Genomic DNA, 45,009 nt, shown 5'->3' with positions numbered 1-45,009 from the left:
GCTTCGGAAGTCTTGGAAGCTTTCTTATCAGCATCCAGTGACTTCATCGTCGGGAACAGCAGTACGTCACGGATAGCCGGGCTGTCGGTCAGAAGCATAACCAGACGGTCGATACCGTATCCGATACCACCTGTCGGAGGCATACCGATCTCCAGTGCATTCAGGAAATCTTCATCTGTATGCTGTGCTTCATCATCGCCTGCTGCCGCATTAGCATCCTGCTGTGCAAAACGCTCTCTCTGATCAATCGGATCGTTTAACTCGGAGTATGCGTTACACATCTCCCAGGTATTGATAAAGAGCTCAAAACGCTCAACCTTATTCGGATCGGACGGTTTCTTCTTGGTCAGCGGGGAGATAGAAAGCGGATGATCCATGATAAAGGTCGGCTGGATCAGTTCTTTCTCACAGTACTCCTCGAAGAAAAGGTTGATGATATCGCCCTTAGTATGACGATTCTCAAACTCGATGTGATGCTCTTTTGCAAGCTGTTTCGCTTCTTCATCGGTTTCCACCGCATCGAAATCAATGCCGGCATATTTCTTGATGGCATCGTTCATGGTCAGACGCTCGAATGGTTTACCGAAATCAATCTCAATACCGTTGTAGGAAATCTTTGTGCTTCCGCACACTTTCTCAGCCAGATAACGGAACATGCTCTCGGTCAGCTCCATCATGCCCTCATAATCGGTATATGCCTGGTATAACTCCATCAGGGTAAACTCCGGATTGTGACGGGTATCTACGCCCTCGTTGCGGTATACACGGCCAATCTCGAAAACTCTCTCAAGTCCGCCTACGATGAGTCTCTTCAGATACAGTTCCAGGGAAATACGGAGCTTAACATCCTCATTCAGTGCATTGTAATGGGTCTCAAATGGACGTGCAGCAGCACCGCCGGCATTGGATACCAGGGTCGGTGTCTCTACCTCCATAAAGTCTCTTCCAGAAAGGAAGTTACGGATCTCTTTGAGGATCAGGGAACGTTTGATAAATGTCTTCTTAACATCTTCGTTCATGATCAGATCCACATATCTCTGGCGATAACGCATATCCGTATCGGTAATACCATGATATTTCTCCGGAAGAATCTGCAGGCTCTTAGAAAGCAGGGTCATCTTCTCTGCATGGATGGAAATCTCACCGGTCTTGGTACGGAATGCAAATCCTTCTACGCCGTAGATATCACCAATATCGGATTTCTTGAAGTCTGCATAGGACTCCTCGCCGATTGCATCTTTTGCCACATAGACCTGGATGGTTCCCTGTAAATCACGGATATTGCAGAAGGACGCTTTACCCATGACACGCTTAAACATCATACGTCCTGCGATGGATACGTGAATCGGCTGTGCATCCATGATCGCTCTTCTCTCATTATAATCTGCATTCAGTGCTTCTCTTGCCTGAGCCTCATCCATGCCCTCTGTATTCAGCGGGGCTCTGCCTGCCAGAATCTCTGCCTCATGCTCTTCATAAAGCTTCTTCACTTCAAGAGAATGATGGGTCTGGTTATATTTTGTAATCTGGAACGGATCCTTGCCTGCATTCTGAAGTTCTGCCAGCTTCTCACGACGAACCTTTAACAGCTGATGGATATCCGGTTCCTGCTGATTCTTCTTGTTCTGATCTGCCATCTTTTCTTACTCCTTCGTATTCCTGTTACTGTTCGCACTTATGATACTCTTCTGATGTCCAGGATCTTGTACTGGATAACGCCCGCCTGTGTCTCTACGTCTACGGTCTCGCCAGCTTTCTTGCCAAGCAGGGCACGACCAACCGGAGACTCGTTGGAGATCTTACCATCTAAGCTGTTTGCCTCGGTGGAACCTACGATCTTAAATTCCATCTCTTCATCCTCTTCGACGTCCAGTACCTTTACCTGGCATCCGATGCTGATCTTATCCAGATCGATCTCATCCTCAACAACAACCTCTGCGTTTTTCAACAGTTTCTCAAGGTCTACGATTCTTGCCTCGATGTCTCTCTGTTCATCTTTTGCTGCATCATACTCAGCGTTCTCAGACAGGTCGCCCTGCTCTCTCGCCTCTTTGATCTTCTGTGCGATCTCCTGGCGTTTATTTACTTTCAGATCATGAAGTTCATCTTCATACTTTTTCAATCCTGTGTAAGTTAAAATGTTCTTCTTTTCTGCCATGACAGCTATCCTTCCTTCTATCGATTCATCATTGAATCCCCTAATAATTGCATCGCACTATTATACATGATTCTTAGTGTAATGTCAAGAATCACAAAGTGCCATAATGGCTTTAAAAACAAGGGAAAATCCTACATTTTCGTGCTTTTTCTGTGCCTTCCGATTTCGTCCACCCATGTAACACAACCATCGTTTTGATTCCACACATTCATCCTTCTCTTAAATTCTCTCATCCACCAGCCGTTCCAGCTCCTCCAGCGTCTCCACCTGGTTTATATCATTGCGAAGCGCCGACGAATGTGGAAATCCTGCCGTATACCATGCCACGTGCTTACGCATCTCCCGCATTGCGATCTCCTCGCCGCGAAATTCCGTCTGAAGCGTCCCATGGCGGACAATCATCTTCTTTACTTCCTCCGCAGTCGGCGGCGGCAGAAGTTCTCCGGTTTCCAGATAGTGGAGAATCCGTTTAAACAGCCATGGATTTCCTTTCGCGCCGCGCGCCACCATGATGCCGTCGCAGCCGGTTTCTTCCTTCATTCTCTTGGCATCTTCCGGTGTAAATACATCACCGTTTCCCCAGACCGGGATTGAAACCGCCTCTTTGACCTGACGGATAATGTCCCAGTCCGCCTTTCCGGAATAATACTGCTCTCTCGTCCGTCCATGCACGGCTACCGCCGCCACGCCGCAGCTCTCTGCCATCTTCGCAAACTCAACCGCATTGATATTCGAATCATTAAATCCCTTGCGGAATTTGACCGTAACCGGTTTATGAAGTTTCTTTACCATCGCCGTCAAAATCTGCTCTGCCAGCTTCGGATCCTTCATCAGTGCCGAACCTTCGCCGTTATTGACAATTTTTGGCACCGGACAACCCATGTTGACGTCGATGATGGCATACGGTCCTTCCTCCAGCTGCAGCGCCATCTCGCTCATAATCTCCGGATCTGAGCCAAACAGCTGCACCGCAACCGGCTCTTCTTCCGGCCGCGTCTCTAATAACGGCTTTGTATTGCGATTCTTATAAAGAAGCGCCTTCGCGCTGACCATCTCCGTGTACATCAAACCACATCCCTGCTCCTTACAGAGCAGACGGAACGGCAGATCCGTCACACCTGCCATCGGCGCAAGGGCGATTGCATTTTTTAATTCTACGTTTCCAATCTTCATTTTATTTCTAATCTTCCTGATACCGTTCCATCTGCTCGTCGTCTAACAGTTCGTCCGCCGGGATTCCCAGCACCTTCACCTTATAATACAGCTCCAGCGATTCCAGCAGCTCACGCTTCTCCGCCTGATACTGCTTGATTTTAAGCGCGCTTCCGATCTCGTCAAAGAGATAATCATTCTCCTCCGCCTCAACCTTAAACTGCAGTCTGCCATCCGGCATAAACTCCAGCAAAATAATACCGCCGATGTCCTCTGTGTACATGACACACATGATCTGCAATTCCTGCTTAATTGACTCCGGCAGCCCCGAAAACTGCTCATTCAGATAATATTTTTCCACATACGAATTCGCACCGCAGAGCACGGTGGAGTCCCCATCTGTATTGGGATTCTGCATTTCTGCCATTTTCTTGCACCTCCATCTGTTTCATTTTCCCTTGCCCACAAACAGGGCTGACGCACGAACGGAGAGCAGGCTCTCCCTTTATCCCTGAGAAGCCTGTTCTCCGTTCATATGCCAGCCCATCTCACAAGCAGCCATCAAATTCCTTAACGAATCAGCAGCTTACTAATCTCATACTGATCTTCCGGAATATCCTTCTTCATATTCAGCGCCTCCTGAATATCAAAATCCAGAAACTCGCCGTGCTTATACGCTACCACGCGGTTGGTCTTTCCTTTTTCCAGCAGCTCCACCGCCTTGGCGCCCATGATGGACGCATAGACGCGGTCTTTACAGGTCGGCGCGCCGCCTCGCTGCATATAACCAAGGATCGTCGCACGTGTCTCGATGCCGGTTGCCGCCTCGATTCGCTTCGCCATCGACGCGGAATGTCCGATGCCCTCGGCATTAATGATAATATGATGTCTCTTGCCGCGTTTCCGGTTATCGATGATGCGGTTGATCAGCATCTGCTCATTGCCATCGTACCGCTCCGGAAGCAGAATATCCTCGGCGCCGTTAGCGATACCGCACCACAGGGCGATATATCCCGCGTGGCGTCCCATAACCTCGATGATACTGCAGCGCTCATGGGAGGTGGAAGTATCTCTTACCTTATCGATCGCCTCCATCGCCGTGTTGATCGCGGTATCAAACCCGATCGTATAATCGGTGCAGGCAATATCCAGATCGATCGTGCCCGGAAGACCTACCGTATTGATTCCCAGCGCGGATAACTTTCCGGCGCCGCGGTAGGAACCATCGCCGCCGATGACGACCAGACCGTCAATGTTGTGCTTGCGGCAGATTTCTGCGCCGCGCTTCTGACCTTCCTCGGTCATAAATTCCGGACAGCGGGCTGTGTATAAGATCGTACCGCCACGGCCAATCGTATCTGCCACGCTGGTTCCGTCCATGTCCACAATCTCTTCCTGCAAAAGTCCAGCGTAACCACGCATGATACCTTTTACCTTCATGCCCTTGTTGATCGCCGTCCGGACCACCGCACGGATCGCTGCATTCATACCCGGCGCATCGCCGCCGCTTGTCAGTACACCAATCGTTTTAACCTCTTTTGCCATCGCTTATTCCTCCGTCCTAAGGCTTTCCGCTTCACATCCCCAACCGTGAACCAGCCGTTTTATTTTCGAATCTTTTGACCCTTCTGATACCAAATTGTTCTGCACTGCGTGCTACCACAATTTTCAAACAATTTTATTGTAATTCATTTTATAGGTCATTTCAAGATTTTTTATGATATTTTTTTAACATGTCGCCAAAGCGCGTTACTGTTCACACATACGTGCCCAGTTACCAAAGCTTCCAATGTCCAATGCAAATTTTAACACTTATGAAGAAATCTTCCCCAGCGGCTTCTCCACCACCTTGACGTTCTTCTCTCCCAGCATCTCGCTGAGCGTCGTCACCAGCGCCTCGCCTGCCCGCACATTCCAGTTGCGCGGCAGAACCTTTTTCGCGCGCTCACGTCCCAGGTAAATGATCACGGTGTCATTTCCATCACTTGTTTTCAGGAGGTCGAGAAGTTCTTTCTCTCCCGCCAGATACGAGTCCTTGTCCGCATACTGAATCCACAGCTCGCGCGGCACCTGCGAAAATGGGATAATCTGCTCGCAGATCAGTTTTCCGACCGGCTCATCGCCGACCGATGCGCGCCCGCGGATAAAGACTTTTTCATCCTTTATCAGCATATCGCGCCGTTTTTCATAATCCTTCGGGAATACCAGCACTTCCACACTTCCCGCCAGATCTTCCACCGTCAGGAACGCCATCATCTTGTTATTCCGGGTCGTCTTAACCGTTTTCTCGGTGATCATTCCGCCGATCGTCACATACGTGCCGTCGTGAACCACCGCCGAACCGGTCTCCTCATCCACAACAAAATCGGAGCTCTTCGCCGTCACATTTTTCTCCCAGGTGCCGATATATTCCTCCAGCGGATGCCCGCTGACGTAGACGCCCAGCATTTCTTTCTCGTATGCCAGATATTCTTCCCTCGAATACTCTCCGACATTCGGAAATGTGATCTGAAAACTCTTCTTGTCCTCTTCCGCTGCAAAATCAAAGAGTGACATCTGCCCTTCCATCGTATTTTTCTTCTCTTTATTCTTCTGATCGACCATCGAACCGCAGACCATACTTTTCTGCTTGCGGGTTCCCGGCAGCCCGTCCATCGCACCGGATTTGATAAAGCTTTCCAATGTGCGTTTGTTGACTTCCCTGCCCGACATCCGGTCAATAAAATCTTCCAGCGAGCGGAATTTTCCATGTTCGGTCCGCTCCCGCACAATCTCATCCACCACCGACTGACCGATACTCTTGATCGCCGATAAACCATAGCGGATCGCGCCGTCCGAAACAGAGAAGCCGCCCTCGCCCTCATTGATATCCGGCGGCATGATCTTCATACCCATCTGACGGCAGCTCATGATATATTCCGATACCTTCGTAACATTATCCTTGACCGAGGTCATCAGCGCCGCCATGAATTCGACCGGATGGTAATATTTCAGATATGCCGTCTGGTAGGAGACAACCGCATACGCCGCCGCGTGCGACTTGTTGAAGGCGTATTTCGCAAAATCGATCATCTCATCGTAAATATGGTTCGCCGTCTTCTCGTCGATCCCATTCGCAATACAGCCCTTTACGCCCTCTTGTGCATTGCCGTAGACAAAATTCCGGCGTTCTTTCTCCATGACTGCCGCTTTTTTCTTTGCCATCGCACGGCGCACCAGGTCGCTTCGTCCCCAGGTATAACCAGCCAGATCGCGCACGATCTGCATAACCTGCTCCTGATAGACGATACAGCCATAGGTCGGCGCCAGAATCGGTTCTAACTGCGGGCACTCATAGACAATCGAAGCCTTGTCATTTTTGCCTTTCAGATAACGTGGAATGAAATCCATCGGACCCGGACGATACAGGGAAATACCGGCGATCAGATCCTCCAGGTTTTCCGGCTTTAATTCTTTCATGAATCCTTTCATGCCGGAACTCTCCAGCTGGAACACACCGTCATTTTTGCCGGTTCCAATCGAATCCAGCACTTTTTTATCGTTGTAATCGATCTTATCTATATCAAGCGGTTTTCCGGTCGTTTTCTCCACCAGGCGAACCGCATTCTGGATAACCGTCAGGGTTCTAAGACCCAGGAAATCCATTTTCAGAAGTCCCAGCTCTTCCAGCGTCGTCATCGTAAACTGGGTCGTGATCGAACCGTCAGATGCCCTGGACAACGGCACATACTCATCGACCGCCGCACGGCTGATGACAACGCCCGCCGCATGCATGGAGGTATGTCTCGGCAGCCCCTCCAGACGTTTACTCATGTCGATCAGATATTTGACCGAATCATCCGACTCATACGCCTCACGCAGATCCGGACTGGCTTTGAGCGCCTTGTCTAGCGTCATGCCGAGATCACCCGGAATCATTTTTGCGATCGCATCACACTGTGCATACGGCATATCGAGCGCGCGCCCCACGTCGCGGACGACCCCCTTTGCCGCCAGCGTACCGAAGGTAACAATCTGCACGACGCGGTCTTTTCCGTATTTCCGCACGACATAGTCGATAACCTCCTGACGCCGTTCGAAACAGAAATCGACGTCGATATCGGGCATGGAAACTCGTTCCGGGTTCAGGAAACGCTCGAAAATCAGCTGATAGCGGATCGGGTCGATGTCCGTGATCTCCAGACTGTACGCGACGATACTGCCCGCCGCCGAACCACGTCCCGGACCGACCATGATACCGTTTGATTTTGCAAAATGGATAAAATCCCACACAATCAGGAAATAATCGACATATCCCATCGAATGGATAACGTCCAGCTCATACCTCAGGCGCTCCCGCAGCGTCCCATCGTCGTTCGGGTAGCGCTTGTGAAAGCCCTCCCCGCAGAGCTTCTGCAGATATTCCCAGGACGTATATCCGTCCGGGACATCATACTGCGGCAGCTTCGTCACGCCAAACTCGATCTCGACATTGCACCTCTCGGCGATCTTGTGCGTGTTGTCAAGTGCTTCCTGTGCATACGGAAACAGCGCACGCATCTCCTCCTCGGATTTGACATAGAACTGCCCGCCCTCATAGCGCATCCGGTTCTCGTCCGTGACTTTTTTGCCCGTCTGGATACAGAGCAAAATATCGTGCGATTCCACATCTTCTTTATAAATATAGTGGCAGTCGTTCGTCGCCACCAGCGGAATCTGCAGTTCCTGACTCATCCGCATCAAGCCCTGGTTGACCGTCCGCTGCGCCGGGATGCCGTGATCCTGCAATTCCAGAAAGAAATTGTCCGGTCCAAAGATATCACGATATTTCTGCGCCGACTTGCACGCTTCCTCATACATGCCTCTCGACAAATACCTCGGGATCTCGCCCGCCAGACACGCGCTGAGTGCAATAATGCCTTCATGGTAGGTTCTCAGCACCTCGTCATCCACACGCGGTTTATAATAAAAGCCCTCGACAAAGCCCTTGGAGACGATCTTCATCAGATTCTGATAGCCGGTATTATTTTCCGCCAGCAGAATCATATGATAATAGCGATCCTCGCCGCTTCCCGCCTCCCGGTCAAAACGCGATCCGGGCGCCACATAGATCTCACAGCCGATGATCGGCTTGATCCCATTTTCCCTGGCTGCCCGGTAAAAATCGATCACGCCGTACATGACGCCGTGGTCGGTAATCGCCAGACTGTCCATCCCCAGTTCCTTCGCCCGGGCGGTCAGTTCTTTTATTTTACTCGATGCGTCAAGCAGACTGTACTCTGTATGCACATGCAGATGTGTAAATGCCACCTTTTTCCTCCCATTCAGATCTTTTAAGGGACTGCCGTTTCCCGCGAAACGACACCCCCTCATCTATCAAAGCTCTTGTTTTGTGTAACTGTTACGTCCCTGTCTCTTTCCGAAAAACGGTCAGAAATCTGGATTTCTACTGATTGCTCAGATATTTCTCAATTCCCTCGATCGCACTCTCCTCGTCGCTGCCATCAGCCGTTACCTTTACGTGCGCGCCCTCTGCCAGTCCCAGCGTCATCATGCCCATGATGCTCTTTGCATTGACGCGTTTTTCTTCACTTTCCACATAGATGCTGCTCTCATACTGGCTTGCCACCTGCACCAGCATCGCCGCAGGACGTGCCTCCAGACCTGAACTCAAACCAATTCTGATTTCCTTACTTGTCATAATATCCTCCTCATCGAGCCCCGCTCGAAAAAAACGGCAAAATCCGCTGCCACTACTGTATCGCACGGAATTTTCCACCTGGGAAATTCCTGCCTGTGAACAATAACCTAACTTTACTCGCCCCGCTCTTCGCGGAGACTTTCAGCTACTGCACTTATCTTTCTGAGCCTGTGATTGACTCCCGATTTTCCAACTGGATGGCTCAGATTCTCCCCCAATTCCTTCAAGGTCGCATCCGGCATCTCCAGACGGACCTGTGCTACCTCTGAAAGAAGCTCCGGCAAGTAATCCAGCCCGACCGTATCACGGATATATGTGATATCCGCAAGCTGCTTGACTGCCGCCGAAACAGTCTTATTGATATTGGCAGTCTCGCAGTTGACCTGACGGTTGACGCTGTTTCGCATTTCTTTCAGGATCCGGATATTTTCCAGCTCCATCAATGCCACATGCGCTTCCATCAGCCCCAGAAGTTCCACAATCTGACTGCCTTCTTTTATATATACCACATAATACTTCTTTCTGACAACTATTTTCGCATCGATGTCGAATGTCAGAATCACATTCTGAAGCTGCACCGCCTTTTCAAGCGACGCGCATACGATCTCAAAATGATAAAATTTCTCCGGATCGCTTAAGGATCCGGCTGCCAGAAAAGCGCCCCGGATAAATGCCTTTTTGCAGCACGCATTCTGAATCACCAGATTCCGCACCACCGAAAGGTTTTCCCCGACATTTCCCTGCGCATCCACCATCTTGACCGCCTCCAGCACCCGGAGTGCATTTTCGTGATCGCGCACCAGAAGCGTATAAGAACGGCTCTTTTTTAAAAATGCATTGCGCCGGATCGAAATGTCCGCCTTAATATTAAATGTATTTTTCAATAATGTAAAGTATTTTCGTGCAACCGCTACGTTTTCCGTGTGGATCCGTATGCTGAAATGATCCTCTTCATCGATATGAATCTTGCCGCAAAGGCTCAAAATCGCCGCCAGCTCTGCAATCTGGCAGTGCCTCGCCTTGCTCAGCTGATGCGACAGCTCTTCCTTTACCCGGGCTGAAAATGACAAAGTCCTCTACCTCCGTTTACCCTTTTGTCCGGTTATCCATCTCTATGTCCCGATGTTCCAGTTTAAGCCCTATTTCCGAGTGCTCCTTGAGGCGCTCATAGAGCCGGTTCGCCACCGTAACTGAACGGTGCTTTCCACCGGTACATCCGACTGCTATGACAAGCTGATTCTTTCCTTCTTTTACATAGTACGGAAACAGGAAGTCAATCATGTCATAGAGTTTATCCAAAAATACGTCTGCCGTCCCGCCGCGGCGCACAAAGTCCTGCACCGCCTTCTCATTGCCGGTATGGCTTCTTAAATTCTCATCATAATAAGGATTCGGCAGAAAACGGACGTCAAACACGAGATCCGCGTCCGACGGAATCCCATATTTAAAGCCAAAGCTTAAGATCGTCACAAAGAGGCTGGAAAAGCGCTCGCGCCCCATGAAAATCCGTTCCAGTTCCGCCTTGAGCTCCCGCGTCAGAAGCGTGCTGGTGTCCAGAATATAGTCCGCCCGCTTTTTCAGGAAATCGAGTTTCAGGCGCTCTTTCGCAATACCGCGGTCCAGCCGCTCTTTTCCTGCCAGCGGATGGGAACGGCGCGTTTCCTTATATCGCTTGATCAGCACCTCATCGCTGGCATCCAGAAACAGGATCTCATACGGAAACTGGATGTTATTCCAGTCATTCAGTGTTCCCTCCAGCTGTGCCAGCTCGTCGCCGCTGCGGACATCGATTCCCAACGCTGCACAGCTTACCTCCCCGCTGCTGCTCTGCACCAGCTCCGCAAATTTTCCCACCAGCGGGATCGGGAGATTGTCAACACAGTAAAATCCCATGTCCTCCAGCATTTTCAGTGCCGCCGTCTTTCCGGCTCCCGACATACCGGTTACGATCACAAGCCGCATATTGTTCCTCCCTTTTCCATACTCTATATATCTTAATATCTTAAAAGCCCAGCATCTTTACTTCCGTCTCCAGTTTCACCCCAAACTGCTCATACACGCGCTTCTGCACCGTCCCACACAGCCCCGCGATGTCCGAAGCCGTCGCATGGTCGCGGTTGATAACGAAACCACAGTGTTTCTCCGACACCTGTGCGCCGCCCTCCTGATAGCCACGAAGTCCGGCATCTTCGATCAATTTTCCGGCGAAATAGCCCTCAGGGCGCTTAAAGGTGCTTCCGGCACTCGGATATTCCAGCGGCTGTTTTTCCCGCCGTTTGGCTGCCAGTTCATCCATCCGCACCCTGATCGCTTCCGGATCACCTTTCTCCAGACGGATCCGCGCCGATAAAACGATATATCCGCGCTCCGGGATGCAGCTGTGGCGGTAACCCAGATCCAGTTCTTCCGTTTTAAGCTCTTTTACCTCGCCGTCCGGCGTCATCACGCGCACAGATTCCAGCACATCCTTTAATTCTCCGCCGTAAGCGCCCGCATTCATGACCGCCGCGCCGCCCACGGTTCCAGGAATCCCGGCTGCAAACTCAAATCCGGTCATTCCATCTTTCTGCGCCTCCCTGGCGGCACGCGAAAGCAGCACACCGGCGCCCAGCTCATAGACGCCCGGTTCGCCCTCCGGACAGACCACCTCTGTAAACTGGCTTCCCAGAAGGATCATCACGCCCGGATAGCCCGCATCACTGACAAGCAGATTGCTTCCATTTCCTAATATGTAATACGCTTTCTCTGCCTCCCGGCACGCCGCCAGCACCGCCGCCAGCTCTTTTTCGCCCTCCGGGGTCACAAAATAGCGGGCTGGTCCACCAGCCCGAAAGGTCGTATGTGCGCTCATCGGCTCCTGCTCCCGTACGGAAGCAGCGCCGATGGCATCACAAAGTTTCTGATAAAAATTAGACATATCTATTTTCCTTTATTCATTTCATAACGGCTCCATCCCTTGCAGGTCGGGATTTCCGCACTAAATCACACGAATCAGACTGCGTGAAGCGTTCCATTAATCTCTTCTTGCCAGGTTCGCCTGTACCCGCTTGTACAGTTCTTTCGCCGCATTATATCCCATCTTCTTGGTACGATAGTTGACTGCCGCCGACTCTACGATGATTGCCAGGTTACGTCCCGGACGGATCGGGATTGAATGGCATACAATCTTGTTGCCAAGGAACTCGGTATACTGATCTTCCATGCCAAGGCGGTCATACTCCTTGTCCTTATCCCACTCTTCCAGCTTGATTACCATGTCAATCGACTGTGTATCCTTTACGCTCTCTACACCGAACAGCGTCTTGACATCGATAATGCCGATACCGCGAAGCTCGATGAAATGACGGGTAATATCCGGTGCCGAACCGATCAGGGTTTCATCGCTGACGCGACGGATCTCGACCACATCATCGCTGACGAGACGGTGACCGCGCTTAATCAGTTCCAGCGCTGCCTCACTCTTGCCGATACCGCTCTCGCCCATAATCAGGACACCCTCGCCAAATACATCGACCAGTACGCCGTGAATGCTGATCATCGGCGCCATCTTGACGTTCAGCCAGCGGATGATCTCCGCCATCAGATCCGAAGTCGTCTTCTCCGATACCATGCACGGAACCCCATAATGGTTACACAGCTCCAGCACTTCCTCCTCCGGTGCCATGCCGCGGCTATATACCAGACATGGTATACCCGAAGACAGCAGTTTGTCAAACATTTCCCGGCGACGCTGCGGAGTCAGGGTCGAGATGTACGCATTTTCCACATAACCGATGATCTGCACACGGTCCTTGTCAAAATGGTCGAAAAATCCAGTCAGCTGCAATGCCGGACGGTTCACATCCGCATGCACCAGCATAACATTGTCCGTCTCCAGCTCCGGCGTCATATTGCGAAGCCCCATCTTATCGATCAGTTCTGTAATCGTCACTCCACCCATACTTTTGTCTCCTTTTATTTTTACTATTGTCTACATCCTATCACATCTTCCCCTGCTTGTCATCACGGAAAAATATATAGACTGCCTCGGCGGCTGCCCGGTTCATCTGTGGCGCAGCTTCCAGCTCCTCCACGCTCGCCTCCCGGACTGCTTCGATTGTCTTGAACGTCCGCATCAGAGACTTACGGCGCGCTGGTCCGATGCCCTTGATATCATCCAGCACGGAGCGCACCTGCTCCTTGCCCCGGAGACTCCGGTGGTACTCGATCGCAAACCGGTGCGCCTCGTCCTGAATCCGGGTGATCAGCTGAAATCCTTCCGAATGGCGATCGATTGGAATTTCCACATTCTGATAATACAATCCCCTCGTCCGGTGGTTATCATCCTTTACCATGCCACAGACCGGAATTTCCAGCTGAAGCTCTCTTAATACCTCCAGCGCAATATTAACCTGTCCGCGTCCGCCATCCATCATCAGCAGATCTGGAAAACGCGTAAAACTTCCCATCGCCAGATCGCCGCCCTCGGCTTGCATTTTCTTCGTCTCCTCCAGGCCATGGGAAAACCGCCGCAGCAGCACCTCGCGCATCGAAGCGTAGTCGTTCGGTCCCTGAACCGTCCGGATACGGAATTTGCGGTAATCATTGCGTTTCGGACGTCCATTTTCGTAGACAATCATCGAACCGACCGACTCAAAACCGCTGATATTGGAAATATCGTAGGCTTCTACCCGCTTGATTCCCGAAAGCCCGATCCACGATCCAATCTGATTCATCGCCCCGATCGTCCGGAGCTCCTCGCGCTTGATCTTCTCCTTATCCTGGGAGAGCACCATCTTCGCATTCTTCTCCGCCAGCTCGACCAGCCGCTCTTTCTCGCCCATCTTTGGCACGACAAAGCGCACCTTCTGTCCCCGGCGCGCCGTCAGGAAGCTGGCGATAACCTCCGCGTCCTCTAACTCCTCCTGCACCCAGATCTCATGCGGCACAAACGGCGTTCCCGCGTAAAACTGTTTGACAAAGCTGTTTAAGATTTCTGCCTTGCTCTCCGAGCCGGTCAGATTCATATGGAAATGTTCCCGCCCAATAAGCTTGCCATCGCGCACGAAGAACACCTGCACAACCGCATCGCGCTCATCCTTCGCCATCGCGATAATATCCCGATCTTCCATGCTCTGGCTCGTAATCTTCTGCTTCTGCGCCACCTTTCTGACACTGTCAAGCAGATCCCGATACTCAATCGCCTTCTCAAACTCCATCGTCTCGGACGCCGTCCTCATCTTTTCTTCCAGATATTTCATGACCGGCTCATACTGTCCATTTAAAAACCCGACCGCCTGCTTCACCGATTTCTGATAATCTGCCTGTGAAATATACCCCTGACATGGCGCGTCGCACTGGTGAATATGGTAATAGAGGCACGGACGGTCCTTTCCCATATCCTGCGGCAGCTTCCGGCTGCACGCCCGGATCCGGTATATCTTCCGAATCAGCTCGATTGTGTCTTTGACTGCCCCCGCGCTCGTAAAAGGACCAAAATACTTATTTTTATCCTTTTTCATCTGGCGTGAAAACAAGATCCGCGGGTACTCCTCCGAAGCCGTCACCTTGATGTACGGGTACGTCTTGTCATCCTTGAGCATCGTATTGTAGCGTGGGCGGTGCTCTTTGATCAGGTTGCACTCCAGCACCAGCGCTTCCAGCTCCGAATCCGTCACGATATACTCAAAACGTGCTATCTTCGAGACCATCTGCTTGATCTTCGCCGTCTTATCCCGGCTGCTCTGGAAATATTGACGGACTCGGTTTTTTAGGCTGATCGCCTTGCCGACATAGATGATCGCGTCCTTCGCATCGTGCATAATATAAACACCCGGCTGCCCCGGCAGTTTTTTCAGTTCTTCTTCTATTTGAAACATCTCAAACCATCCTGTTTTCTAATCTGCTGCCACCACGTTTTCTTACGGCACTTTCGGTTCCAAAAGTGCCTACCCGTGAACAGTTACCCAGACTCTTCTGCCAGACAGACGCTCACTTTCCATACCGCAGGCGCGGTGCATCGTACCTCTGCTGCATCCGGATGCACTGACGGATCGCGTCCAGTTCTTCCTCCACGCTTCCACCGACCGGATTCATATCCAGACAGAAGCAGAGACTGTCGAGATCCCGCTTGTCCACCTTGCCGCTCATTCTCTGGAGCACTTCCAGCCTGCCCTCGGTCGTTTCCTGATCCAGAAATTCTGCCACAAGCGGATGCAGCTCCGGTTCCTCCTGCGGTATGTCCCAGGAATGAGTGGCTGCGTCAGACATTTTCGAACGGCGTACACCTTCATTTACGACATGAGTCGTTCTGGTTGTCCTTATTTCCTGCTGTTTCGAATTTTCCCACGGACCCGCCGCAATCCGCTCAAACCGGTATCTCTGCGCCGCCTCCGGATATTTTACCCGATCCACCTCTTCCATAAACATAGAAAGCGGTCTAACCCAGACGCCATATTCTCCATAGAGCGCCTGATAGACAACCATCTTTTCCCCCGTTTCCGAGTGGGTCGCCACCGCCAGAATCTGATATTCTTTATTTTTAAAATGCCGGTACCGCTCGCCCGGCTTTGGAATTTCCCGCATGAATGCTGATACCTCCTTAAAACATCTCGCTACGTATTCACATTATATCACGATTCGCCGTTCGCCTTAAATCTGCAAGCAGCTTTCTGGCTCACTTGCGCTCATTATATCATAAGAACATATTCTCACCCGTCCACTCACGAACCCGCGCTATCGCGCTCCACCGCCCTGCTTCGCATGGCTGTTCGTTCGTTAATGGCGCAAGAAAAGAATATGTCTGCTTCGCAGCCGCATTCTTTTCTTCTGCGCTCATTATATCACATTTTGTATGCCCTTTTCTGTTTTTTATCAATTTACATCCAGATTTTCTTTCCTCCATCCCCATCGCCCGTACACAAAAATTTTCGCCAGAAAATATTACATTTCCGAAAACCAAATCCGTCATTTTTCCGATTTTAAATTTTTTTTATTTTCCCTCTACTCAAATAGACTTTTTTGTAGGATAATAGAACTAATTGTGATTCTTTGCGGTCTGCTGTGCTGCGTTCATTTCACACAAAGAGCATCGACATAAACAACTGCGAATGGCAGTATGTGCCGGACATGGACTGTGACCTGGCGGCGCAATCATCCATACAAACATATGATTTTCATCCCACCAGATAGAAACCGGCATCTGCCCCCACCGCGATACCGGTATTCTGTGCGGGACGAAACTAAGAACGGAGGATTAGATGAAAATCGGTTTTGACAACAACAAATACCTGAAAATGCAGTCGGAACATATCCGTGAGCGTATCAACCAGTTCGGTGATAAGCTCTACCTCGAATTTGGCGGAAAACTGTTCGATGACTACCACGCATCCCGGGTTCTTCCGGGCTTTGCACCTGACAGCAAGCTGCGGATGCTTCTGCAGTTAGCGGATCAGGCGGAGATCGTCATCGTCATCAGTGCTGCGGATATCGAGAAAAACAAAGTACGTTCCGACCTCGGCATTACTTACGACGTAGACGTACTCCGTCTGATTCAGTCCTTTACCGACAAGGGACTCTATGTTGGAAGCGTTGTAATTACCCACTATTCCGGGCAGAACACTGCGGATGTCTTCAAACACAAGCTCGAATCCATGGGCATCAAGGTTTACCGCCACTACACCATCGACGGTTATCCGGGCAATGTTCCGCTGATCGTCAGCGATGAAGGTTATGGTAAAAATGATTACATTGAAACAAAACGTCCACTCGTTGTTGTCACCGCGCCGGGACCGGGAAGCGGAAAAATGGCAACCTGCCTTTCCCAGCTCTACCACGAGAACAAACGCGGCGTCAAGGCTGGATATGCCAAATTTGAGACCTTCCCGATCTGGAATATCCCGTTAAAGCACCCGGTCAACCTGGCATACGAGGCAGCGACCGCTGACTTAAACGATGTCAACATGATCGATCCGTTCCATCTTGAGGCTTATGGAGTAACAACGGTCAACTACAACCGTGACATCGAGATTTTCCCGGTTCTGAGCGCTATTTTCGAGGGAATCTACGGCGAGAACCCGTACAAATCCCCGACTGATATGGGCGTCAACATGGCAGGAAACTGCATCATTGATGACGAAGCCTGCTGCGAGGCATCCCGTCAGGAAATCCTGCGCCGCTACTATCAGGCATTAAACCGCGTTGTCAAAGAGGATGTCGGCAAAGAGGAAGTTTATAAGATCGAACTTCTGATGAAGCAGGCAAAACTGACCACCGATATGCGCAAGGTTGTTCCGGCTGCCCTGAAACGCGCCGAAGAAACCGGTGCTCCGGCTGCTGCCATCGAACTTCCGGACGGAACCATCACCACCGGAAAGACAACCAACCTGCTCGGCGCTTCCGCTGCCTTGCTTCTGAATGCTGTCAAGGTACTTGGCAATATTCCGCACGATGAGCACCTGATCTCTCCGATCGCGATCGAGCCGATCCAGAAGCTGAAAGTCGAGTACCTCGGAAGCCGCAACCCGCGTCTCCACACCGATGAAGTTCTGATCGCGCTGTCTATGTGCGCCGCTACCAACAAACACGCACAGATCGCCCTGGAACAGCTCGAAAAACTGCGCGGCTGCCAGGTTCACACCTCCGTCATGCTGTCGGAGGTTGATATCAAGACCTTTAAACGTCTCGGCATCGAACTGACCTCCGAGCCGGTATATGAGCACAACCGCCTGTACCAGTAATTGATATAATCCTATATAAATAACGGCTGTATCTCAGCAAAACAGAACTCATAGATTTTTCAATATATGGATTCACATTGCTGAAATACAGCCGTTCTATTTACTGTATAAATATTTCTTTTATGCTATACATCACTTTTATTTCCGGTCGAACGAGCTTCCCCCGCGCATCTCATCCTCATTTGGACTCTCTGCTGCTACAGCTTCTGCCGATTCCAGTGTTTCGTCCGCCGGTGCTTCATCCGCCGGTTTTCCTTCCAGCTTCTGCTGATTCTGTGAGTTTTCCGCGTTCGTTTCCTCCGCAGTCTTTACCGGCTGAACCTCATCGCCTGTCTTCGCAGCCTCCGGCATCTCAATCCGGTCCTCGCCTTCCTGTTTCTTTTCCTCCAGCTCCGGGATTCCCTTTACCTCATGGAAAATCTTCATGAACTCTTTACCGGTGATCGTCTCTTTCTCAATCAGGAACGCCGCAATCTTATCAAGCGCCTCGCGGTTTTCACTCAGCAGGCGTTTCGCCTCCTCATAAGAAACCTTCAGAATATGCATGACTTCCTTGTCAATCTCTGCCGCTGTCATATCACTGCAATTCAGGACGGTTCTCCCGTTCAGGTACTGATTTTCCTGGCTTTCCAGTCCCATCAGACCGAACTTCTTGGACATACCATACTGGGTTACCATCGCACGCGCGATCCGGGTTGCTTTTTCAATATCATTTGACGCACCTGTCGTTACCGTATCAAAAACGATCTCCTCAGCCGCACGTCCGCCTAAAAATCCGACCAGCATCGCGCGGATTTCCTTCTCAGTATTTAAGTACTTCTCTTCCTCCGGCACCTGCATGACATAGCCGAGCGCACCCATGGTACGCGGCACAATCGTGATCTTCTGTACCGGCTCCGAATCCTTCTGCAGGGCGCTGACCAGCGCATGGCCAACCTCATGATACGAAACAATCCGGCGCTCTTCCTGGCTCAGGATGCGGTCTTTCTTTTCTTTGCCAACCAGAACCAGCTCAACTGCCTCAAATAAATCCTTCTGGGAAACGGCTTTCCTGCCATTCTTAACGGCTGTGATCGCCGCCTCGTTCATCATATTGGCAAGATCCGCACCTACAGCGCCGGATGTCGCCAGCGCGATCTCCTCGAAATCAACCGTCTCATCCAGTTTTACATCCTTGGAATGTACCTTTAAAATCTGCACACGCCCCTTTAAATCCGGCTTATCCACGATAATCCGGCGGTCAAAACGTCCCGGACGAAGCAGCGCCGGATCCAGAATCTCCGGGCGGTTCGTCGCCGCCATGACGAGAAGACCCTTGGAGGAATCAAATCCATCCATCTCCGAAAGGAGCTGGTTTAACGTCTGCTCACGTTCATCGTTGCCGCCCAGACGCGAATCTCGGCTTTTACCGATCGCATCCACCTCATCGATGAAAATGATACACGGAGCCGACTGCTGCGCCTGCTTGAACAGGTCACGCACACGGGATGCGCCGACGCCGACAAACATTTCCACAAAATCCGAACCGGACAGAGAGAAAAACGGAACCTTCGCCTCTCCAGCTACTGCCTTGGCAAGAAGTGTTTTACCGGTTCCTGGCGGTCCGACTAACAGCGCACCCTTTGGCAGTTTCGCACCAATCTTCGTATATTTTCCCGGGTTATGCAGGAAATCAACAATCTCCGTCAGAGACTCCTTCGCCTCATCCTCGCCTGCCACATCCTTGAACGTAACGCCGGTTTCTTTCTGTACATATACTTTGGCATTGCTCTTGCCGACACCCATGATGCCGCCTCCGCCGCCCATGCGCTTCATCATCATATTGAAAATGACGAACATCGCTGCAATCGGAAGCACCCACTCGAGCAGAAGCATGATAATACTGCCTGTCGCGTCCACTTCTGCCTGTTCATAGGTCGTAACACCAGCTTCATCCAGCTTCTTTTCCAAATCCGGATCGTTGATCGGAATCGTGTAGTACTCCATTCCTACCAGATTTCCGTATTTTCCCTGGCTGCCGCCATATTTCTTCGAATCTTCCTTCGGCGTGATCTGAATCTTTCCATTGCCAATCACAACCGATTCTACCTCGTGATCCTTAAGCATCTGATTAAACTCGCTGTACGGCATCTTGTGCGTGCGGCTGCCCTGCCAGAGGTTGTGCATCATCGCCACACAGAGAAGCGTAAACAGCATCGTCATGATCAGCACTGCATAATTCTGACCGCGGGGATTTTTTCCATTTTTATTCTGGTTTCCCTTATTATCCATACACTTTCTCCATTCTGTATCACTGTACATCCGGAATCTGCCACATCCGGTTACTCAAAAGCCCCTCTAAATCTGCCGCATCTGCTTCTCATCCGGCTTCATGCCCGCTTTTCTTCCCCGTCAATGCGCAAATTTCTGCGTACTCTTTTCCATTATAGTGGCAGATTGCCTATAAATCAAGAAGTGAAAATATTAAAAACCTGTGAACTCCTTATAAATATAGGTACTTTCTCTGCATATATGAAATAAAAAACATTCTACCATTTTTGATCTATGCTATAATGGATATACTGAATCAGGCTTTGCCAGACTTAGCATAACAATAATCCGCAAAAAGGAGATTTCACCATGCCATCCCACATCATCCACCCAATCCCGCCTGTTTTTGACGCCGACTCCCGCATCCTAATCCTCGGTTCCTTTCCGTCTGTCAAATCCCGGGAAAGCTGTTTTTTCTACGGCCACCCGCAGAACCGTTTCTGGAAACTCTTAACGCGCCTGCGAAAGGAAGATATTCCATCCTCCGTCGAGGAAAAGAAGGCATTTCTGCTGCGGAACCACATCGCCGTCTGGGACACCATCCACAGCTGTTCCATCGAAGGATCCAGCGACAGTTCCATCCGCGACGTTGTCCCAAACGACCTCGCCTCTATTCTGGATCACGCTTCCATCCAGGCGATTTACACAAACGGCGGGCTGTCTGGAAAAATGTACGACCGCTTCTGCCGTAAACAGACTGGCATTGAGGCAATCAAACTGCCATCCACCAGCCCTGCCAATGCCGCCTGGAACCTCGACCGGCTGACAGATGCCTGGAAATGTATCAACCAGATCCTGGGGGAACCCGGATCTGAAACAAAAAACACTGTTTCCGATGGCAACGCACGCGAGGCAAAAACACGCACCATCTAAACAAACACCATCTGCACCAGAATCATATAAAATACAGTTCCTGCCCCGATGCTCAGAAGTGAGTTACGTTTCCACGCGTGAAGCACCGCTACTAATGCACAGGCAAGGAACTCCGGAATCCCGAACGGTGCTGAAAAAAGCGAAACGCCTTTCAGACAGTACACTACCAGAATCCCCATCGTCGCATACGGAAGCACATGCCCCAGATACTCGACATAACGTGGCATCTGCTTTCCATCCGGGAACAGAATAAAGGGAAGAAACCGCGTCAGAATCGTTCCTGCCGCCATCACAAGCGTTAAAATCAAGATACTGTTATTCTGCATGGCTCATTTCCTCCCGTCGTTCCATCTGCTTCTCCCGATCCTCTTTTTCGTCCTTTTCTTTATCATTCTCTTTCTGATTTTCTTTTTTGTACACAATCGCCGATACCGCCAGAATTGCGATCATCGTTGGTATGATAAAGGCACTCTGTCCAAACAGCTTCAGGCAGATCACCGAGCAGGCCACACCGGTTACTGCCGGCCAATGGCGCTTCTGTCCGATCCACTGTTCCGTAAAAATCATTACAAACAGTGCCGTCAGTGCAAAGTCCAGCCCTTTCGTATTAAATGTAATCACATTTCCCAGTGCTGCCCCCATGACACTTCCCGCAATCCAGTACATCTGATCCAGAAGGCTCATCCAGAAATACATCCATTCCCTCGAAATTGTCTCCGGCGGTTCTTCTTCACACACGATTGAAAATGTCTCATCCGTCAATGCAAAAATAAGGTAGGGTTTCAATTTTTTGCTGACATTCTGATATTTTCCCAGCATTGACAAACCGTAAAAGATATGTCTCGCACTGATCATCAGAGCCATCACAAACGCCGTCACCGGGCTGACCGCCGCCGCCAGAAAATTAACACCGATAAATTCCAGACTGCCCGTATACACAAGCAGGCTGTTTAACGCCGCCCAGAATACACCGAACCCATTGACACTCATCAAGATTCCATACGCCATCCCCAGAAACACATATCCGACCATAATCGGAACGGTTTTCGGAAATGCGTATAAGAGCGCCATTCTCACTCCCGAGCCGCTTATCTTCCCGACTGCTGCCTGTTCTTCCATCGTTTGGGCTGACTCTTTTTTTCTTTCTGTTTTTTTCATTTGTTCCTACTCCGCACGTATAAATTCTTTCATTTCTCTATTTTAGGTAGGTATAACCTATCTGTCAACTAGAGAAATCTATGCTGCTTCCCTTCCCCATTCGGATTTCTCTAATTCTAGCGGTATCTTTCCTTCAACCATGCTCAGGCATTTGACACTGTTCATCTTTCTTAGTAGAATAAATACATTATAACGATCGATTTTTCGGATTCAACACAGATTTGAACTATGTAAAAAAGCTTTGAAGGAATTTCCTATTACAAAAAAACTGTTGATTACTTCGTTATAAGTCCGCACTGTAATGATTACTTTAATTTATAGAAGGAAGCAAAACCTATGAACACATATATTCCCCTCCCCAATTCAAGTGCCGGCTCGCCTGTCCAGTTCTCTGAACCAGCCGCCTACTCCTACGAAAACTGCCATTGCTGTCCGCGAAATTGTCAGATCAACCGCACAAAAAAACAGGGCTGGTGTCACAGCCCTGCCGGTATCCGGGCGGCACGCGCGGCGCTTCATCCGTGGGAGGAACCGTGTATCAGCGGTCTGCACGGAAGCGGTACCATCTTTTTTTCCGGCTGCACGCTGCGCTGCTGTTTCTGCCAGAACTACCAGATCAGCAGCGAAGGCTTTGGAAAAGATATTTCCGGAACGCGCCTGGAGGAAATTTTTCTGGAACTGCAGGCACAGGGCGCGCACAATATCAATCTGGTGACACCGACACAGTACCTTCCGTCGCTACTGCCCGTCTTAAAACGGGTCAAACCGCAGCTTTCCATCCCGATCGTCTACAACTGCGGCGGTTATGAGACGCTGGAGGCGGTTGACGCGCTGGCTCCCTATATCGATATCTGGCTGCCGGATTTAAAATATTACTCTTCCGAACTGTCCGCCCGCTATTCCGCCGCCCCGGACTATTTTCCGGTTGCCTCCGCAGCAGTCAAACGGATGATCGAGCACACCGGTCCGCTGGTATTGGAAGATTTCTCTGAAAATGGTCAGGCCTGCCAGCTCATGAAGCGCGGCGTGATCCTGCGGCATATGGTTCTTCCGAAACACAAAGACGATTCTATCCGCCTGCTCCACTGGATTCACGACAACCTCCCGGAGGGGCATTTTCTGGTAAGCCTTATGAGCCAGTACACCCCCTTCTACCAGAGCAGCAAATATCCGGAAATCAACCGTCGCATCACAAGCTACGAATACCAGAAAGTCGTCGATGCCGCGATTGAGCTGGGACTCACGCAGGGCTTTATGCAGGAAAAAAGCAGCGCGAAAGAAGAATATACGCCGCCGTTTGAGTTGCAGGGAATTTGAGATACTTTTCTATGAGGTGAAAAAGAATGTGCATTGACACGTTAGTGCCTTTTTGTGTAATGGGGGATTCCAATGAATTTCCTATTGTACAAAAAGGGTATCGATAAATTGACATTTTATCGATACCCTTTAAACTATCTCGTCCATTGGATGATACCTCTTTCTTTGAACTTTTTCTTTATTCAATTTTGATTCCTTTTTCAACAATTTCTGAATCGTTCAATCTTATTCTTTTCTTTTTTCACTTATCTATCTCTCTTTTAAAAAACGCTTCTTTTTAATGATACTTTCTCGTCATATCACTAAACCGAATCCTGTTTCTAAATATGTATGATAGATGATTGACTGATTTTTACTTGTTGATTTTGGTTTTCCTTTGTTCAATTTTTCTATTAAAAAATTGAACCAGTTTTATGTTTTCGGTGGAATCAGCTCCCTTCTTTTTTTGTTTTATTTCTTGTTCCTTTTGATGGTTTTATTCTAATACATATGTCGCATTTTGTCAATACTAATTTTGTATTTTCTTGTTATTTTTCAGTTTTATTTTCGCCATGAATGCCAGCTATTAGTTTTCATCTCGCAGCCGCGCCATCTTATCTCTTTATTTACCATCGTTCACACATTATACAACCTCATGTAAACTTACGTCTTCAGTTACTGCTCACACATGTGTGCCCAGTAACTGAATTTGCCGTGGCTTCGCATTTAAATATGGCAAATTCCTGCTGCCACCACGTTTTCTTACGGCACTTTCGGTTCCAAAAGTGCCTACCCGCGAACAGTACCAGAACTTCACTTTTCCTCTGTTATTTCTCTTGCCAACCTTCCCATTTTCCAGTATAATCATGATACCGGTGCATTTTGGCACCTGCTTCTTTATATGCAGGCAATTTTTTCACATCTTACTGGTTCCTGCGATTCTCATGTTCAGTTTTTTCGATGATTTCCATGACCATTTTCATACTTACGCACTCAAAAGATAAACGCTAAAACTCTGAACTTTTTATTTATTTTTTAATCACTAAGCAATCTTTTTTCACATCTCAAACTTCATGACTGCTTCTTGATTTGATTCCTTAAAACTTATTCACACGGGGAAACTGTTTCTCATCTTGCTGAAATTCATAACCTACATGAGCAAGCGGACATCCCCTATCTGCAATTTTATTTCAGGAGGTACTCTATGGTCTATGAAACTTTTTTGAAAACAATCCAGTCGATGGTGCAGACGCGCCTCAACAAAAAAGCCAACGTCTCCCTGCGGCGGGTTCTGAAAAATAATGGACTGATGCTCGACGGGCTGAGCTTTACGAAACCCGGCTCACGGTTATCACCGACTGTCTATCTGAACGCCTACTATAATGAAGCGGAGGAAGGGATGCCGCTCTCCATTATTACCGATCAGATCCTGATGGTGTATGAGACAAATCCAGGATTTTCGGAGGATATCTGCGAGGAACTGCGTGATTTTGATGCCGTACGCGGCCGGATTGCCTACAAATTGATCCACGCCGCTAAAAATAAGGTGCTTCTCTCCCACGTCCCACATATTCCGTATCTCGATCTGGCGATCGTTTTCTATCTGATCCTCACTGACAATGAGGAGGGGCAGATGACGACCCTGGTACACAGCGACCATCTTGCCCTGTGGGATATTTCTCTGGAAGAGCTTGGCATACTGGCGGAAGAAAATACACCTCGCATGCTGCCGTACCACATCAGCTCCATCGAATCCACCCTCAATCAGCTCGAAATGGAGGACATCGTTGAAACGGAAGCGCTTCCATCGGTCGCTCTCTACGTTCTGACAAATTCACGCGGCATCAACGGCGCTGCCTGCATGCTCTATCCCCGCGTCTTAAAAGAGTTTGCCGAAAGCCTGGGCGAAGATCTGATTATCCTTCCGTCCAGCATCCATGAAGTGCTTCTCACTCCCAGCAGCGTCTCCCTTCCGCCGGAAGAACTCAATGAAATGGTTCAGGCGATCAATCAGTCGGATGTGCCCGCTGAAGACCGCCTGTCAGATCATATTTATTATTTTAGCAGGATTCAGGGCTGTCTCTACCTGCCGCCCAGTTCCACTACGACGTTTTATTCCGGAGCAGACGGAACAGTGAATCCACAATAAAGATGGCAACCGCCATCGCCCCCGCTATCTGGATCGTCTGGATCAGATAAAAATTGTACCATTTTGTCTGTCCCTGTATCAGAAAATAGACGCTCCGGTAGATCGATGCGCCCGGCACCGTCGGCAGGATTCCTGCCACCAGAAAGATCGTGACGGGCGCTTTCAACACGCGTGCAAATACCTGGCTCAGCAGAGCCGCTGCCAGACTGGAAAAAAATGCCGCCGCCACCTGCGAAGTTCCCACCTGCATCGATACCAGGTACGCCAGCCATCCGGCACCTCCGGTAATGCCCGCATAAACCAGATATTTCCGCGGCATATCGACCAGCAGGGAAAAACCAAAAATCGCCAGAAATGCCCCCACGCTCTGGATCATCAATTCTCTTATCATCTCTGTCATACCGATCCTCCCGCCAGCCGGACTGCCACGATCGCCAGACCGACGCCCGACGCAACCGCCAGCGCCACCACGACTGCCTCCGCCATCCGCGCGACTCCCGAACTGTAATCTCCATTCAGCGTATCGCGGATTGCCGCCGTAAATGTGACTCCAGGCACCAGCGGCATGATTGCGCTGATAATCACTACATCCAGGCTCATTCCCAGAAATGCCCCACGGCGCAGCAGATACGCCGCAACCGCCAGTGCAAACGAGCCAAGTGCATTTTGACAGAAATCATTCAGCATAAGGTTGGACGCCGCCCGCAGGACAAACGCAAGAACGACTCCCACGACAGCCGCCACCAGGCATTCGCCCGGACCGCCTCCAAACATCACCGAAAAAAATCCCGTCGTTGCCGCATAGCCAATGCATTTCTTCCAGAATCCGTATAATGTCGTATTAGCAATCCGATCCAGTCGTTCCTGCGCCTCCCTGACGGACAATTTTCCACTGCAAAATTCCCTTGAAACATTGTTTACCTGATAGATGCGGTTCAAATTCGTTGCCCGATTTTCCACCCTTTTTACCAAGGTAAGCGGCGGAAGTGATGCATCCGCAATCGTCGCCACGATCCCCGTCGTCACGACAAACACATCTGCCCGTGCAATCCCTGAATGCTTTAAAATACGGTGAATCGTGTCCTCCACACGGTAGACCTCCGCTCCGCTCGCCAGCATGATCTCCCCCGCCCGGACCGCCATCTCCATCAGCGCGCCATATTCCATACCAACCACCCTCTGATTTACGAATTTTCGTAACTGTTCAGTACCTTCACAGTCACGGATTTTCCAAATCCAGCAACATTTTCTTGACCTCTACCATACGGTCACGCAGCACGACCGCTTCCTCGAAATTCAGCTCGGCTGCCGCCTGATTCATCTTCTTCGTTAGTTCCTTTACGAGTTTTTCTAATTCCTGGCGATCCATCGATTCCAGATCCTTCGTTACCTTATTCGTAACCGGTTCGGCTGCCTGCGAGATCGTGATCAGATCCCGGACAGCTTTCTTGATCGTCGTCGGCGTGATGTGATGTTCCTCATTGTACGCCTGCTGAATCGCGCGTCTTCGCTCCGTCTCCTCGATCGCCGCCCGCATCGAATCCGTGATCGAATCTGCATACATGATAACATGCCCCTCGGAATTTCGCGCTGCTCGGCCGATCGTCTGAATCAGGGACGTTTCCGAACGCAGGAATCCCTCTTTATCCGCATCCAGAATCGCCACCAGCGCAATCTCCGGGATATCCAGACCCTCACGAAGCAGGTTGATGCCGACCAGCACATCGAAGACATTCAGACGCATATCCCGGATAATCTGGGCGCGTTCCAACGTGTCAATATCCGAATGCAGATATTTGACGCGGATTCCCGCATCGCGCATATAGTCGGTCAGGTCTTCTGCCATCCGCTTTGTCAGCGTCGTAACAAGCACCTTAAACCCTCGCTCCACCTCCCGGTTGACCTCCGAAATCAGATCGTCGATCTGTCCCTCGACCGGTCTCACCTCAATCGGCGGATCAAGAAGTCCCGTTGGACGGATCACCTGCTCTGCCCGCAGAAGCTCATGATCTGCCTCATACTCGCCCGGTGTTGCTGAAACGCAGAGAATCTGATCCAGTTTGCTCTCAAATTCTTCAAAATTTAACGGTCGGTTATCCAGCGCCGACGGCAGGCGGAAGCCATATTCCACCAGCGTTTTCTTGCGCGACTGGTCGCCCGCGTACATCCCGCGCACCTGCGGCAGCGTGATGTGCGACTCGTCCACAATCACCAGAAATTCATCCGGGAAATAATCCATCAGCGTACACGGCGGTTCTCCCGGTTTCGAACCAATCAGATGGCGCGAATAATTCTCGATACCAGAACAGAAGCCTGTTTCCCGCATCATTTCCACATCAAAATTCGTCCGCTCCGCGATTCTCTGTGCCTCCAGAAGCTTATCCTCACTCTTAAAGTAAGCGACCTGCTCCTTCATTTCCTCTAAAATATTGTTTGCCGCAATCTCCATCCGCTCTTTCGGGATGACATAATGCGATGCCGGGAAAATCGCGATATGTCCCAGCTGCGCCTTGATCTCGCCCGTCAGCGTGTCAATCTCTGTGATCCGGTCTACCTCATCCCCGAAAAACTCAATCCGGTACGCATCGCCGCCCGAATACGCCGGGTATACCTCCAGCACATCGCCTCGCACCCGGAACGAACCTCGCTTGAAATCCATGTCATTCCGGCTGTACTGAATGTCGATCAGCTTGTGAATGACCTCGTCGCGGTCCTTCTCCATGCCCGGGCGCAGGGAAATAACCATGTTTTTATAATCGATCGGGCTTCCCAGACCATAGATACAGGAAACCGATGCCACAATAATCACATCCTGCCGCTCCGACAGCGCCGCCGTCGCTGAATGCCGCAGCTTATCGATCTCGTCGTTGATGGAGGAATCCTTCTCGATATATGTGTCCGTGGACGGGACGTAAGCCTCCGGTTGGTAGTAGTCATAGTAGCTGACAAAGTATTCCACCGCGTTATTGGGAAAAAATTCCTTCATTTCCGAATAAAGCTGGGCTGCCAGCGTCTTATTATGTGCAATAATTAACGTCGGCTTATTCAGCTTCTGAATCACATTTGCCATCGTAAACGTCTTGCCAGAGCCCGTTACACCCAGTAATGTCTGGAACTGATTTCCTTCCTTGAAGCCCTCCACCAGCTTTTCAATCGCCTGCGGCTGGTCGCCGGTCGGGCTGTATTCTGATACCAACTCAAAATGATCCATTGCTTTCTCCTGATTTGATATAATTCACAAAAAAATCCCATTAAGTATTTCTATTATACCAAATCCACCCATGAATGTATACATAAAAGCAAAACAAATCAGTACAAACGTTCGATTTCAGACAACTATTCACAGGTGGAAATTTTCTGAATTTTCTAAACTGAAAATTCCATACGATACAGTTCTGGTTGCAGATTTTTCCGTCATTCCTATTATTTGTTTACTGTATTATTTCTTTCTTCCCGCGACTACTATCAGAACGATTCCTAATACTCCCATCATCCCCGCATACCCCACAAACGGCACGCTCACGCCCTCACTGAATCTTCCCATCCATTTCAGCACAAACGGCGAACACGCCGCTCCCAGATTGCAGCCGACCAGCACGATTGATGTGGCTGTATTGATAGAAGACTGCGGAATCCGCTCGGAAATCTGGTGGAAGGAATAGGTAACCAGAACGGTATAGAAAAATCCGACGATACTGATGCCAATTCCAATCAGCGGCAGATTGCCCGCATATGCGGTCAGAAGCATCCCCGCTCCAAGCATCAGGCATCCAACCCCCGGTAATTTTTCCTTCCACCACATCGTCAGTTTTCCAAAATAAACACCAGCAGCTATTCCCATCAGCATCATGAGCGTGAGAATGATGCTGGCTTCCGACTCCGTTCCAAGTTTCTTCTCTAAAATCAACATCGGGACACGCAGGGAATTGGAACAGTAGATGCAGATGACAAACCCCGCAAACACTGCATAAGCAATGGTCAGGACTTCTTTTTTCCAGCATTCTCTTTTTCCATCTGCCTCCGCTTCCAGACTTTCTTTCTCTGCCCCTGCACTCTGTGAGCCCGCACTCTGTCCCGTCTCCATACTTCCCGGAACCCATACAAGATACAGAAGAACAATCACAAATCCGAGCGCGTACACCCAAAATGCCAGATTCCACCGGATCAACACCAATTTTCCAGCAACCAGCGTCATAACCGCGCTTCCCAGCACCTCCGCCGATCCGCGGTATCCGAGCAGCGCCGCTTTTTCCCTGCCTTCATAATATTCACTGAAAATGCTGATTGCTTTCGCATTAATGAGCCCAATCCCGATCCCCAGGAAAATCCTGGATGCAAACACCACCGGATATTCCTGTACAAACACCGGTACCATGCCGCTGACCGATAAAAGAAGCAGACCGCCCACAATCATTGGACGGTCTTTCATATAACGCGACAGCCATGCATTCAGCACGATCATGGCAGTGATCGCAAACGACGGTGCAGAGATCAATATCTCCACCTGTGCGGTTGTATATTCACTGAAATGCTGCAGCAGCGATGGCAGCACGATCGAAACAGAATACGCCGATGTCAGTATCAATGACAGCGATAGCAGCGCTATTTTCTTCATTTGTTCTTTCATATTAATTTCTCCCCGAATGTAAGTTTTATACTAGAATTCTGATTGCTTATGTCCTATCCATTCACAATCGCAGGCAGCACAATCCATGTATCGTTTCTTAAAACAATACTCCATATCTTCTATCATAAATGAAATTCATTCAGAAAGAAATACCTAAATTATTTTTCTAAGATAGATGTTCCTTCGTTACCTATCCCCGCGCAAACCAGTCTTTCATGCACTGAAGCACCTGCACCAGTTCTTCCTCCTTGATAATATACGGAACCATCGCGTACAGATAATTTAAGAACGGACGGCTGAACACGCCGCGTTTGTACGCATATTCCTGATACCCTTTCAGGACTGACGGATCATATACCTCGACACAGACACATCCGCCCATCATGCGGACCTCCCTGATTCTCGGATCGGTAAATCCTTCCATCTCCCGACGGGTGATAGCTTCGATCTTCTGAATCTTTTCCATATAGTTCTGCGTCTCAAACAGCTCAATCGAGGCAAGCGCCGCGCTGCACGCGAGGGCATTTCCCATAAAGGTCGGTCCGTGCATCAGCGCATGTTCCGGGTTATCATCGAAAAATCCATCAAATACCTTTTTATTTGCCACAGTCGCTGCGTGACCAATGTAACCGCCGGTCAATGCCTTTCCGAGGACCAGAATATCCGGTAGCACCCGATCTGCCACAAAGCGGTTTCCGGTTCTGCCAAATCCGGTTGCCACCTCATCAAAAACCAGCAGCACGCCGTACTTATCACAGAGTTCCCTTGCCTTCTCCAAAAATGAAATGTCGTACATCCGCATTCCGCCAGCACCCTGTAAAAGCGGTTCCACCAGCACGCAGTTCAACTTGTCATGATACTGTTCAAATGCTTTCTCCAGCGCCGGAATCTCAGTCGGAATGTGAACCACATACGGGCTTGCACCATACGCTTTCAGCACAAAATGGTAGTCCTCATCATCGCCTGCCTCCATCGTCTTAAAGGTATCGCCGTGGTACGCGTGTTCCAGCGCCAGAATCATCGTCCGCTTCTCATCACCGCGGTTCATATAATACTGCAGCGCCATTTTCAGCGCTACCTCAACCGCCACGCTGCCGGAATCTGAAAAAAAGCAGTAGTCCAGATCGCCCGGCAGCCAGGACGCCAGTTTTTCTGAAAGTCTGCGCGCCGGCTCATGCGTCAGGCCGCCCAGCATCACATGAGAAAATTTTTCTACCTGTGAAATAATTGCCTGATTGATCACCGGATGTTTATATCCATGAATCACACTCCACCAGGATGAAACCGAATCAATCAGCTTCTGATCCTTCGTGTAAAGATATACCCCGTTCGCATCCACGATCTCATAAGGTGCTTTCATTGTTTTTAACTGTTCATATGGATACCAGATCATTTTTCTTCTCCTTTATCTTCTGTCTTACGCATACAGCCCTTTCAGCGTCTCCGCATCCATGGAAAGCTCCGTATCCCCATCCGCCACACAGGCAACAACCGGAATGCCAGTGTAATATTCACACATTTTCCGGTTATCCTCATGAAGCAGATTCCCCGTCTCATAATGATTGAAAATAATTCCTTTCAGGGCAATTCCCTGTTGTTTCAGATAATAGGCAGTAAGCCCCACGCCATTGATCGTCCCAAGCCCCGCATCTGCAATCAGCAGGCAGCCAAGCCCGCACGCTTTTACTACTTCTGGAAGACGGATATCCGCCTCGTCTATGCAGAGTGGACAGAGAATTCCGCCGCTTCCTTCCATCGTCACATACTCATATTTTTCACAGACTTTGTGAAAATCTTCCAGCACCCGATCCATCTGGACCGGGTTGCCCTCCAGACGGGATGCCAGATGCGGCGATACCGCCGTCTCGTACACATACGGACACATTTCCTCAAGCGGCTGCCCGATTCCCGACATTGTTTTTACCTGCAGGGCATCTCCTGGAATCAGGCTTCCATCCGCACGCCGCTCATTGCCGCTCATTGCCGCTTTATAATACGCCGCATCCGCGCCGCTCTCCCGCAGTTTTTTCACAATCAATCCTGTCACATACGTTTTTCCAATATCCGTTCCCGTACCTGTTATAAAAATCCCCTTGCTCATCTTTTATCCAAGTCTCCCTCCCTGAATCAGCGGAATCATCCGTTTTCCTATGATGGCAGCCACAATACAGAGCACGATATCGCCCGGAACTGCCAGAACAAAGCAATATAAAAACAGCGCTCCCACGCCGATCGGCGAATTCAGATAGAAATTGCTGATCACGTAGTAATAAATCATTCCAAATGAATAGACAATAAAAAGTCCCAGAAAATTAGCTCCCAGCAGGCGCCGGTAACTCGGATGCGTCTTGGCATTGGCAATCTTACCATTCACATACGCCGCAACCGCAAATCCGATGATATATCCAAAACTCGGCTGGAAAATATATCCTGGTCCGCCGCCCTGAGTGAAAATCGGAAGTCCAATTAAACCTAATACGATATAAACCACAACCGCCAGCGCCCCATTGACCGGACCTAAAAGCAGACCTGCCAGCATCGTAAATAAAAACTGCAATGTAAACGGAACCACCGGAACCGGTATCTTGATAAATGCTCCCACTGCAATCAGTGCGACAAACATCGCGCACAAAACTAAATCCTTTGTCTTCATGTGTTTCAAACCTTTTTCCTCCTTGGTTATCTGAATGATTTCAGGCATCCGAAGCCATTCTATTCTCGCACATGTACATAAATTTCTCTCCGCAACCCCTGTTCCAACCATCTAAAACAGCAGCGGCCGTCCCAGATCCCGGGTAGTCGAAACAGATGCAGAACTGATTGCAAGCATAACATAGCCCCTTTTAATTGTCAACCTATTATTTTTACATGGTTGACAATTAATCTTTTTTATTCTTTTTGTCAACATTCCATGTTTCTTAATATCCATTTTGTTTCTTATATCCCTTGATATACATACGTTTCCCGTCCGTCCACACATTCACTGCCCCTGAATCCGCCGTTCTCCAGATCTCCGTTCCCGTCTGTTCCAGACGTTCCACCGCCTCCGGTGCCGGATGCCCGTAAGTATTTCCCTCTCCATAAGAGAGCACCGTGAAAGCTGGGGAAAAGCACTCCAAAAACTCCTCTGAGGAGGAACCGTTCGAACCATGGTGTGCGGCTTTTAACAGTGTCACTTTTTCCCTCTTTTTGTCCTCTTCCACCGCCAGAATCTTCCTTTCGTCCTCCACTCCAATATCTCCTGTCAGAAGCATACGAAACTTTCCATACGTGACATCAAACACCAGTGAATGACTATTTCGCTCCTCGACTGGCTTTTCCCCCGCCTCCGGGTACAGGCACCGAAGCGCCAGGCTTTTCGCCCGCACCGTTTCTCCCCGATGCAGATAATAGACTTCCGCACCCCGTTTTCTGGCAAGAGTTTCCAGTTTTTTATATGCCTCCTGCCCTTTTCCTGCCGCCGGAAGTGCCAGATTCCGCACCCGGATATCTGCCTCCTCCTTCAAAAGCCACTCGATCCCGTTCGTGTGATCCGCATCCGCATGGCTGACCAGAATCCAGTCCAGCGTGCGGATTCCCTGACTTTTCAAAAATGGTCCCAGCACATTTTTCCCGATTTTTTTATCCTGGCTGCTGCCACAGTCCGAAAGAATTGCCTCATCCCGCGTCCGCAGAAAGACGCCGTCGCCCTGTCCTACATCGAGAAACCAGCTCTGAAAGCCATGAACAGGCTGAACCACTAAAAAGACTACCGCCACAGCAATAAATACACTATTTTTTCCCGGTGCATTCCATTCTTTTGGAAACAGAAAAATCCCTTTTCTCTCTAAATTATCTCTTGCTTCTCCCACACTCCACACATATCGAATCCCCAGCGCCACATAAAACACCCCTATTTTCCACATTTCCGGGCGTCCTGCCACAATGGAATGAAACGGCACGCGTTCCACCTGGATGCAAAGCCATTCATACAACTGAAAAATATAATGCCCCGGACCCGTACATGCACTTGCCGCTATTCTGAATATTTCTGGTAATTCTGATATTCCTGATGCTGCACCCCCAAAAGCTGAAAGCACTCCCGCAATGCTGCTGCCTCCGCCCATTCCCCCCATTTTTCCTCCCACAAACGCTATACTGTAAATTCCAAGCGCCAGCAGACCGCTTCCGGCTGCATACGTGAGAAGCGGAATCACGATCAGGTTCAGAAAAATTCCCAACATCGGAAATGTAAAATAGTGATACAGCTGAATCGGCATCGTATAAAGCTGAATTGCCAAGCTGAGCATGAGTGTTTCATATCCTTTCTTTTTTTCTTTCTCTTGTTTCTCCTCTTCCCGCTCTTTTCTCTTTTTTCCCACTTTCCGCAGCTCCTCCGTCTCCAGCCCAATCGCGGCAACCGCGCCATAGGAAAGCTGCAATCCCGCCGAAAAGAGCAGATACGGCGACTGCCACGCCTGTAAAATCAAAGACAGCGACAGCGCACTCAGCAGATCGTAACTCCGCCCCAGATATGCCGCCAGACAGGACACCTCTACCATAAATACCGCCCGGAATACCGATGCTCCAAATCCGGTTACAAAACCATAAAAGGTAAGGAGCGCTGAAGCCACCAGTCCCGCCCATCCATACGATATGCCCCAAAAACGCAGTGCGCTGTAAACGCTCATGCCAATCAAAGAGACATGAAGCCCGCTGACTGCCAGAATATGTGCAATCCCATTATCCTGAAACCGTTCGCGCAGCTCTTCCGATAACCCGGATTTGTCCCCCAGCAAAATTGCCTGGAAAATCCCTGCATCTTCTGGAACACAGATTTCCTGAAAAACAGCCGTCGCGTACGCCCGGAAGCATTCTGCCTGACTTCGGAGAGGGGAACTTTTTCCTTCTGAAATAAAAATCTGATCCGCCGTCACCCGGTTTCTGATTCCTAGTCCCCGATAATACATCCGATACGAAAACTGCCCCGGATTGCGCGCTTCTTCCAGAAACTCAGCAGTTCCCGTCAGATGAATCTGACTTCCGCAGGGTGGCAGAATTTTCTCTTCACACATCTCCAGTAAATCGCTTTTACACGATATCAGTACCTTTCTTACACTTTCATCCTCTACCTCCACCCCCGTCAAAATCATCGTACACCACCCATTTTTTTCCGAAATAGAATCCAATGTTCCAGATACAGCCACCTCTGCGGAACCACCTTTCTGCGTTACCATCCGTTCCAGCGCATCCGGGCGCATTTCCACCGTCATCCGTCCCCATCCTGCCAGGAAACAGAAAAACAGCAGAAAGACACGGCACATCATCGGATCTTTCCAATTCCAGACGCGTTCTGCGTCTGTCTGAAAGTCCGAATCTCCCCGTCCTTCTGCTGTTTTTATGACTGCAGGTGAAAAAGAATGTGCCTTGTGTTTCATAGGACACAATTTCCTATGAAACAAAAAAAGCGCTGCTGCAATTATAAACCACACCGTCATGCCCATCTGGTACGCTGCGACCTCTCCAAGTACAAAAGCCACCATCATCCACATTACCGGTCGTTTGATATTCAATTCCTCTTTTCTTGTATTCTACAAAACATCAACAAAATCCCATTGCTGCTCTCTTCCAAACATGGCATATACATTCTGTCTGACAGTTACTTCACAATATACTTCTCCTCTCTCTCCAGAGGCTGCGCCAGCGAAATCACATTCCGGTACGTCACATCTGCTGAGCCATTGACCGTGATCTGCACTTTATTCACCGTCTGAAGCTCTGTCAGAGAATCGACGATCGCGTAAATCGGAATATACTCCGCCACATCGGTATCCCCGGAAATAAAACCACTATCCAGGTTGACATAGCAGGTATTATCTGTCAGTGATACGTTTAATACCTTTGTATTTTTCGGCATCACTGAAAGACCGCCATTCTGGGAACCTGCCAGCAGCTGCTCCACTACCAGACGTTCCAGCGACGTGTTCATACTGTGAAATATTTCCCGTTTTTCTGCCACCAGACCATCTTTTTCTTCATTGGCAAAATACAGGGTCAGCTCTACTTTTTCATACGAATTGACATCCGAAATACTGTCTACAAAATCACTTCCTGCGATCGCGCCCACCGGGTTGCCATGCGTGTCCAGAAGCGGCTGTCCCTCGCAATTAATGCTGATATAATCGACTCCCTCTACCTGTGTAAAGGTCTTTGCCAGCGCCGCCCGGCACAGAATCTCCCGCGACGCTTTCATATTCATATATTCCTGATTAAAATTCAGCGTCAGCACGTTATTGTCCCGGTTAATATCCAGGAATTCAACCTTATCGCTTAAAACTGCCTGATACTCCGGGTTTTCCGGCGCCGCAAGGATCTGCCCCGCCAGCTCCCCGATCAGGATCTCAGCGTCCGTCGTCTCCGTCTGATAGGAAACACTCGCCAGCCCCGTGCGCGTCGAATTGAGATAATAAATCTGATAGACTCCGTCCTCGCCCGCCGTCGGATGCACCTCTTCTTTTTTTCGGCATCCGCCCAGAAGAAGCAGACACGCCAGGCAAAGGATCAGCCACAAACTTACGCTTCCTGCCCGTTTTCCAGAGCTTTTTTTTCTTATTTTCTCCATTTATTATTTCCTGTTGTTATTTTGCAGTCTATCTCACAATAGACATTTCCCTGACCTCACATTCGAACACTGCAACACTCAAATACCGCAACATTCAAACACTGAAACATTCGAACACTGCAGCATTCAAACACCGAAATATTCGAACACCGCAGCACCAGCAACCCTCTCGAAGCTCTAAACCGCCCAGAACCACGCTGTCTACGGAATATAATTCAACGGAATCCGCACCGTAAAGGTTGCTCCCTTGCCTTCTTCACTCTTCAGGCGGATCGCCCCCTGATGAAGAAGAATAATATTCTTCGTGATCGCAAGCCCCAGCCCGGTACCGCCTGTCTCGCGTGAGCGCGCCTTATCTACACGGTAAAAACGCTCAAATACACGCTCCTGAAATTCCTTCGGGATTCCCACGCCATTATCCTCCACCTTCACATAAAAGAACTTGTGGTCAGCATCCAGCGTCACCCAGACTTTTCCCTCTTCGCGGTTATACTTGATCGCATTTTCCACCAGGTTCGAAAGTGCCAGGCTCAATTTTACCTCATCCACATCCGCCGATACTTCCCGCTTGCTCTCATATGTGATCTCAATGTTCCGCCGCTTCGCGATCGGGGTCAGACGTTTTAAAATCTGTTCCAGAAGGCCATTGATCGAAGTCTGTGCAATATTCAGATCCGGCGATGATTTATCCATTTTGACTAACGTCAGCAGATCATCGATAATCTTGCCCTCGCGGTCAATCTCCGCCGAAATATCCTGCATAAACTCCTGATATAACTCCGCCGGGGCGTTCTCCATCCCCATCAGAGAATCCGCCAGCACCCTTATCGAAGTCAGCGGTGTTTTCAGCTCATGCGACACGTTGGAAACAAACTCCTGACGCGACTGATCCAGGTTTTTCAGCTTCCGGATGGTCTGCATGACTGCCTCCGAAATGTCCCGCGTCTCCCGGTACGTTTTTACATCAATATCCTGATCCAGATTTCCCTCTGCCACCATATCGAGCTGCTGCTGCAGGCGGCGGAATGGTTTCAGCAGGCAAGCCGCCGCCAATAAATCTGCGATCAGAATAAAACAGAACATAACGAGCTGTAAAAATCCCGTCTTCTGCACAATTTTCTCCTGCAAAAGTGCCGAATTTTCCGTGGATGCCATCAGAAGAAGGACTCCCTGCACGCCTGCCGTATTTTTCCCTTTTCCGGCTGCCACATCCGAATCGATCGGCGCTGCATCCGTGCTTTTTGCCTGAATCGGCTGCGCTACATAGAAATACTTTTTCTTCTGGTTCAAATAGCTGGAAGTTTCCCCGTCAAATGCCTTTAACACATCCGATACAACCAGCGTTTTCCCTCTTGAAAGACCAAATGTGTCTTTCAAGATCTTAAAGCTATCGTCCACCAACACGATTCTTCCGTTCATCAGATCCGCCGTTGTACTAAGTTCCGCATCCAGCGCCGGATTTGGATTTCCCGACAGCAGTACATTGATATAATCACTGCTGCGTATCTTGTTTGCTAAAATCAGACTCCGGTTCTGCGCTTCCGCCATCCGTTCTTCCACGTGGCTCTGGTAAAAATACCCCGATGTAAAACGGACCTGTACCAGAAGCGGAACCAGCGTCAGGATCAGAAAGGCGAGGATCAGCGGGATTCGCATCCCGATCGTGTGCTCCATCGCTTTCCATATTTTTCTTTTATGTTTTGCTATTCTTCTCATGCCCCTGTCCTGAACAATTACAGTTCACGCGCTCTTACTTGTGTTGCTTAACTTACTGACATTGACCGTGAACCGAAATGCTGCTCCGCAACTGCGTTTCTCACAACAACGATCCGATTTCAAGTTTCTTCGACGCCGCGATCGCCAGCGCTCCCGGTCCGATATGGCAGGCTACACTTAAGGACAGCGGATCTACATGGACTTCCGTCTCCGGGAAAAGTTCCCGAAGCTCGGCTGCCAGCTCCTGCGCCATCTCATCATTGTCGGTATGCGCTACATCAATATACGTTTTTTCTCCCGTCACATCACCAAACCGAGTTTCCAGATCGCGGGTGATCGCCGTGATCATCATGGAACGCGCCTGTTTCATCGTCCGCGCCTTCGCAAATGCGTCCAGCTTCTCGCCCTGTATCGTCAGAACCGGTTTTAAACGGAGAAGTGTTCCGAGCGCTGCTGCCGCTGGTGTGATTCTACCGCCCTTTTTCAGGTATTTTAATGTGTCAACCGTGACATAAATAGTTGAATCCAAACCTGTATCTTCCAGCTTTTTGCAGATCGCCTCCGCGTCCATGCCGGCTGCCGCCATGTCAAGCGCATCCTGCACCGAACGGCGCTGGGTCACGGAAATCCTGTGATTATCTGCCACCTGCACTTTTCCGTCGAAATCATCTGCCAGCATCTTTGCCGTCTGGCAGGAGCTCGAAAGCCCACTGGACATCGGAATGTGCACAACTGCATCGTATTCCTCCAAAAGTTTTTCCCAGAGATTTAAGATCGTCTCCGGGGACGGCTGGGATGTGCTCACATCGTGATCCCCGCTCAGATGCTCGTAAAATTCCTTCTGTGTCAAATCTATATCTTCCAGATACTCGGTTCCATCAATCATAAACGGCATCGGCAGGACATATACGCCCATCTCTTTCGCCTGTGCCTGTGTAATTCCGCTGTTGCTGTCTGTAACAACCGCTACCTTCATGCTTGTTTCCTCCTGTTTTCCCTGTGAATCTGCTGCCATCCTATTTTCCTTTCCGCATAACACTTTCTTTTCTAAAAATATCTGCCCTGGAACAGCCTCCGAGCGGTTCACATAGATGATTTTATTTTATCCTATTTTCTTATGAAATGGAAGAGAGAAGTAACCAAAAACTGCCACAAAACAAGCCCCGACCATTTCTCTGTTCATGATCTTTTCTTGCTTTATGGCAGTTTTCCCGATTCTTATTGACGGTTATATTTATACTTTCCTATTATATTCGAAAATTCTCCCTATTTCACCAACAGCGACTCTCCCGTCATCTCCTTCGGCTTCTCAAGTCCCATCAGTTCGATCAGCGTCGGCACAATATCGCAGAGGCGTCCGCCCTCGCGCAGCTTGTACGCCGGGTCAGCGCCGACCAGGACAAACGGTACCTGATTGGTCGTATGAGCGGTCCACGGCTCGCCGGTTGCCTCATCGACCATCACCTCTGCATTACCGTGATCGGCGCAGATAAAGAGAACGCCTCCGGCTGCCTTGATGGCTTCAACTGCACGTCCTACGCAGGCATCGACGGTCTCAATCGCCTTGATCGCAGCCGACTCCACGCCCGTGTGACCTACCATATCCGGGTTTGCAAAATTGATGATGATGACATCATATTTGCCGGACTCAATCGCCTCCACCAGCTTATCGCACACGATCGGTGCGCTCATCTCCGGTTTCAGGTCGTAGGTCGGAACCTCCTTCGGAGACGGAACCAGAATGCGGTCCTCGCCCTCGTTCGGCTCTTCCACGCCGCCGTTGAAGAAAAATGTTACGTGTGCATATTTCTCGGTCTCGGCGATACGTGCCTGCGTCATGTGGTGCGCCGCCAGGAACTCTCCAAATGTGTTCTTAATCTCTTCCTTCTTGAACGCAATCAGCTTGTTCCCGATCGTCTCATCGTAATCGGTAAAGCATACAAACGTCAGGTCAAGCTTCTTCTCTCTCGCAAATCCGGTAAATCCCTCATCGCAGAATGCGCGGGTGATCTCTCTTGCACGGTCCGGACGGAAGTTAAAGAAAATGACGGAATCGCCATCCTGAATCGTGGCAACCGGCTTTCCGTCCTTCTCTACATAGAACGGTACGACGAACTCATCGTTTACCTCTTTATCATAGGATGCCTGAATGCCTGCACACGCACTTTCTGCCTTCTCACCCTCTGCCTTTGTCAGCACATCGTAAGCTTTCTGGACACGATCCCAGTTTTTATCACGGTCCATCGCATAGTAGCGTCCCATCACGGAAGCCACCTCGCCGATGCCAAGCTGCTGCATCTTTTTCTCTAATTCTGCTACGAACTCCTTGCCGGAGGTCGGCGGTGTATCACGTCCGTCCAGGAAGCAGTGCACATACACTTTTTTAAGTCCCTGACGTTTTGCAAACTCCAGAAGTCCGAATAAATGAGTCAGATGGCTGTGAACGCCGCCATCTGATACCAGTCCGAACAGATGCAGAGCGGAATCATTTTTCTTGCAGGTGTCTGCGGCTGCCAGAAATTCCGGATTTTCAAAGAAATCGCCATCCTCGATTGATTTCGTGATACGGGTCAGCTCCTGGTATACGATACGTCCGGCGCCCATATTTAAATGTCCAACCTCCGAGTTACCCATCTGTCCGTCCGGCAGACCGACCGCCAGACCGCTGGCATTGCCGCGCACAAACGGGCACTGGCTCATCAGCTGATCCATGATCGGTGTCTTCGCCTCACACACGGCATTGTGCTCACAGGTATCTCTCATGCCATATCCATCGAGAATCATTAATACGGTTGGCTTTTTTTTCATCTCTTTCTTCTTCCTTTCCTTCCATGAAATGAACCGTTTTTTCTGAAACAACCGGATGAACCAACAATTTTGATTGTTTCAGTTCAAAACCTTCACCTTCTTTTTTTACTGGCAAAAAGGGGACTGCCACGCCTCACACGTGCGACAGCCCCCTTTTGCCCATCTCTTATTTATAATTTACAATCTTTCCAAAATCTGCCTTTAAGGATGCGCCGCCTACCAGACCGCCATCGATATCCGGCTGCGCAAACAGCTCCGGAGCCGATGCTGCGGATACGGAACCGCCGTACTGAATGCGGATCGCCTCTGCGGTCGCCTCATCGTACACTTCCTTAATGCACGCACGGATCGCGCCGCACACTTCCTCAGCCTGCTCGGTGGTCGCTACCTTGCCGGTACCGATCGCCCAGATTGGCTCGTATGCGATCACAGCTGTCTTTGCCTGCTCTGCGGTCACATTCTGGAATGCGATCTTGATCTGCTGACGGATCCAGTCAAGCGTGATGCCCTGCTCTCTCTGGGTCAGAGTCTCGCCGCAGCAAATGATCGGGGTCAGACCGTGCTCAAATGCTTTCAGTACCTTCTTATTGACCGTCTCATCGGTCTCTGCAAAATATTCTCTGCGCTCGGAATGTCCGATAATCACGTATTTAACGCCTGCATCGGTCAGCATATTCGGGGAAATCTCGCCGGTGTAAGCACCTTTCTCCTCGAAATACATATTTTCAGCGCCGACTGCGATGTTGGTTCCCTCGCACGCTTTTACAACCGGGATAATATCAATCGCCGGTACGCAGAATACAACGTCTACATCTTCCGAAACAACGAGCGGCTTCAGAAGCTCTACCAGAGCTACTGCCTCCGACGGCGTCATGTTCATTTTCCAGTTGCCTGCTACGATCTTTCTTCTAGCCATGACTATTCTATTCCTCTTTTCTATTTATTTATCATTCGCTGCCGCTACGCCCGGAAGCTCCTTTCCCTCTAAGAATTCCAGGGAAGCGCCGCCGCCGGTAGAAATATGGGTCATCTTGTCGCCAAATCCAAGCTGGTTGACCGCTGCTGCAGAATCGCCGCCACCGATGATCGTGGTCGCTTCGGTGTCTGCCAGTGCTTTTGCAACTGCGATTGTACCCTGTGCAAGAGTCGGGTTCTCAAATACACCCATCGGTCCGTTCCATACAACTGTCTTAGCAGATTTTACGGTGTCTGCATACAGCTTTGCAGTTTCCGGTCCTATGTCAAGTCCCATCGTGTCAGCCGGGATAGCGTCAACCGATACATTCTGTACCTCGATCGGTGCATCGATCGGATCCGGGAAGGATGCTGCTACAGCTGCATCAACCGGAAGAAGCAGTTTCTTGCCAAGCTTCGCCGCCTTCTCTACCATCTCACGACAATAATCTAACTTTGTATCATCGACTAAGGATTTACCAATCTCCTTGCCCTGTGCTTTTAAGAAGGTAAATGCCATGCCGCCGCCGATGATCAGCGTGTCGCACTTCTCCAGCAGGTTGGAGATAACGTTTAATTTATCAGCTACCTTCGCGCCGCCTAAAATGGCAACGAACGGGCGGACCGGGTTATCCACTGCATTTCCAAGGAAATCGATCTCTTTCTGCATCAGGTAACCAACTACTGCGGTGTCCACATACTGGGTCACGCCTACGTTTGAGCAGTGTGCGCGGTGTGCAGTACCAAATGCATCGTCCACATAGACATCACACAGGGATGCCAGATCCTTGCTGAACGCCTCACCGTTCTTGGTTTCCTCGGCACGGTAACGGGTGTTCTCAAGCAGAACAACCTCGCCATCCTTCATCGCCTCAACGGCTGCCTTTGCGTTCGGTCCAACCACTTCCGGATCGGCTGCAAATTTCACTTCCTGTCCCAGAAGTTCAGACAGACGAACGGCTACCGGTGCCAGAGACAGCTCCGGCTTCGGCTCTCCCTTCGGTTTGCCAAGGTGGGAGCAGAGAATTACCTTTCCACCGTCCGCAATCAGTTTTTTGATCGTCGGAAGCGCTGCCACCAGACGGTTTTCATCGGTGATCTTTCCTTCTTTTAACGGTACGTTGAAATCACAGCGTACCAGAACGCGTTTGCCCTTTACATTGATATCATCCACGGATTTTTTATTCAGCATATCCTGTCTCCTTTACATTTAAAAGAAAAATGGATCCGGTCCCGACCGAGGACCGGACCCATCTTGAATCCTTATGATTTTCTATCGAATCGATAAAATTATGCCAGCTCTGCGAAGTATTTGATTGTACGAACCATCTGGCTTGTGTAGGAGTTCTCGTTATCATACCAGGAAACAACCTGTACCTGATATAAGTCATCACCGATCGGAGATACCATAGTCTGTGTAGAATCAAACAGGGAACCATAGCGGATACCTACGATATCGGAAGAAACGATCTCATCCTCGTTGTAGCCGAAGGACTCAGTCTGAGCTGCCTTCATAGCCTCGTTGATAGCTTCCTTAGTAACGTCAGCTTTCTTAACAACGGCTGTCAGAATAGTAGTGGAACCAGTCGGAACCGGAACACGCTGTGCGGAACCGATGAGCTTGCCGTTTAATTCCGGAATAACCAGACCGATCGCTTTTGCAGCACCGGTGGAGTTCGGAACGATGTTGACAGCGCCTGCTCTTGCTCTTCTTAAATCGCCTTTTCTGTGCGGTCCGTCCAGAATCATCTGATCGCCTGTGTAAGCGTGGATGGTGGACATGATACCGGACTGAATCGGAGCATAATCGTTTAATGCCTTAGCCATCGGAGCCAGGCAGTTAGTTGTACAGGATGCTGCGGAGATAATCTTATCTTCCGGTTTCAGTGTCTTGTGGTTTACATTGTATACGATAGTCGGAAGGTCATTGCCTGCCGGTGCGGAGATAACGACTTTCTTAGCGCCTGCATCGATATGTGCCTGTGCTTTTGCCTTGGATGTATAGAATCCGGTACACTCCAGAACTACGTCTACACCAATCTCTCCCCACGGAAGTTCAGCAGCGTTTGCCTTTGCGTAGATAGTAATCTTCTTGCCATCTACTACAATATAATCTTCGCCAGCCTCTACCGTATGTCCATCGTATCTGCCCTGAGCAGAATCATACTTTAACAGGTGAGCTAACATTTTCGGATTTGTCAGATCGTTGATAGCTACGACTTCGTAACCCTCAGCGCCAAACATCTGTCTGAAAGCCAGACGACCAATACGACCAAAACCATTAATTGCAACTTTTACTGCCATGATCTCATTCCTCCTAGAAATTCATCTTCATGATTGTTAAATATTAATCAACCCTGCTTGTATTGTACCCAACTTTTCCTAAAATAGCAAGTGGTTTTTTGTAAATTTTACAGCAAATATTCAGTATTTTCTCTCTCACTGCGCACAACTTCGACGGATTGTCATACCTTAAATGGAATTTTGTGCTGACAGCCTTAATTTTGCATAATTTTTTAACCAAATGCTCTAATTCGAACTATTTTCATTTTAATCGATCTCTTCTTGTTTGTGAACCTCACATGGCTAAAGTCACGTGCTTCTCGGCCGTTTTAAACGGCAAGACTAAATATCGGCGGATACGCCAGTATCTTAGAATTCGTGCGGATACGCACTTTTTCCACACCGGATACGGCTGGTTTCCACATTACAGGTAGTCCGCTGTATATCTGCCTGCGTTTATGCTGCTTTTAAGTTGTTTACTTCTACATAAAGCTTTCTCAAATCTGCATAAACACAGGAGGTTCTAC

The 45,009-nt window shown here is 49.7% G+C and carries 35 protein-coding genes; 4 read left to right on the top strand and 31 right to left on the bottom strand.

Annotation, left to right across the window (positions count from 1 at the left end; all coding sequences use genetic code 11):
* From lysS to PUQ60_RS07305, 13 genes are all read right to left on the bottom strand, one after another.
* Positions 1 to 1,637 (bottom strand): lysine--tRNA ligase (gene lysS, locus PUQ60_RS07365; protein ID WP_273482892.1); only part of this gene is annotated, 1,637 nt, incomplete at its 3' end.
* A 38-nt stretch (positions 1,638 to 1,675) separates the two neighbouring features.
* Positions 1,676 to 2,158: a transcription elongation factor GreA gene (gene greA, locus PUQ60_RS07360; protein ID WP_022359307.1), complete on the bottom strand. Its 483-nt coding sequence runs from the start codon at positions 2,156 to 2,158 to the stop codon at positions 1,676 to 1,678.
* Between the two features lie 219 nt (positions 2,159 to 2,377).
* A complete protein-coding gene (gene dusB, locus PUQ60_RS07355) occupies positions 2,378 to 3,331 on the bottom strand; it encodes a tRNA dihydrouridine synthase DusB (protein WP_273400741.1) in 954 nt (317 codons plus the stop codon).
* Positions 3,332 to 3,338: 7 nt separating this feature from the next.
* Positions 3,339 to 3,737 carry a DUF6145 family protein gene (locus PUQ60_RS07350; RefSeq protein ID WP_022359305.1) on the bottom strand — a complete coding sequence of 133 codons (399 nt, stop codon included), beginning with the start codon at positions 3,735 to 3,737 and terminating at the stop codon, positions 3,339 to 3,341.
* A gap of 143 nt (positions 3,738 to 3,880) precedes the next feature.
* A complete protein-coding gene (gene pfkA, locus PUQ60_RS07345) occupies positions 3,881 to 4,855 on the bottom strand; it encodes a 6-phosphofructokinase (protein ID WP_022359304.1) in 975 nt (324 codons plus the stop codon).
* Positions 4,856 to 5,122: 267 nt separating this feature from the next.
* Positions 5,123 to 8,599 (bottom strand): DNA polymerase III subunit alpha, encoded by a 3,477-nt coding sequence (locus tag PUQ60_RS07340; protein WP_273379565.1) that lies wholly within the window; start codon positions 8,597 to 8,599, stop codon positions 5,123 to 5,125.
* A 136-nt stretch (positions 8,600 to 8,735) separates the two neighbouring features.
* Positions 8,736 to 8,990 carry an HPr family phosphocarrier protein gene (locus tag PUQ60_RS07335; RefSeq protein WP_107001048.1) on the bottom strand — a complete coding sequence of 85 codons (255 nt, stop codon included), beginning with the start codon at positions 8,988 to 8,990 and terminating at the stop codon, positions 8,736 to 8,738.
* A gap of 113 nt (positions 8,991 to 9,103) precedes the next feature.
* The gene (gene whiA, locus PUQ60_RS07330) at positions 9,104 to 10,060 is read right to left on the bottom strand and encodes a DNA-binding protein WhiA (protein WP_022359301.1); all 957 of its coding nucleotides are present in this window, start codon (positions 10,058 to 10,060) and stop codon (positions 9,104 to 9,106) included.
* A gap of 16 nt (positions 10,061 to 10,076) precedes the next feature.
* Positions 10,077 to 10,952 (bottom strand): RNase adapter RapZ, encoded by an 876-nt coding sequence (gene rapZ, locus PUQ60_RS07325; RefSeq protein WP_022359300.1) that lies wholly within the window; start codon positions 10,950 to 10,952, stop codon positions 10,077 to 10,079.
* A 40-nt stretch (positions 10,953 to 10,992) separates the two neighbouring features.
* A complete protein-coding gene (gene murB / locus PUQ60_RS07320) occupies positions 10,993 to 11,907 on the bottom strand; it encodes a UDP-N-acetylmuramate dehydrogenase (protein ID WP_118467291.1) in 915 nt (304 codons plus the stop codon).
* Between the two features lie 96 nt (positions 11,908 to 12,003).
* The gene (gene hprK, locus PUQ60_RS07315; RefSeq protein ID WP_022359298.1) at positions 12,004 to 12,930 is read right to left on the bottom strand and encodes an HPr(Ser) kinase/phosphatase; all 927 of its coding nucleotides are present in this window, start codon (positions 12,928 to 12,930) and stop codon (positions 12,004 to 12,006) included.
* 40 nt (positions 12,931 to 12,970) lie between these two features.
* Positions 12,971 to 14,848, bottom strand: coding sequence for an excinuclease ABC subunit UvrC (gene uvrC / locus PUQ60_RS07310; protein ID WP_273379558.1), 1,878 nt, complete (start codon positions 14,846 to 14,848; stop codon positions 12,971 to 12,973).
* A 112-nt stretch (positions 14,849 to 14,960) separates the two neighbouring features.
* Positions 14,961 to 15,554, bottom strand: a complete 594-nt coding sequence (locus tag PUQ60_RS07305; RefSeq protein WP_022359296.1) for a DUF1653 domain-containing protein — start codon at positions 15,552 to 15,554, stop codon at positions 14,961 to 14,963.
* A 674-nt stretch (positions 15,555 to 16,228) separates the two neighbouring features.
* Here PUQ60_RS07305 and PUQ60_RS07300 point away from each other — a divergent pair.
* Positions 16,229 to 17,707, top strand: a complete 1,479-nt coding sequence (locus tag PUQ60_RS07300; protein WP_273400739.1) for a DUF1846 domain-containing protein — start codon at positions 16,229 to 16,231, stop codon at positions 17,705 to 17,707.
* A gap of 138 nt (positions 17,708 to 17,845) precedes the next feature.
* Here the strand turns inward: PUQ60_RS07300 and ftsH are convergent, their stop codons facing one another.
* Positions 17,846 to 19,978: an ATP-dependent zinc metalloprotease FtsH gene (gene ftsH / locus PUQ60_RS07295; protein ID WP_273379554.1), complete on the bottom strand. Its 2,133-nt coding sequence runs from the start codon at positions 19,976 to 19,978 to the stop codon at positions 17,846 to 17,848.
* A gap of 348 nt (positions 19,979 to 20,326) precedes the next feature.
* Here ftsH and PUQ60_RS07290 point away from each other — a divergent pair, with 348 nt between their 5' ends.
* Positions 20,327 to 20,890, top strand: coding sequence for a DNA-deoxyinosine glycosylase (locus PUQ60_RS07290; RefSeq protein ID WP_273379552.1), 564 nt, complete (start codon positions 20,327 to 20,329; stop codon positions 20,888 to 20,890).
* Here the strand turns inward: PUQ60_RS07290 and PUQ60_RS07285 are convergent.
* Together PUQ60_RS07285 and PUQ60_RS07280 are read right to left on the bottom strand one after the other, a co-directional pair.
* Complete coding sequence (locus tag PUQ60_RS07285; RefSeq protein WP_273379550.1) at positions 20,887 to 21,216, bottom strand: AzlD domain-containing protein; 330 nt, start codon at positions 21,214 to 21,216, stop codon at positions 20,887 to 20,889. The genes PUQ60_RS07290 and PUQ60_RS07285 overlap by 4 nt on opposite strands.
* On the bottom strand, positions 21,206 to 22,048 hold the full coding sequence (locus PUQ60_RS07280; RefSeq protein WP_337955583.1) for an AzlC family ABC transporter permease: 843 nt from the start codon (positions 22,046 to 22,048) through the stop codon (positions 21,206 to 21,208). Before PUQ60_RS07280 ends, PUQ60_RS07285 begins: the two co-directional genes overlap by 11 nt.
* Positions 22,049 to 22,384: 336 nt before the next feature.
* Here PUQ60_RS07280 and PUQ60_RS07275 point away from each other — a divergent pair, with 336 nt between their 5' ends.
* Both PUQ60_RS07275 and PUQ60_RS07270 read left to right on the top strand, forming a co-directional pair.
* Positions 22,385 to 23,365 (top strand): radical SAM protein, encoded by a 981-nt coding sequence (locus PUQ60_RS07275; protein ID WP_273379548.1) that lies wholly within the window; start codon positions 22,385 to 22,387, stop codon positions 23,363 to 23,365.
* Positions 23,366 to 24,548: 1,183 nt separating this feature from the next.
* Positions 24,549 to 25,493 (top strand): DUF5688 family protein, encoded by a 945-nt coding sequence (locus tag PUQ60_RS07270; RefSeq protein ID WP_022359174.1) that lies wholly within the window; start codon positions 24,549 to 24,551, stop codon positions 25,491 to 25,493.
* Here PUQ60_RS07270 and PUQ60_RS07265 read toward each other — a convergent pair.
* The 15 genes from PUQ60_RS07265 to gap form a co-directional block, all read right to left on the bottom strand.
* Positions 25,447 to 25,893, bottom strand: a complete 447-nt coding sequence (locus tag PUQ60_RS07265; RefSeq protein WP_022359175.1) for a threonine/serine exporter family protein — start codon at positions 25,891 to 25,893, stop codon at positions 25,447 to 25,449. The genes PUQ60_RS07270 and PUQ60_RS07265 overlap by 47 nt on opposite strands.
* A complete protein-coding gene (locus PUQ60_RS07260) occupies positions 25,890 to 26,660 on the bottom strand; it encodes a threonine/serine exporter family protein (RefSeq protein WP_273379545.1) in 771 nt (256 codons plus the stop codon). The genes PUQ60_RS07265 and PUQ60_RS07260 overlap by 4 nt, the downstream gene beginning before the upstream one ends.
* Positions 26,661 to 26,712: 52 nt before the next feature.
* Positions 26,713 to 28,704, bottom strand: coding sequence for an excinuclease ABC subunit UvrB (gene uvrB, locus PUQ60_RS07255; RefSeq protein WP_273379543.1), 1,992 nt, complete (start codon positions 28,702 to 28,704; stop codon positions 26,713 to 26,715).
* 228 nt (positions 28,705 to 28,932) lie between these two features.
* A complete protein-coding gene (locus PUQ60_RS07250) occupies positions 28,933 to 30,120 on the bottom strand; it encodes an MFS transporter (protein WP_273379541.1) in 1,188 nt (395 codons plus the stop codon).
* Positions 30,121 to 30,310: 190 nt separating this feature from the next.
* Positions 30,311 to 31,513 carry an adenosylmethionine--8-amino-7-oxononanoate transaminase gene (gene bioA, locus PUQ60_RS07245; protein ID WP_273379539.1) on the bottom strand — a complete coding sequence of 401 codons (1,203 nt, stop codon included), beginning with the start codon at positions 31,511 to 31,513 and terminating at the stop codon, positions 30,311 to 30,313.
* Positions 31,514 to 31,537: 24 nt separating this feature from the next.
* A complete protein-coding gene (gene bioD / locus PUQ60_RS07240; RefSeq protein WP_118743167.1) occupies positions 31,538 to 32,221 on the bottom strand; it encodes a dethiobiotin synthase in 684 nt (227 codons plus the stop codon).
* Between the two features lie 3 nt (positions 32,222 to 32,224).
* Positions 32,225 to 32,773, bottom strand: coding sequence for a biotin transporter BioY (locus tag PUQ60_RS07235; RefSeq protein ID WP_273379573.1), 549 nt, complete (start codon positions 32,771 to 32,773; stop codon positions 32,225 to 32,227).
* A 265-nt stretch (positions 32,774 to 33,038) separates the two neighbouring features.
* On the bottom strand, positions 33,039 to 35,537 hold the full coding sequence (locus PUQ60_RS07230; RefSeq protein ID WP_337955582.1) for a ComEC/Rec2 family competence protein: 2,499 nt from the start codon (positions 35,535 to 35,537) through the stop codon (positions 33,039 to 33,041).
* Positions 35,538 to 35,758: 221 nt separating this feature from the next.
* Positions 35,759 to 36,721 (bottom strand): GerMN domain-containing protein, encoded by a 963-nt coding sequence (locus PUQ60_RS07225; protein ID WP_273379535.1) that lies wholly within the window; start codon positions 36,719 to 36,721, stop codon positions 35,759 to 35,761.
* Between the two features lie 201 nt (positions 36,722 to 36,922).
* Positions 36,923 to 38,437, bottom strand: a complete 1,515-nt coding sequence (locus PUQ60_RS07220) for an ATP-binding protein (RefSeq protein ID WP_273379534.1) — start codon at positions 38,435 to 38,437, stop codon at positions 36,923 to 36,925.
* Positions 38,438 to 38,537: 100 nt separating this feature from the next.
* Positions 38,538 to 39,413, bottom strand: coding sequence for a DegV family protein (locus PUQ60_RS07215; RefSeq protein WP_273379569.1), 876 nt, complete (start codon positions 39,411 to 39,413; stop codon positions 38,538 to 38,540).
* A 290-nt stretch (positions 39,414 to 39,703) separates the two neighbouring features.
* Positions 39,704 to 41,245, bottom strand: coding sequence for a 2,3-bisphosphoglycerate-independent phosphoglycerate mutase (gpmI, locus tag PUQ60_RS07210; RefSeq protein WP_022359186.1), 1,542 nt, complete (start codon positions 41,243 to 41,245; stop codon positions 39,704 to 39,706).
* A gap of 166 nt (positions 41,246 to 41,411) precedes the next feature.
* A complete protein-coding gene (gene tpiA / locus PUQ60_RS07205) occupies positions 41,412 to 42,161 on the bottom strand; it encodes a triose-phosphate isomerase (protein WP_022359187.1) in 750 nt (249 codons plus the stop codon).
* A 24-nt stretch (positions 42,162 to 42,185) separates the two neighbouring features.
* Positions 42,186 to 43,391: a phosphoglycerate kinase gene (locus tag PUQ60_RS07200; protein ID WP_118492330.1), complete on the bottom strand. Its 1,206-nt coding sequence runs from the start codon at positions 43,389 to 43,391 to the stop codon at positions 42,186 to 42,188.
* Between the two features lie 98 nt (positions 43,392 to 43,489).
* Positions 43,490 to 44,503 carry a type I glyceraldehyde-3-phosphate dehydrogenase gene (gene gap / locus PUQ60_RS07195; protein ID WP_022359484.1) on the bottom strand — a complete coding sequence of 338 codons (1,014 nt, stop codon included), beginning with the start codon at positions 44,501 to 44,503 and terminating at the stop codon, positions 43,490 to 43,492.
* Between the last annotated feature and the right edge of the window lie 506 nt (positions 44,504 to 45,009).

The sequence above is a fragment of the Clostridium sp. AF02-29 genome (assembly GCF_934835585.1).
GTDB lineage: Bacteria > Bacillota > Clostridia > Lachnospirales > Lachnospiraceae > Otoolea > Otoolea fessa.
The sequence above is the reverse complement of the archived record's forward strand: the minus strand, read 5'-3'. Positions and strand labels throughout refer to the sequence as shown.

Coding starts and splice junctions, on each gene's coding strand:
- greA (WP_022359307.1), bottom strand. CDS start 2,158: ATGGCAGAAAAGAAGAACATTTTAACTTACACAGGATTGAAAAAGTAT.
- dusB (WP_273400741.1), bottom strand. CDS start 3,331: ATGAAGATTGGAAACGTAGAATTAAAAAATGCAATCGCCCTTGCGCCG.
- PUQ60_RS07350 (WP_022359305.1), bottom strand. CDS start 3,737: ATGGCAGAAATGCAGAATCCCAATACAGATGGGGACTCCACCGTGCTC.
- pfkA (WP_022359304.1), bottom strand. CDS start 4,855: ATGGCAAAAGAGGTTAAAACGATTGGTGTACTGACAAGCGGCGGCGAT.
- PUQ60_RS07335 (WP_107001048.1), bottom strand. CDS start 8,990: ATGACAAGTAAGGAAATCAGAATTGGTTTGAGTTCAGGTCTGGAGGCA.
- rapZ (WP_022359300.1), bottom strand. CDS start 10,952: ATGCGGCTTGTGATCGTAACCGGTATGTCGGGAGCCGGAAAGACGGCG.
- murB (WP_118467291.1), bottom strand. CDS start 11,907: ATGTCTAATTTTTATCAGAAACTTTGTGATGCCATCGGCGCTGCTTCC.
- hprK (WP_022359298.1), bottom strand. CDS start 12,930: ATGGGTGGAGTGACGATTACAGAACTGATCGATAAGATGGGGCTTCGC.
- uvrC (WP_273379558.1), bottom strand. CDS start 14,848: ATGTTTCAAATAGAAGAAGAACTGAAAAAACTGCCGGGGCAGCCGGGT.
- PUQ60_RS07305 (WP_022359296.1), bottom strand. CDS start 15,554: ATGCGGGAAATTCCAAAGCCGGGCGAGCGGTACCGGCATTTTAAAAAT.
- PUQ60_RS07300 (WP_273400739.1), top strand. CDS start 16,229: ATGAAAATCGGTTTTGACAACAACAAATACCTGAAAATGCAGTCGGAA.
- ftsH (WP_273379554.1), bottom strand. CDS start 19,978: ATGGATAATAAGGGAAACCAGAATAAAAATGGAAAAAATCCCCGCGGT.
- PUQ60_RS07290 (WP_273379552.1), top strand. CDS start 20,327: ATGCCATCCCACATCATCCACCCAATCCCGCCTGTTTTTGACGCCGAC.
- PUQ60_RS07285 (WP_273379550.1), bottom strand. CDS start 21,216: ATGCAGAATAACAGTATCTTGATTTTAACGCTTGTGATGGCGGCAGGA.
- PUQ60_RS07280 (WP_337955583.1), bottom strand. CDS start 22,048: ATGAAAAAAACAGAAAGAAAAAAAGAGTCAGCCCAAACGATGGAAGAA.
- PUQ60_RS07275 (WP_273379548.1), top strand. CDS start 22,385: ATGAACACATATATTCCCCTCCCCAATTCAAGTGCCGGCTCGCCTGTC.
- PUQ60_RS07270 (WP_022359174.1), top strand. CDS start 24,549: ATGGTCTATGAAACTTTTTTGAAAACAATCCAGTCGATGGTGCAGACG.
- PUQ60_RS07265 (WP_022359175.1), bottom strand. CDS start 25,893: ATGACAGAGATGATAAGAGAATTGATGATCCAGAGCGTGGGGGCATTT.
- PUQ60_RS07260 (WP_273379545.1), bottom strand. CDS start 26,660: ATGGAATATGGCGCGCTGATGGAGATGGCGGTCCGGGCGGGGGAGATC.
- uvrB (WP_273379543.1), bottom strand. CDS start 28,704: ATGGATCATTTTGAGTTGGTATCAGAATACAGCCCGACCGGCGACCAG.
- PUQ60_RS07250 (WP_273379541.1), bottom strand. CDS start 30,120: ATGAAAGAACAAATGAAGAAAATAGCGCTGCTATCGCTGTCATTGATA.
- bioA (WP_273379539.1), bottom strand. CDS start 31,513: ATGATCTGGTATCCATATGAACAGTTAAAAACAATGAAAGCACCTTAT.
- bioD (WP_118743167.1), bottom strand. CDS start 32,221: ATGAGCAAGGGGATTTTTATAACAGGTACGGGAACGGATATTGGAAAA.
- PUQ60_RS07235 (WP_273379573.1), bottom strand. CDS start 32,773: ATGAAGACAAAGGATTTAGTTTTGTGCGCGATGTTTGTCGCACTGATT.
- PUQ60_RS07230 (WP_337955582.1), bottom strand. CDS start 35,537: ATGAAACACAAGGCACATTCTTTTTCACCTGCAGTCATAAAAACAGCA.
- PUQ60_RS07225 (WP_273379535.1), bottom strand. CDS start 36,721: ATGGAGAAAATAAGAAAAAAAAGCTCTGGAAAACGGGCAGGAAGCGTA.
- PUQ60_RS07220 (WP_273379534.1), bottom strand. CDS start 38,437: ATGAGAAGAATAGCAAAACATAAAAGAAAAATATGGAAAGCGATGGAG.
- PUQ60_RS07215 (WP_273379569.1), bottom strand. CDS start 39,413: ATGAAGGTAGCGGTTGTTACAGACAGCAACAGCGGAATTACACAGGCA.
- gpmI (WP_022359186.1), bottom strand. CDS start 41,245: ATGAAAAAAAAGCCAACCGTATTAATGATTCTCGATGGATATGGCATG.
- tpiA (WP_022359187.1), bottom strand. CDS start 42,161: ATGGCTAGAAGAAAGATCGTAGCAGGCAACTGGAAAATGAACATGACG.
- PUQ60_RS07200 (WP_118492330.1), bottom strand. CDS start 43,391: ATGCTGAATAAAAAATCCGTGGATGATATCAATGTAAAGGGCAAACGC.
- gap (WP_022359484.1), bottom strand. CDS start 44,503: ATGGCAGTAAAAGTTGCAATTAATGGTTTTGGTCGTATTGGTCGTCTG.